General features: G+C 74.6%; 34 protein-coding genes and 2 pseudogenes. 17 read left to right on the top strand and 19 right to left on the bottom strand.

What is annotated here, in order from left to right:
- Positions 1 to 184: 184 nt before the first annotated feature.
- Entirely contained in the window at positions 185 to 520 is a 336-nt protein-coding gene (locus tag EF903_RS04645) for a hypothetical protein (protein WP_125541296.1), read from the bottom strand.
- 76 nt (positions 521 to 596) lie between these two features.
- A pseudogene (locus EF903_RS36035) lies at positions 597 to 710 on the bottom strand (transposase); the annotation flags it as partial.
- A gap of 36 nt (positions 711 to 746) precedes the next feature.
- Between EF903_RS36035 and EF903_RS04635 the strand changes: the two are divergent.
- From EF903_RS04635 to EF903_RS04620, 4 genes are all read left to right on the top strand, one after another.
- Entirely contained in the window at positions 747 to 1,376 is a 630-nt protein-coding gene (locus tag EF903_RS04635; protein WP_125541295.1) for a class I SAM-dependent methyltransferase, read from the top strand.
- A 213-nt stretch (positions 1,377 to 1,589) separates the two neighbouring features.
- Entirely contained in the window at positions 1,590 to 2,432 is an 843-nt protein-coding gene (locus tag EF903_RS04630; RefSeq protein ID WP_125541294.1) for a hypothetical protein, read from the top strand.
- A gap of 69 nt (positions 2,433 to 2,501) precedes the next feature.
- Positions 2,502 to 3,047, top strand: coding sequence for a transcriptional regulator (locus EF903_RS04625; protein WP_125541293.1), 546 nt, complete (start codon positions 2,502 to 2,504; stop codon positions 3,045 to 3,047).
- On the top strand, positions 3,044 to 4,309 hold the full coding sequence (locus tag EF903_RS04620; RefSeq protein WP_125541292.1) for an MFS transporter: 1,266 nt from the start codon (positions 3,044 to 3,046) through the stop codon (positions 4,307 to 4,309). The genes EF903_RS04625 and EF903_RS04620 overlap by 4 nt, the downstream gene beginning before the upstream one ends.
- A 71-nt stretch (positions 4,310 to 4,380) precedes the next feature.
- On the opposite strand, the pseudogene EF903_RS34995 reads toward EF903_RS04620, so the two are convergent.
- Positions 4,381 to 5,313 (bottom strand): annotated as a pseudogene (locus EF903_RS34995) (helix-turn-helix transcriptional regulator); the annotation flags it as partial.
- A 304-nt stretch (positions 5,314 to 5,617) separates the two neighbouring features.
- On the opposite strand from EF903_RS34995, the gene EF903_RS04610 reads away from it, so the two are divergent.
- From EF903_RS04610 to EF903_RS04600, 3 genes are all read left to right on the top strand, one after another.
- The gene (locus EF903_RS04610; RefSeq protein WP_125541290.1) at positions 5,618 to 7,696 is read left to right on the top strand and encodes a tetratricopeptide repeat protein; all 2,079 of its coding nucleotides are present in this window, start codon (positions 5,618 to 5,620) and stop codon (positions 7,694 to 7,696) included.
- A complete protein-coding gene (locus tag EF903_RS04605; protein ID WP_185902514.1) occupies positions 7,693 to 8,967 on the top strand; it encodes an MFS transporter in 1,275 nt (424 codons plus the stop codon). The genes EF903_RS04610 and EF903_RS04605 overlap by 4 nt, the downstream gene beginning before the upstream one ends.
- An 806-nt stretch (positions 8,968 to 9,773) precedes the next feature.
- Positions 9,774 to 10,163, top strand: a complete 390-nt coding sequence (locus EF903_RS04600; RefSeq protein ID WP_221888710.1) for an STAS domain-containing protein — start codon at positions 9,774 to 9,776, stop codon at positions 10,161 to 10,163.
- 194 nt (positions 10,164 to 10,357) lie between these two features.
- Here EF903_RS04600 and EF903_RS04595 read toward each other — a convergent pair whose 3' ends face one another.
- The 3 genes from EF903_RS04595 to EF903_RS04585 all read right to left on the bottom strand — a co-directional run bounded on the left by EF903_RS04595 (position 10,358) and on the right by EF903_RS04585 (position 13,400).
- Positions 10,358 to 10,879: a hypothetical protein gene (locus EF903_RS04595; RefSeq protein ID WP_125541288.1), complete on the bottom strand. Its 522-nt coding sequence runs from the start codon at positions 10,877 to 10,879 to the stop codon at positions 10,358 to 10,360.
- Between the two features lie 637 nt (positions 10,880 to 11,516).
- A complete protein-coding gene (locus tag EF903_RS04590) occupies positions 11,517 to 12,512 on the bottom strand; it encodes a DUF4344 domain-containing metallopeptidase (RefSeq protein WP_125541287.1) in 996 nt (331 codons plus the stop codon).
- A gap of 120 nt (positions 12,513 to 12,632) precedes the next feature.
- The gene (locus EF903_RS04585; protein WP_125541286.1) at positions 12,633 to 13,400 is read right to left on the bottom strand and encodes an alpha/beta fold hydrolase; all 768 of its coding nucleotides are present in this window, start codon (positions 13,398 to 13,400) and stop codon (positions 12,633 to 12,635) included.
- Between the two features lie 134 nt (positions 13,401 to 13,534).
- Between EF903_RS04585 and EF903_RS04580 the strand changes: the two genes are divergently transcribed.
- From EF903_RS04580 to EF903_RS04565, 4 genes are all read left to right on the top strand, one after another.
- The gene (locus tag EF903_RS04580) at positions 13,535 to 14,062 is read left to right on the top strand and encodes a PadR family transcriptional regulator (RefSeq protein ID WP_125541285.1); all 528 of its coding nucleotides are present in this window, start codon (positions 13,535 to 13,537) and stop codon (positions 14,060 to 14,062) included.
- 157 nt (positions 14,063 to 14,219) lie between these two features.
- Entirely contained in the window at positions 14,220 to 14,855 is a 636-nt protein-coding gene (locus EF903_RS04575; RefSeq protein WP_125541284.1) for a VOC family protein, read from the top strand.
- Positions 14,856 to 14,980: 125 nt separating this feature from the next.
- A complete protein-coding gene (locus tag EF903_RS04570) occupies positions 14,981 to 15,481 on the top strand; it encodes a hypothetical protein (protein ID WP_125541283.1) in 501 nt (166 codons plus the stop codon).
- Between the two features lie 95 nt (positions 15,482 to 15,576).
- Complete coding sequence (locus tag EF903_RS04565; protein ID WP_125541282.1) at positions 15,577 to 16,146, top strand: N-acetyltransferase; 570 nt, start codon at positions 15,577 to 15,579, stop codon at positions 16,144 to 16,146.
- Here the strand turns inward: EF903_RS04565 and EF903_RS04560 are convergent.
- Genes EF903_RS04560 through EF903_RS04545 form a run of 4 tightly spaced genes read right to left on the bottom strand, consistent with a single transcriptional unit; the run spans position 16,122 to position 20,431 of the window.
- Positions 16,122 to 16,898, bottom strand: a complete 777-nt coding sequence (locus EF903_RS04560) for a nucleoside 2-deoxyribosyltransferase domain-containing protein (protein ID WP_125541281.1) — start codon at positions 16,896 to 16,898, stop codon at positions 16,122 to 16,124. The genes EF903_RS04565 and EF903_RS04560 overlap by 25 nt on opposite strands.
- Positions 16,888 to 17,859, bottom strand: a complete 972-nt coding sequence (locus tag EF903_RS04555) for an alpha/beta fold hydrolase (protein WP_260614805.1) — start codon at positions 17,857 to 17,859, stop codon at positions 16,888 to 16,890. The genes EF903_RS04560 and EF903_RS04555 overlap by 11 nt, the downstream gene beginning before the upstream one ends.
- On the bottom strand, positions 17,856 to 18,911 hold the full coding sequence (locus tag EF903_RS04550) for a macrolide 2'-phosphotransferase (RefSeq protein ID WP_125541280.1): 1,056 nt from the start codon (positions 18,909 to 18,911) through the stop codon (positions 17,856 to 17,858). Before EF903_RS04550 ends, EF903_RS04555 begins: the two co-directional genes overlap by 4 nt.
- Entirely contained in the window at positions 18,908 to 20,431 is a 1,524-nt protein-coding gene (locus EF903_RS04545) for an AMP-binding protein (protein WP_125541279.1), read from the bottom strand. Before EF903_RS04545 ends, EF903_RS04550 begins: the two co-directional genes overlap by 4 nt.
- Before the next feature lie 46 nt (positions 20,432 to 20,477).
- On the opposite strand from EF903_RS04545, the gene EF903_RS04540 reads away from it, so the two are divergent.
- Positions 20,478 to 22,085, top strand: coding sequence for a CocE/NonD family hydrolase (locus EF903_RS04540; protein WP_260614802.1), 1,608 nt, complete (start codon positions 20,478 to 20,480; stop codon positions 22,083 to 22,085).
- On the opposite strand, the gene EF903_RS04535 is transcribed toward EF903_RS04540, so the two are convergent.
- From EF903_RS04535 to EF903_RS04495, 9 genes are all read right to left on the bottom strand, one after another.
- Positions 22,050 to 23,189, bottom strand: coding sequence for a glycosyltransferase family 2 protein (locus EF903_RS04535; protein WP_260614801.1), 1,140 nt, complete (start codon positions 23,187 to 23,189; stop codon positions 22,050 to 22,052). The two genes, EF903_RS04540 and EF903_RS04535, sit on opposite strands and share 36 nt — an antisense overlap.
- Positions 23,186 to 24,418 (bottom strand): ATP-grasp domain-containing protein, encoded by a 1,233-nt coding sequence (locus EF903_RS04530; protein WP_125541277.1) that lies wholly within the window; start codon positions 24,416 to 24,418, stop codon positions 23,186 to 23,188. The genes EF903_RS04535 and EF903_RS04530 overlap by 4 nt, the downstream gene beginning before the upstream one ends.
- Positions 24,411 to 25,115: a PIG-L deacetylase family protein gene (locus tag EF903_RS04525; RefSeq protein WP_125541276.1), complete on the bottom strand. Its 705-nt coding sequence runs from the start codon at positions 25,113 to 25,115 to the stop codon at positions 24,411 to 24,413. Before EF903_RS04525 ends, EF903_RS04530 begins: the two co-directional genes overlap by 8 nt.
- Entirely contained in the window at positions 25,112 to 27,139 is a 2,028-nt protein-coding gene (locus tag EF903_RS04520) for an NAD-dependent epimerase/dehydratase family protein (protein ID WP_125541275.1), read from the bottom strand. Before EF903_RS04520 ends, EF903_RS04525 begins: the two co-directional genes overlap by 4 nt.
- A gap of 67 nt (positions 27,140 to 27,206) precedes the next feature.
- Positions 27,207 to 27,956, bottom strand: coding sequence for a hypothetical protein (locus tag EF903_RS35800; RefSeq protein ID WP_125541274.1), 750 nt, complete (start codon positions 27,954 to 27,956; stop codon positions 27,207 to 27,209).
- A gap of 7 nt (positions 27,957 to 27,963) precedes the next feature.
- Complete coding sequence (gene vioC / locus EF903_RS04510; protein WP_125541273.1) at positions 27,964 to 28,998, bottom strand: arginine beta-hydroxylase, Fe(II)/alpha-ketoglutarate-dependent; 1,035 nt, start codon at positions 28,996 to 28,998, stop codon at positions 27,964 to 27,966.
- Positions 28,999 to 29,093: 95 nt separating this feature from the next.
- Positions 29,094 to 30,980 carry an amino acid adenylation domain-containing protein gene (locus EF903_RS04505; protein ID WP_125541272.1) on the bottom strand — a complete coding sequence of 629 codons (1,887 nt, stop codon included), beginning with the start codon at positions 30,978 to 30,980 and terminating at the stop codon, positions 29,094 to 29,096.
- A gap of 5 nt (positions 30,981 to 30,985) precedes the next feature.
- Complete coding sequence (vioD, locus tag EF903_RS04500; protein ID WP_125541271.1) at positions 30,986 to 32,146, bottom strand: capreomycidine synthase; 1,161 nt, start codon at positions 32,144 to 32,146, stop codon at positions 30,986 to 30,988.
- Positions 32,147 to 32,167: 21 nt separating this feature from the next.
- A complete protein-coding gene (locus EF903_RS04495; protein WP_125541270.1) occupies positions 32,168 to 33,559 on the bottom strand; it encodes a KamA family radical SAM protein in 1,392 nt (463 codons plus the stop codon).
- Positions 33,560 to 34,044: 485 nt separating this feature from the next.
- On the opposite strand from EF903_RS04495, the gene EF903_RS34990 reads away from it, so the two are divergent.
- The 5 genes from EF903_RS34990 to EF903_RS04470 form a co-directional block, all read left to right on the top strand.
- Positions 34,045 to 34,302, top strand: a complete 258-nt coding sequence (locus tag EF903_RS34990; RefSeq protein WP_260614799.1) for an XRE family transcriptional regulator — start codon at positions 34,045 to 34,047, stop codon at positions 34,300 to 34,302.
- A 234-nt stretch (positions 34,303 to 34,536) separates the two neighbouring features.
- The gene (locus EF903_RS04485; protein WP_125541269.1) at positions 34,537 to 36,270 is read left to right on the top strand and encodes a carbamoyltransferase C-terminal domain-containing protein; all 1,734 of its coding nucleotides are present in this window, start codon (positions 34,537 to 34,539) and stop codon (positions 36,268 to 36,270) included.
- Between the two features lie 102 nt (positions 36,271 to 36,372).
- Entirely contained in the window at positions 36,373 to 38,022 is a 1,650-nt protein-coding gene (locus tag EF903_RS04480) for a condensation domain-containing protein (RefSeq protein WP_125541268.1), read from the top strand.
- 31 nt (positions 38,023 to 38,053) lie between these two features.
- On the top strand, positions 38,054 to 39,637 hold the full coding sequence (locus EF903_RS04475; protein ID WP_125541267.1) for an AMP-binding protein: 1,584 nt from the start codon (positions 38,054 to 38,056) through the stop codon (positions 39,635 to 39,637).
- Positions 39,634 to 41,364 (top strand): ABC transporter ATP-binding protein (locus tag EF903_RS04470; RefSeq protein WP_260614798.1); only part of this gene is annotated, 1,731 nt, incomplete at its 3' end. The genes EF903_RS04475 and EF903_RS04470, both read left to right, overlap by 4 nt.

The following is a 41,364-nucleotide window of genomic DNA, read 5'->3' as shown; positions in this document are numbered from 1 at the left end:
CCCCGGGACCTCCCTCCCACCCGCGTCTCCTCCTCCCGGACGAGAGCCCCCCGCACCCGACGACGTACCACCGGGGGCGGCGATGGTGCGCCGGCGTGCCGGGTCAGGGCAGCACGCTCCGCATCCCGGCAGGCGACAAGTCCCCGCGACTCCCGTCCTGTCGGCCTCGGGCCCGCGCCCGGTCTCACGTCCCGCTCGCCGAGCGCCTCCGGGCTCTTCCTCGGCAGGCTGCACGCGCCGCACGCCACACGGTCTCGAACTCTTCGAGGGTGAGAGCGTGGGGCTCATGCCCCTCCCACTCCTGGACGGGCACACAGGCAGTGGCGCCGAAGACGCTTTCGTAGTCGTCCGGTGTCCCGGCCGCATGGGCGGCCTCCCACTCGGCCAGAGAGGCCGCGGCCACCGGCTCCGCCAGAGGACCCCGCAGTTCGACCTGACGGGTCACCCAACCGTCAGCGTCGACCTCGAAGTGGAACCAGGTGTCCTCCTCGTCCCAATAGCTTCGAAACCAATGCGTCATGCCGTCATTGTTCGGCATGCGGGGAGGCGGCTTCGCGCCCGGGTGCAAAGCCGCGGCCACCGCCCGCGCCATCGTTCCCGTTGACCACCTGCCGGTGATCACGCCACGGACGACCGTGTCCGCCCACCCGCGGCAACAAGGGCTCTATTCGCTCCCACGCCGCATCCGTCAGCTCACCTCGACCTGCCACCAGATCAATGATCAGACCGACTATAGAGTCCCGCCTGTGGCGAATCATCAAGACGAGACCAGGGCGGCCTACGACGGAGTCGTCGAGCTGTACGCGTCACTGTTCGCGGACCGGCTGGAGACACAACCGTTTGCCCGGGCCATGATCGGCACCTTCGCCGAACTGGTTCGCGCGACAGGCAACCTGCAGACAGCGGACGTCGGGTGCGGGCCCGGACATCTGACGGCCATGCTGCACGAACTGGGCCTGGACGCCTTCGGACTCGACCTCTCCCCTGGCATGGTCGATCACGCCCGGCGGGCCCATCCGTCACTGCGCTTCCAGGAGGCGCGGATGGAGTCCCTGCCGATCGAAGACGGCGCACTCGGCGGCATACTGGCCCACTACTCGATGATCCACACCCCTCCGGGAGAACTCCCGAAGCTGCTCGCCGAGCAGGGACGCGTCCTGGCTCCGGGTGGCCTGCTCCTGGTCTCCTTCTTCGGGACCGACGGACCGGAGCCGGTCCAGTTCGACCACAAGGTGACACCTGCCTACAGCTGGCCGGCGGACCGCCTCGCCGAACTGCTTGCCGATGCCGGGCTTGTTCCCTTCGCCCGGCTGCTCCACGATCCGGCCTCTGAACGGGGTTTCCTCGACTCCCACCTGCTGGCCCGCCGTTCGTAGGTTCTGCCCGGCAATGCCCGCCGGGTGGTCACTCCGGGCTGCCGGCCAGGCGGGCGCTCGCTGATCCGACGGAGATTGTCAGACAGGCCCTAGCGTCCCGGCCCGGCGGCGCCGTCCGAAGCCGCGGGGCCGGCGGCGGGTCTGGCCCCGCCGCCCGCCCCGCCGACGGCGTTGCGCCCGGTCCGGGGCCTGCGGGGCGTCTACTCTCCGCGTGTGGGACAGCCCGAACAGCGCGCCGAAGGCGCGGGACCGTTCACCACCCGCCTCACCTGGCGCCCGCCGAGCGGCGGTACGGCCGTCTGGGAATCGCGGCCCGCCCGGCGCCGGGGCCTGATCGCCCTCACCCCGCCCGGCTCGGCCGCCGCCCGGTACGCCAGCGCCGACGACGCCGCCCTGACCCGGCTGCGCCGGCTCAACGCAGTCGCCGCCACCGCCTTCGTCATCGGCGGGGCGCTCTTCGCGGCCGGCGCCGCCGTCGCCCAGTTCGGCTCCGGGGACGCCCTCACCTGCGCGTCGGTCTACTTCACCGGCGGCCTGTTCTTCAACACCGGCGGCTACGTGTCCCTGCTCCAGGCCGTCAACGGCCCGCGCCACGTGCCCGGCGGCGAAGGCGCCCTGGTCACCCCCGCGTGGCGGTGGTGGAGCTACGAGCCGACGCGGGCCGACTGGCTCGGCGCCTTCGTCCTGTTCGCCGGCACCCTCGTGTTCGCCGTCAACCTGCTCGACTCCTTCCTCCAGGGCCTGACCGTCCAGCAGGCCAACCGGCTGGTCTGGGCGCCGGACGTGATCGGCTGCGTCCTCTTCCTGATCTCCGGCCACCTCGGGTTCGCCGAGATCTGCCACGGCCGGCCCTGCATCCGACGCCGCGACCTCGGCTGGTGGATCGTCGCCGTGAACCAGCTGGGCTCCGTCCTCTTCATGGTCTCGGCGCTCGCCGCCTACACGCGTCCCGCCACCGGCAGCCTGGTCAGCGCCGACGTCGCCAACTGGGGCACCCTCGCCGGCGCCCTCTGCTTCTCCCTGGGCGGCGGCCTCCAGTACTACGAGCGCCCCTGACGCCGACCTCCCGTGCGGGGAAGGGAAATCCCCTTGCCCAATGGTCAAGAATCGTTGACCATTGCCTGCATGCCTACCGACGATCTTCCCGAGGCGCTTCACGTCACCACCGACGAGCAGTTGCGCGCCGTCTCCAACCTCACCCGTCACCGGATCATGGCCGTGCTCCGCTTCGAGCCCGCGACGATCACCCAGATCGCCGAGCGGGTCGGCCTGGCGAAGGGGAGCTCCAGCTACCACGTGCGCCTGCTGGAGCGGGCCGGCCTGGTGAAGGTCGTACGGACGCGGAAGGTCCGCGGTGTGACCGAGCGGTACTACGCGCCGGCCGCCCGCTCGATCGTGCTGCCCGACCCCGCCACCGGGCAGCCGGACGTGCTGATGCGGCATGTGGTGGCGGACCTGGAGGCGTCCCCCGTGGATGCCCGGCGCCACGTACGGCTGGCGCACCTGCGGCTCACCGAGGAGCAGTTCGCGGAGCTGGGGGAGCGGCTGGAGGCCCTCGCGGACGAGTACCGGGAACTGTCCGACCCGTCGCTGCCGGACGTATCCCTCGCTTTCGCACTCTTCCGGCCGGCATCCGCCCGGCAGACGGACGGCGGAGAGGACTCCGAATGACCCGGCGAACCGACACGCTCCCGACCGGCTTCGGACGGCTCTGGACCGCGCAGACCGTCTCCTCCCTCGGAGACGGAGTCATGCACGGCGCCCTGCCGCTGCTCGCCCTGACCCTCACCCGCGACCCGATGGCGCTCGCCGCCGTCACCGCCGCGGCGACCCTGCCGTGGCTGCTCTTCGGCGTGCTCGGCGGGGCGCTGGTGGACCGCTGGGACCGCCGGCGCACCATGTGGGTCACGGACCTGGCACGCGCCGCACTGCTCGCGATACCCGTGGCGGCCGCCGCGCTCGACGCCCTCAGCATTCCGCTGCTCGCGGCCGTCGCCTTCCTCCTCGGCCTCGGCGGACTCCTCTTCGACACCGCCGCAACGGCCTACCTGCCGGACCTCCTTCGCCGCGACCCCGCACTGCTGGAGCGCGCCAACTCCCGCCTGCGGGGCGCCCAGACCGCCATGTCCGGCTTCGCGGGACCGCCCGCGGGCAGCGCGCTGCTCGCCCTCGGGCGGGCGTTCCCCCTGCTCGCCGACGCCGTGTCGTTCCTGCTCTCCGCCCTGCTCGTACGCACGCTCCCCGCCGTGCCCCGGCCCGTTCCGGAGGCCCGCGAGTCGCTGCTCCGGCAGGCGCGCGCCGGAGCCTCGTACGTCTTCCGCGACCGGCTGCTGCTCGGGCTCGCACTCCGCCCCGCGGTCGGCAACATCGCCTTCCTCGCCGTGGAGACCGTCCTCGCCCTCTTCGCGCACGACCGCCTGGGCATCGGCACGTTCGGCTTCGGCCTGCTCCTCACGGCGGAGGCGGCCGGCGGCCTCCTCGGCGCGGGCATCGCCTCCCCCCTCAGCCGGAAACTCGGCACCGGCACCGCCCTGACCTGCACGGCCGCCGTCGAAGGCCTTGCCGTCCTGGCCCTCGCCTCCGCCCCGAACCCGTACGCGGCCGGCCTGGCCCTCGCCGCCTGCGGGGCCGGCATGGGCGCCACGATGGTGCTCGCGCCCTCCCTCCGGCAGTCGATCGTCCCGGCCCACCTCATGGGACGCGTCGCCTCCACCTCCCGCATGCTTGCCATGTGCGCGGCCCCTCTCGGGGCCTTCCTCGGCGGTTGGCTGGCCGCCACCCACGGCGTCCGCACCCCCCTCTACGCCGCCGGCGCCGTCCTCCTGGCGATGACGGCCGTCACCGCGTCCATGACGGGCAACCGCCGAGTCGAAGCGGCCCTGCGCGCCCCCGCGTCCGGGACCGGCCCGCTCCCCTCCACACCCTCGCGGTAGCGGGCGGTCATCAGAGACAGGGTGTCGATCACGCGCCGGCGTACGGCCGGAGGGGCCAGGACCTCCGCGGCGGCACCGATCTGCAAGGCCCGCTCCACCGCGTCGTCCAGGGACTCGGTGGGAACGGTGATCCGGACCCACCCCTGCCCGTCCGGGGGCGAGATGACACGCACGGGGAACCCGGGGCCCATGAGGTCGGTCAGGCGTTCGCGGCCCTCCGGCGAGATCCGCAGGGTCATGTCGCTCCGGCGCAGACCCTGCTGGTAGCGGGCCGTCGCCCGCGCCCAGTAGGCGGCCAGGTCGAAGTCCTCCGGCCAGTCGAAGGTGCCCGGTGCGAGCGTGGCCCGCTGGATGCGCCCGACGCGGTAGGTCCGGGGCCCGCCGCCGGCGTCGCCCTCGTCCTCGCCCGCGACGCCGTCGTCGCCGCCGTCGGGCCGGGCCACGAGGTACCACGTCCCCGCTTTGCAGACCAGACCGAGCGGCTGCAGCGTGCGTTCCACCTCGCGCGGAGGAGCCGGTGCCCACCGCCGGTACCGGATGGTGACGGGCGTGCACTGCCATACGGCCGCGGCGATGACCCTGAGGTGCGAGGCCGGTTCCGGCTCGCGGAACCAGGCGACGGCGTCGAGGTGGAACCGCTGCCGGATCCGCCCGGCGCGGTCCGCGGCCTCCTCGGGCAGGGCCGCGAGCAGCTTGAGCTCCGTGGCCGCCAGGGCGGCGCCGAGTCCCAGCTCGGCGGCCTGCCCCGGCAGGCCGATCAGGGTGAGGACGTCGGCTTCGTGGCCCGTCAGCCCCGTGAGCCTGGTCTGCCATCCGTCGAGGAGTGCGTAGCCGCCGCGCGGCCCGTCCGCCACGTACACGGGGATGCCGGCGGCCGAGAGGGCGTCGATGTCCCGGTAGACCGTCCGGGGCGAGACCCTCAGCTCCCGGGAGAGAGCGGGGGCGTTGATCGGTCCGCTGGTCTGAAGGAGCAGGAGGAGGTGCAGGAGACGGGTCGCACGCATCCGGCAAAAGTACTCCCGGAGCCATGACAGGAACTGTCAGGGGTCGTGCTCCACGATCGACCTGTCGGGCCGGCAACGGGCCGCCCCGACCGGAAGGGAGATTGCCGTGAAGAAGACCGCGATCCGCAGGAACGGCCTCATCGCTCAGGCGTCCGCCGGGAAGGTCCACTGGTGCGCCTGCTGCTTCGAGCAGTGAGACGACCCGGGCGGCACTGACCGCCCAGGACGAGGGGACGGACGGCGCGGGCCGCTGTCCGTCCCCTCGCACGTTTTCCGTGGACGACTGTCGACCCTCAGGACGAGCATGGAACCGCGTCATATCTGGATCAAGGCCGGGCGTGCGGCACAGCGGCGAGCCGCCGCCGCATCGAGCGCGACGAACGTGCTCGGATTCCACGACTGCCACCGCAACATCCGGGGACCGTACGGAGGGTGCGCGGACTTCCTCCGCAGCATCGCCCCCGCCGTACGCGAACGGAATCCGCGGCTGTTCTCCCGCCACGAGACCGCACTGCTCGCAGCGGCCCCCGAACTCCGGGAGATCACCGCTCCCCGGCGGGAGACCCTGCTCGACACGGCCTCGGCGGACGAGCGGATCCGCTTCCACCCGCGCGGACGGACGCTGCGCATCGCGCACGGCATAGCCGACTTCCTCGAAGCGCTCACGGCAGGCCGCGACGGCCCGGCCGCCGCAGTGTTCTTCGACAACGCCGACCACGCCGATCAGACGACCGTCGAGCTGCTGGGCGTCCTGTTGCGCCGAACCGACCCTTCGCGGCTGCAGCTCCTCATCGGCTCCGCCGGGGACCTCGACTGGGCCGAGGGCTGCTCCGCGATCCGCCTGGCGGAGGAGCCCGACACGGAAGACGGGTCCTGCGCGGACGAGGTGCTGGCCCGGCGGTACATCGACGCCGACTGCGTGGACGGCGGCCCCCTGGCCCTGGCGGCCTACGAGCGGGCGGATCCGGCGCTGCGGGCCCGCCGGCACGGCGAGCGCGCCGCCCGACTCGCGGCCGACGGCCCGCAGGGCGCCCGGACCGGTGCGCTCCCCTTCCACCTGGAGCGGGGCACCGAGCCGCAGACCGCCGGTGTGGCAGCCCTGGAGGAAGCCGCGCGGCACTGCCTCCTCTCCGGCTTCTACCACAGCGCCGTCGAGTTCGCCGAGCGCGGCCTCGGCCTGGTGGACCCCCGCACCGACCACCGCAGCTGGTGGAACCTCCTCACCGGACTGGCCGGCGCACTGGCCGCTCTCGACCGGCCGGAGGAAGCACTGGCCCGCTACCACGAAGCGCGCGCCGTCACGGTCAGCCCCAGGGCCCACATGGCGGCGGCCGGCTCCATCGCCGTCCTGCTCGCCCGCCACCTCCCCCCTCCGCGACGCGACCTGACCGCCGCCCGCGCCTGGGCCAACCAGGCCGTGGCCATCGCCGACCTGCTGCCGGAGGCCGGTGAGCGTGCCGCGGCGAGCGTGTTCCACCGGCAGGCCCTCGCCCTGCTCGACGCCCGCACCGGTGATCTCGCCGGCGCACTGCGCACCATCGAGGACGGGCTCGCCGACCTCCAGCGCCACTTCGGGCCGGAAGGCCGCCCACTCGACCGGGCGCGCCTGCTGCACAACCGCAGCCGGATCCATCTGGAAACGGCCCGCCCCGACCTGGCGATCGCCGACCTGAACCGGGTGATCGAGCTCGACCCCCACCACGCGGACCACTACTTCGACAGGGCCCGGATCCACCGGGAACTCGGAGACCCGCGGGCCGCCGTCGCCGACTACGGCACGGCGATCGAGCTCGGGCCGCCGTTCCCCGAGGAGTTCTACAACCGCGCCGACACTTGGTCGGTGCTCGGGGAACCCTCCCGGGCCCTCGCCGACCTCGACCGCACCCTGGTCCTGGACCCCGACCACGTGGAGGCGCTGATCAGCCGGTCAGCGCTGCGGTTCTCGCTCGGCGACCTGCCCGGAGCGGAGGAGGACGCCAGGCGCGGACTCGCGCTGTCACCCGGAGAACCGCGCCTGCTCTGCTCGCTCGCGCTGGTCCTCGGCGAGCGAGGAGAGCAGGAACGGGCGGACGGCCTCCTGACGGCCGCCCTCGCCCGAGCGGCGGACATGGCCGAACTCTGGGCCAACCGGGCGGCGGTGCGCTTCGACCGCGGCGACGCCGAGGCCGCGGTCCGCGACCTGGACGAGGCCATCAGGCTCGACGACACCCCGCTCTTCCGCTTCAACCGGGCACTCGGCCATCTCGCGCTCCAGCGCCACGACGCCGCGGAGCACGAACTGCGGAACCTGCTGACGAGAGAAGACGAAATGGACCCCGACCTCGGCGCGGCCGTACGCGCACAGCTGACGCGATGCCAGACCGGCACGGGGGTACGGCCGTGACCGTCCGCGGGGTCCTCGGCCGGCACGACTTCAGGCAGCTGTGGATCGGCGACGGGATCAGCCGGCTCGGGTCCACCGTGAGCATGCTCGCCCTGCCCCTCGTCGCGCTGAACGCGCTGGAGGCGGGCGCGGGAGAGGTCGGCCTGCTGACGGTGTTCGAATCCCTCGCGTACCTGCTCGTCGGCCTCCCCGCCGGTGCGTGGGTCGACAGACTGCCGCGCCGCGCGGTACTGCTGGCCGCGGACCTGGGACGTGCGGCGCTCCTGGGCTCCGTTCCGGCGGCATGGATGCTGGACGTGCTGACGCTGGCCCAGCTCTACGGGGTGGCACTGGGCGTGGGAATCCTGTCGATCTTCCACGGGGCGGCCTACCAGAGCTACGTGCCGACGCTGGTGGGCAAGGAGCAGCTGGTCGAGGCCAACGCCCGGCTCGAAGCGAGCAACGCCGTCGCCAACTGGGCCGGTCCCGGAGCAGGCGGGCTGCTCGTCCAGTGGCTCTCCGCACCGTTCGCGGTCGTGCTCGACGCGCTGAGCTTCGTCGCCTCCGCCGCGTTCATCGGCCGGATCCGCGCCCGGGAGGCCCGTACGCCCGTCTCGACCGACCGCAGGCTCGGCCGCGAGATCCGCGAAGGCCTCCGCTTCGTCGTCGGTCACCCCGTCCTGCGCGGCATCACCATGAGCACCGCCATCCTCAGCCTCTTCGGTTCCATGAGCGGCTCGATGGTGATCGTCCTGCTGTCCACCGACGTGGGACTGTCCGCCGGGTCCATCGGACTCGTGTTCGGCGCGGCAGGGGCAGCCGGACTGGCCGGCGCCGCACTGGCGCCCAAAGTGACGGCGCGGCTCGGCCAAGGACCGGCCCTGGTGACGGCGGTCGCCGTCAGCGCCCTCCTGGGCCTGGTGACGCCCACGGTCCGCGAGGGCTGGCTGGTCTGGTGCTTCGCGGTGTCCAACAGCCTGGGAATCGCCTGCGCGGTGGTCTACAGGATCATCCAGGTGAGCTTCCGGCAGCGCCTCTGTCCCCCGGAGCTGCGCGGCCGCGTGAACGGAACCGTCCGCTTCCTGGTGTGGGGGATGATGCCGATCGGCGGGGCCGTCGGAACCGGACTCGGCGCCGCCTGCTCGCCCCGGACGGCGCTGTGGGTGGCGGCCTGCGGAGCGCTCACGGCGGTACTGCCGCTCCTCCTCGCCGGACTGCCCCGGATGCGCGCGCTCCCGGACGACCGGAACGACCGGCCGGCCGCTGACGCCCCCGAGGCCGCTGCCGCCTGACGATCGGGCCCCGCCGACGCGACGCCCGGCCGGCTGCAACCCCGGGGGCCGCCGTTGTCAGCGGACGTCACCGCGGTGGGCCGGTCGGCGGCGCCGCGGGCGGTGGCGCCGGCGATCGGGGCGCCGTGCGCACCCTCCGTGACCTTGAGCGGGACGCCCCGCCCGTGGCCCGACCTCGTGCGCGCGGTCCGCGCCGCGGCGTGGGAGCCGCCGGTGGGGGCGCAGCCGCGGCCGGCGGCTGCGCCCCCGGCTGCCGCGGGGAAGCGTGGCAGCCGGGGCCGCGGCGACGGCTCGGGTGCGGACGCGCGTGGCGTCGTCTGCGCGGCCCCTCGGACATCCAGTCCTCGACCAGGTCCAGCCCGTAAAGCAGCAGGCCCATCAGCGGCAGCAACAGCACGGCCACGGATATCACCACACAGCTCCCTCCTCGCCGGCACGCCTCTCGCCTGCCCGCCGGGCCCGAGTGCACCGCCCACCGGATGTGTGCATTCCGTGATGACGCCGGCCCGCGGCACCGGCTCGCGCAGGAGCCGCACCGTCTCCGCGGAGCTGCTCGGCCGCCGGCCGGCCCACCCCGGCTGCCCGTCCGCGTGCGGCCCCGGGGTGGTGGACGGTGTCCGATGTGTGCCACGCTGCGTGGACAACCAGCCTGGTCTGGTGGGAGACCCCGCGCCGCCCTCACGGGTCATTCATGACCGGGACGTGGTACGGGTGGTCTCGCTCGGCTGCAGGCGGCCCCATGCCGCCGCTCGATGCCCCCGTCTGCGGGGGCGTGATGGGCTCGACCCCCGATTGAGGGGTGGACCGTGAACGACGTCACGGTAGTGACATGTCACAACCCCGGGCACACCCGCACCGTGATCACCGTCACCGGTGACATGGACGTCCAGACGTATCCCGAACTGGAGAAGGCCTCGCAGGCCGCAGCCGCGATCCCGCTGCCCGGCCGGACAGTGCAGATGGACCTGTCCGGTGTCTCCTTCATGGACTCGAGCGGCCTCAAGCTCCTGCTCCTGCTGCGCAGGCGCCTTGAGGCGGCAGGCGGACACCTCACCGTGACCGGCCTCCAGCACCAACCCGCGGCCCTCCTCCTGCTGACCGAAACCCACGCCCTCCTCACCGCCGGCGCTCCTCGCGAAACTCCGGGCCACGGCAGCGCACTCCCGGCTCCCGGCCGGGGACCGGGCGGCCGCTGACCTCCCCCGGCAGAGCCAGGTGCCGCGCGCCGGTCCCCCGGGCCCCTCGGGACGAGCGCGACCGGGTCCGGAGGGCGCGGCGCCGCCGCGGCCGCCCGTACCCGGCGAAGCGGCCGCCTTCGCCCGACGCCTCCGTCACGGAGGGCGTCGGGCGAAGGCCGGGGTTGCTTCGGCGCCCGCTCCCGCAGGACGTCTCAGCTGTTCCAGGTCTCGGTGTACGAGTCCGCCACCGTGACCTTCGCCCAGGAGTTGGTGACGCGGCAGTTCCGGGACTGGTGCGTGACGTACACCTGGTACTCCCGCTTCTTGATGCCGATCTTGTAGTTCACCCGCTTGCGGGCGGGCACCTCGATCATCACGGTCTTGCCCTTCGCGATGGAGACGCTGGCTTCGACGGACACGCCGAGCTTGGAGCTGATCTCCGCCGCGGCCAGATTGAGCGAGCCTCCGATCTCACCGCTGACGCTGCCCGTCAGGCTGGCGCTCACCTGCCCGGCGATGCTCTCGCGCGTCGTGGCGGCGCTGCGGCGGTTGTCGATGACGCCCGACGCGACCACCTTGTGCCACGTGGACGAGATCTCCGTGTACTTGCGCTTGTAGACGTTGTCACAGATCTCCGCTGCGGACGCGGGCGTCGCCGACAGGCCGATCAGCCCGCCGGCGAACACGACCGACGCGGTGGTGGATGCCATGACAGTGCGGACACGAGTGCCCATGCTTGTTCCCCCTTGATGTGAGGCTCCGACGTGGTCAGTGGCGGAGCGTTTTCAAAAACTAGCCAGGGGTTGGCCGCCCTTACAACTTTTTTGATCAGAATCTGAGCTTGCTGCATTTGTTGCCTGACATCGTTGGCGAAAGCGAATCAAAAGGTCGCTTTTGTGGCCGGTGTGCCTGATCGTGCGCCGCTTTCGCGTTCGGTCGGGCGGTCTGCGGGCGGCCTCGGCACCGCTACGGCGCGGCGTGGGCGGCGGCCGGGTGGCGCCGGGGCCCGGCGCGGCGGACACGAGCGTGCGAGTCGGACCGGAGCTGCATCGGGAAGCCGTCCGGAAAGCCGCCCAACACCGCAGGAAACCCGCCAGGGGAGTCGGCTGTGCGACATGGAACCCGCACCCTTCCCACGCTGTGCACAGTGAACCCGCCCCCGACGGTGATTCCCTGATACGTTCCGGAAGCCGGCCGGCTCGGGGCGTTCCGGGCGTGCGGTTCCGCAGGGCGGGGTGGGGCGCAGAAGCCATGCAGGCATGTATTTGCGGAAGAAATGAACCAGGGTGTCCAGGTGTCACCCGATGGGTTTTCCGGCCGAATGTTCCCGTTCCGGTGGGACGTAAAAGCCAAAGTGAACTCTTCCCGAGCTCACTGACTGCCGCGGATGTCGTCGATCCGCTTCTCCAGGTCCCGCGTCTGGGCGATCAGCCGCGCCTGCGCCTGCTTCTGCTCCTCGTCGCCCCGGGCCTTGAACGCCGGGCTGAAGTGCGGCCGGAGCTGCGTCCACCAGCCGTGGTCCAGCATCGCCCACGCCTGCGGGCACAGCGGGGCCCGGGTCTTGGGGAGGCGGCCGCTGTCGACCAGGGAACGCTGGTACTTCCGCGGGTCGCTGCCGTACAGGTAGCACAGGAAGTTGTAGGCCCGCTGCTGGGTGACGGGATGGTCGCTCGACATGCTCTCCAAGGTCGGCGTCCCCTCCTTGCGGGCGATCTCGTCGAAGAGGATCGCGGCGGCCAGCGACGGCCCCGGCCCGACCTCGTCGACGGTGTAGAAGGACGCGAAGCCGTCGGCCGCGTCCTCCTCGAGGCCGAGGTTGGCCAGCTGCAGCTGGCGCTGCAGTGCGTGGCCCATCTCGTGGCCGAAGATGAACTCGGTGGCCAGCGCGGTCAGATCGTCGGTGTTGTACTCCGACGCCGGGAACGGGTCGGGTCGCTCGACGGTCTTCACGATGTCGGCGAAGGCCTTGTCGATCTCGGCCAGGAACGGCGGCGGGACGTAGACCGTCCTGCCGTCGGGCTGGGTGACGGCGTCGGTGACACCGCGCGGGACGTCGGCGGTGACCTTCACGGCCATATCGTGCGGGAGGGTGAGGGTCCTGTTCACCCAGTCCGCCGTCCGCTCCAGCACCCCGGACTTCCGGATGAGGGCCACGACCTCCCGGTCCTGCGGTGCGACCGTACCGGTCTCGTAGACGACCGTGACCCGCCCGGAGCGGGCCGCCTGCGGGTGGGACCCCGCACCGGGCCCCTGCCCGCCGCCTGCCGGCCCGCCACCGCACCCGGCCGCGACCGCCCCGGCGAGGGCCAGCACGCCCGAGACCGCGACGACGCGGGCCTTCCGTGAGCAACCGGCGGTGTTCGGCATCCTGATCGGCTCCCGTCGTGGGCTTCTCCCGCACCGAGTCTGCGTCCGCCGCGAGGCCGCTGCCCGCCGGGCGGCCCGTTCGGGCGAGCGCCCCTCCCACCCGCCCGGAGTTCCGGCGGATCAGCGGCTGCCCTGCACCGCCGCCACAGCGCGCGCGAACGCGGCCGGCGCGTCGAACATGACGTTGTGGCCGGCGCCGGGGACGGTCACGACGTCCACTCCCGCGGCGCGCAGTCCGTCCGCGCCGGGCAGGTCGCCGCTCAGCTCGCCCTGCAGGTACGTGCGCGGCATGCGGGCCGCCTGCAGCATCTCTCGCATCACGGGGCGCGTCCCCCGCACCAGGTGGGTGGCGGAGCGGTGCAGGGCGAGCGGGTCGGTGAGGCGCATGGTCGCCGCCCAGGTCGGGCCGACGCGCTCCAGGACGCGGGCGAACCCGCCGCCCTGTACGAACTCCTCCTCCGTGTGCCCGGCGATGCCGCTGCTGCCTGCCGTGGGCATGGGGAACGGGTCGAGGTTGCCCTCGGTGACGACGAGCCGCCCCACCAGGTCGGGCCTGCGGTGGGCGAGGACGATGGCGACCGCGCCGCCCATGCTGTGCCCGGCGACCACCCCGCCGCGCACCCCGGCCGCGTCGAGTGCGGCGGCCAGGGCGTCCGCGTGGTCCTCCAGGCGGTAGCCGAAGCCGGCGGGCCGGTCGCTGATGCCGTGCCCGGGCAGGTCGACGAACAGCAGCCGCCGCCCCGCCAGTTCACCGCGGCCCGCGATGTGGGCGTGGTACACGGTCGAGGCCGCGCCCAGGCCGTGCACGAACACCACCGCGGGCCCCTCCCCGGCCGCCTCCGTCCACCGGATCACACTGCCCCGCTCATCGAACCGAGCCTCGCGCACCGCCCACCCCTCTCCCTGCCGCACCCTCGCGGCAGCCCTCCCGAAAGACCTGCGCCACCACCGTACTACGTCAACGTAGTACTACGCCATCGTGGTACTGCGGCGGCGTCGAAACCATGGGGCAAGATGACGCCATGCTGGAACTCTCCATCCTCGGTTTCCTGTACGAGACCCCGCTGCACGGCTACCAGCTGCGCAAACACATCACCGCCCTGACCGGCCACGTACGCCCGGTCGGCGAGTCCACGCTGTATCCCGCGATCAAGCGCCTGGAGAAGGCCGGCCTGCTCGTCCGGGAGGCACAGCCGGGCCAGGCCGCCGCCCCCCGGCAGGTCCTCACCCTCACCCCCGCCGGCCGGGACGAACTGCGGCGCCGGCTCGCCGAAGCCGGCGGCCCCGACATCACCGACGAGAACCGCTGGTTCACCCTCCTCGCCTTCCTGCGCCACCTCGGCGACCCGGCAGCCCAAGCAGCCGTCCTGCGCCGCCGCCTCGCCTTCCTGGAGGAGCCGGCCAGCTTCTTCTACGACGGCGAGCACCCTCTGCGCGCGGAGGACCTCGACGACCCCTTCCGCCGCGGCATCCTCACGATCGCCCGCGCCACGAGCCAGGCGGAACTCGCCTGGCTGCGCACCACCCTCAGCGCCCTCGAACGCGGATAGGCCGCCTCTTCCGGATCCCGGTCCCCCGGCTCCGCCGGGAGGTACCCCGGACCCGCGCCGGAAGCGATCCGCTCCACGGCCGAACCCGCGGCGGACGGGGCCCGGGCGGTGGGCGTGGCGTCAGGGTTTGTGCGGGCTGCCGGGGGACGATGGCGCAGTGCGACTTGACCACGTGTCCTATGCGGTGGCCCGCGACAGCTTCGTCTCGACCGTCCAGTGGATCGGATCGGCCCTCGGCGCCGGGTTCGTCGACGGAGGCGTGCACCCGCGGTTCGGCACCCGCAACTTCATCCTTCCGCTGAGCGGCGGCACCTACGTCGAGGTCGTCACCACGCTCGACCACCCCGCCGCCGACCGCGCACCCTTCGGCCGGGCGGTCGCGCGCCGCGCCGCCGAGGGCGGCGGCTGGCTCGGCTGGGTGGTCTCCGTCGACGACATCGCCCCGGTCGAGGCCCGCCTCGGCCGCACCTCGTCCGAGGGCCACCGCGTCCGCCCCGACGGGTTCGACCTGCGGTGGAAGCAGATCGGCCTGCTGGAACTGATGGAGGACCCGCAGCTGCCCTACTTCCTGCAGTGGCTGGTCCCCCTCGAGGAGCGTCCGAGCGCCGACCCGCGCACCTCCACCACCATTCACGGGGTCTCCATCGCCGGCGACGCCGCCTCCATCGCCGAATTCCTCGGCGAACCGGCCGACCATCCCCTCGACCACATCGACGTCACCTGGGTCGAGGACGAGGAACCGGGCCTCGTGTCGGTGGAGTTCGACACCGCCCACGGCCGGGTCACGATCTGACCGGAGCCCGACCGCGGCGCGGAGCCGGGGCGGACCGCAGCCCTCCCGGGCCCGACGACCCGGCATCGCGCCGGAGCGTGCTGCCGACGGGAACCGGAACCTCCGGCCGACCGTCTCCTACGATCATGATCGATGATGCGCGCGACATGATGGACGACTGGGAGTCGATATACCAGGGGTACTTCCTCGGGGAGCACGACGAGACCCTCCTGGAGTGTGTGGAGAGACTGGAGAAGGCACGCGCCGCCCGCCCGCGAGACCCGGAGACGACGGCGTTCCACACCCTGGGCCTGGTGTGGACGTACGCCCACGCGTCGAGCGAGGCGGACTCCGCCGTCGCACGCCGGGTCGTGGAAGCACTGTCGGCCGCCGCCGCGGACCCTGCCGCCGGGCAGTCCGCATGCCGCCACGAGAGCCACCCGTGCGACGACGACCTGGAGGCGCACCTGGAGTCCTTCGAGGTGTGGCTGTCACTGCTGGCCGGTGAATCCGACTACACCTGGGATGACCTCGACGGGCGGCCGGGCACCGGAACCGGCCGGGAATCCTCCTGGCGCTGTCCGCGCAACGTCGCGGGCTTCGCCCGGTCGGCCGCCGACGAGATCGGACGCCACCGCAACCGGTGACCCGGACCCGCGGACGACGCCGGGCCCGCCCCGCCGACCGCCGCATCCGGCCGAAACCCGATCTCACCCGGACAGGCCGGTCATAGCCTCGTGCCATGACCGCGAACCATGGCACGACGTACGAGTTCCGCACCGCACGCCCCGAGGACACCGGGGCCATCGAAGCCCTCGACGGGTCCTTCACCACCGGCACCGTCTTCGAGGTGGCCGTCACCGGCGAGGGGTTCTCCCTGCGCGAGGTCCCGGTGGACCCCCCGCTGGTCAAGGTGTTCCCCGAGGACGACGGCAGCGACGAGGAGGACGGCGCGGAGGGCGGGGACGGCGACAGCCGCACGTTCGTGGCCGTCTGCGCCGGAGGCGGCCTCGCCGGCTTCGCCGCCGTGTCCTACTCGCCGTGGAACCGGCGGCTGACCATCGAGGACATCGAGGTCGCCCCCGACCACCGGGGCCGGGGCATCGGCCGTACGCTGATCCGGCACGCCGTGGACTTCGCCCGCGAACGCGGCGCCGGACACCTGTGGTTGGAAGTGACCAACGTCAACGCCCCCGCCATCCACGCCTACCGCCGCATGGGCTTCGCCTTCTGCGGCCTGGACACCGCCCTGTACCAGGGCACCGAGTCCGAGGGCGAGCACGCGCTCTACATGAGCATGCCCTGCCCCTGAGCCGCCAGCAGACGGCTGACGACGGGGCCCCCGCCGTCGCCCGGCGAGACCGTGACGGTCAGGAGCCAGGCGGCGGCCCCCTCCGCCGCCGGGGCCGGCGCGTACCACTCCACCCGCGCGTCCAGCAGCCGGTCACCGGCCTCCCGGCATGCCGCGTACCAGGCGCGGAACTCCGCAGTCCGCCACACCGCCAGCGGCACCGCCCGCTCGCCGCCCCCGCGTATGGCCCCCGTTCCGACGGCCCGCAGGGCGGCCCCGACGGCCCCCGCCAGGGTGCGCTCCACCGGCACGCCCAGGGCCCCGGCGAAGTGGAGCAGGTACTCCATGCGCTCGGCCTGCGGCGGCGCCCCGAGCACGGCGCGGCCGGAGCCGCACCACGCACCCCACTTGACGTTCGAGACCAGGCCCGGCAGCCGCCCCATGTCGCGGGGGATCCAGAACAGGACGACGTCGCTGCGGCGCATCGCCTCCTCCTCCCAGGCGATCTGGTCCGCGTACGCCGGGTAGGAGCCGCCGGCCGCCGGCTCGGGCAGGAACACCGCCAGGCGCCCGGCGCAGGACCACAGGGACCGCAGGGCCGCGACGGCGTCCGGCCGCCACGACGGCTCGGCGGGGTCGGCGGGGGTCGGGCCGCACAGGTACACCGCCGCGGTCCACGACGGCGGCGGCTCTTCGCCGACGTGGACGACCGCCACCTCCGAAAGGGCGGTGGCGGAGCGGGCGGAGGAGGACGCGGGGGACTCAAGTGACACGGGACACTCCGGGGTCGGTCGGCGCCACGGCGGCGAGGAAGGAGAACAGGAGGGAGTTGAAGGCCTCGGGCCGCTCAAGGAACCCGAGGTGGCCGGCGTCCGGGAGCTGCGCGTAGCGCGCGCCGGGGATCGCGGCGGCGACCTCCCGGCCCAGGGGAGCGGGCGCCAGCACGTCGTCGGCGAAGCCCACGACCAGGACGGGCACGGCGATCCGGCCGTAGGCGGCCAGCCGGTCCGGGACCGGCGCCGCCGGGCGGTGGTCGGCGGCCGACGCGCCCGACAGCGCCGCGACTTCGAACAGGTCGAGCCATTCCGACGCGGCGCCCTCGTCGGCCAGGGTTCTGGGCGAGAGGTTCTGCACCAGGCGCACGAAGGCCTCGTACTCCGCAGGAAGCCGCGTCCCCGCCGCGGCGGTCGCGGCCTCGGCGCGCGCCAGCGCCTCGCCCACCGCGTCGGGCCGGCCGCGGGTCGCCGCGAGCAGGGCTCCGCTCGCCAGGTGCGGATCGGTCAGGAGCAGTTCCTGGACGGCGAACGCGCCGAGGGAGTGGCCCACCAGGGGGCAGGGCGGCAGGCCGAGCGCCGTCAGCAACTCCCGCAGCCGCTCGGCCAGGTCGGCCGGACCTCCGGCCGCCGGTCCGTGGTCGAAGGTGACCACCCGGCGGCCCGCCGCGGTCAGCGCGGGTACCTGGTGGTGCTCCCAGATCCGCCCGGAGCCGCCCGCGCCGGCGACCAGTACCACCGGGGGCGCCGCCTCCCCGGGCACGGCGCACGCCTTCCCGCGCGGGATGTGCGGCGGCTGGTGGAGGGTGTACGCCGTCCCGGCCGACGTGCGCCCCGTTCTGCGCCCGGGCTGTTCCGGGAGGCCGTGGCCCACCCGCTGCTCCGGCCGCTCCCGCGACTCAGGCCGCCCCTGTATCTCCTGCCGCCCCCGGTCGGCGCGGTGCTCCGGCGCGGCCCTCACCGCGCCATCCTCCGCAGCGCCGTCTCGGTCCACGCCGGCCGGCCGGTGTCCAGGCCGCGCAGCGCCACGTGGACCCACAGGAAGGACGCCCGCGCGAGGATGTGCTCCCGCAGGCCGGCCCGCACCTCGCCGCCGGCCGACCGGTAGGCCGCCAGAAGGCGGTCGAGGACGGCGGTGCCCCCGGCGTACAGCATGTCCACGAAGTCGGCCGAGGGGTCGCCGACATCGGCATTGGCCCAGTCCAGCAGGCCGGAGAGGGCCGGCGGTCCGGCCGGAGGGCGCACCACCAGGGTGTGCCCGGGGTGCACGTCGCCGTGGACGAGCGCCAGCCGGTCCGGCCACAGCCGATCGTCGTCCAGCCAGGCCTGCCAGCGGCGCAGCCCGGCGGCGGGCAGGGGCAGTTCGGCGCGGGCGCGGTCGAGCCGGTCGGCGACGCGCACGCGCACGGAACCGGGGTCCGCCTGGGCGCGGGCCGCCAGTGCGGGGGAGCCCTCCAGCGGGGTGGTGTGCACCGCGACCAGGGCCCGGGCGAGGGGCTCCAGGTAGTGCGCGGGGTGGGCCAGCGGGTCCACGGACCAGCCGTAGACCAGGGTCTCGGGATCCTCCGTGCCGGCCGGAGCACCGGGCAGGCGCGGATAGGCCACCAGGTCCGGGGTGTGCAGGCGCCAGTGGGGCACCGGCACGGGGATCCGGTCGCGTACGGCCGCCAGCACGGCCCCCTCGAAGGCCAGCCGGGCCGAGGCCTCGGCCCGGCGCGGCCGGCGCAGGATCCACCGGGTGCCGTCCGTCCCCCCGACGTGCACGACCCGGAAGTCCCAGCCGGACTCGTCGACGAGGGCGGTCGCAGGGTCCAGGACCACGCCCAGCCGTCGCGAGGCGTACGCGGCCAGACCCGCCGGGCCCGCCGCCTCTGCCGCGTCCGCCGCCTCTGCCGCGTCCGCCGCCTCTGCCGCGTCCGCCGCCTCTGCCGTGCCTGCCGCGGGGCCGACTGCGGGCGCCTCACCCCGTCCCCGCCCGCGGCCCGCCGTGGTCCGCCCCGCCGGCGCGCTCATCGGCCCGCTCCTGCCGCGGCCAGGTACCGGTCCCGCGTGGCGGCCCGGTCGACCTTGCCGGTGTGGGTGCGCGTCAGCTCCGCGACCGGCACGAGCAGGTTGGGCACCAAGTGCGGAGCCGTCGACTCCGCCAGCCGGGCGCGGACCCCGGCCGCCACCTCGGCGGGGTCGTGGCCGTCCAGCGGGACGAAGAAGGCCGCCAGGGTGCTGTGCTCGCCCCGGTCCACCCGCGCGGCGGCGGCTTCCAGCACGCCCGCGCAGCCGCCGACGAGGCCCTCCACCTCGACGAGGTCCACCCGGTGGCCCCGGATCTTGACCTGGTGGTCGGAGCGGCCGCGGAAGACCAGCGCACCCGAGGGCGCCACCGTGACCAGGTCCCCGGTCCGGTACCAGCGGATGCCGTCCTCTTCGCGGAATCGCGCCGCCGTCGCCTCCGCTGCGGCGTGGTAGCCGAGGGCCAGGCCGGGCCCGGACACGTGCAGCTCGCCGCTTTCGTCGACGCGCTGGCCGACGTGCGGCAGGGGCAGCCCGATGGGCAGGTCGCCGCCGGTGCGGGGCAGTTCGGGCGCGCCCGGTCCGGCGAGCTGCACGGCGTGGGTGACCAGGGCGGTCTCGGTGGACCCGTAGGTGTTGAGCAGCCGCACCCCCTCGGCACCGAGCCGGTGCCAGCGCTCCAGCATGTCGGCGCGCACCGCCTCGCCGCCGATGACCACCGTGCGCAGGGACGGCGGCAGGGCCGCGCCCTGGTGCAGCAGGTCGCCGGTCAGGGCGTGCCAGAAGCCGGTCGGCAGCACCGCGACCGTGACCTCCTGCTCCGCGGCGACCTGGGCGAAGCCCTCGCGCGCCGCGTCGTCGACGACCAGGGTGGCACCCCCGGTCAGGGCCGGCAGGATCTCCTCCAGGCTCGTGTCGCCGCCCGCGCCGTGGAAGTGCAGCACGGTGGCGTCCGGCCCGATGCCGTACAGGGTGCGCAGCGGCGGCACCACGGCGGCCAGTGCCCGGTACGGGACCACGACCCCCTTGGGCTCGCCGGTGGAGCCCGACGTGAACAGGACGTACGCCGGATCCTCGGGCCGGACACCGCTGTCGGGGAGGACGGCGGGCCCGGCGGGCGCCGCCGCGGCGGGCGACCAGCGCGGGCGGACCACCCGGGCGAGCGGCGGCTGCCAGCCGGTGTCGGCGGTCGCCACGGCCTCCTCGACACCGAGCCGGGCCAGGACCGACTCCAGCCGGGCCGCGGGATGCGCGGCCTCCAGCGGCACGTACGCGCGGCCCGCCGCCAGGACGCCCAGGAGGGCGGCCACGTCACGGACCGAGTGGTGGACGACCACGCCGACCGGCGGCTGGGGCGCGTCCGTGCGCGCCGCGACGGAGCCGGCCACCTCCAGCACCCAGGCGGCGAGCGTGCCGTAGCCGACGACGAGCCCGTTGTCGACGACGGCCGGCCGCGCCGGATCGGTGCGAGCCGTCTCGAAGAACGGCTCCAGGAAATGGATTCCGGAAATACCTGGGGGGTGCATTGTGAATGTCCTCGTCCTGATGGAATATGGGCGGGTGCGAATTGTTGTGGAACACGATCTGGAAATACCCCTGCGCGACGGCACCTTATTGAGTGCCGACCTGTACCGTCCCGACACCGCCGATCCGGTGCCGGTGCTGGTGCGCCGGACGCCCTACGGGAAATCGGGCAGCCCGGGCGGCGCCTCCGTCGACGGACTGCGCCTGGTCCGCGCCGGCTACGCCCTGCTCGTGCAGGACGTCCGCGGCCGGTTCGGCTCCGGCGGCGCCTTCGAGCCGTACTGGAACGAGGCGGCGGACGGGGCCGACACCGTTGCATGGGCGGTGCGCCAGCCGTGGTGCGACGGCTCCGCGGGGATGTTCGGCCGCTCGTACGAGGGGATGGCCGCCCTCCTCGCCGCGGCCGAGCGCCCGCCGGGCCTCCGCGCGATCGTCCCCCACGTGGCCGGATCGGGCTTCGACGAGGGCTGGACCCGCCAGGGCGGCGCCTTCCAGCTGGGCTTCGTCCTGTACTGGGTGCTCTACGACCTGCTGCTGGACGGGGCCGGGCTGGAGGGGGCCGACTGGCAGGAGGTGGCCCGGGCGATCGACCGCATCGACGACCTCTACCGGGACCCGGACGCCGCCTCGGACCTGCTGGACCGGCTGGCTCCCTACTACCGGCAGTGGCGCGAACACCCCGGCGGCCACCCCTACTGGCGGCGCGCCGCCCCGCGCGAGTCGTACGCGGCCATCGACGTCCCCGTGCTCCACCTCACCGGCTGGTACGACATATTCGTCACCGGCACGCTGGAGAATTACCGGGGAATTCGGGAATGCGGAAAGGCCTCGCGGCTGGTGGTCGGTCCGTGGTCCCACTGCGTCACCGACGGGATATTTCCCCAGCGCCGATACGGGCTGGCCGCCGACGAACGCAGCATCGATGTCACGGGCCTGCACCTGGACCATTTCGACCGGCATCTGCGCGGGCGGGCCGGCGCGGCGGTGCCGGAGCCGGTACGGCTGTTCCTCACCGGCGCCGACGCCTGGCACACGTTCCCCGACTGGCCCGTCCCCGGTACCCGGGACCTCGTCCTGCACCTGGACGGCCGCCGCCTGACGGCCGGCGGCGCTCCCTCGGCCGCCGGCGCCGACCCGCTCCGCCACGACCCCGCCGACCCGGTGCCCACCACGGGCGGCGCCACCGCCCAGCCCGGCCAGTACACCGGCGGCGACTGCGGTCCGCTGGACCAGCGCGAGGTCGAACGCCGCGCCGACGTCCTGTGCTTCACCGGCGAGGAGCTCACCGAGCCGCTGACCGTCGTCGGCGACACCGTCCTGACGGTGTACGTCACCCCGGACGCGGCGGGTGCCGACGTGACCGGCAAGCTCGTCGACGTCTACCCCGACGGCCGGGCCGAGCTGCTGTGCGACGGCGTGCGCCGCCTTGAGCCGGGGGCGGACACCGCGTCCGCCCCCGGCACACCGGTCGAGGTCACCGTCGCGCTGGGCGCGGTCGGCCACGTGTTTCGCGCGGGCCACCGGATCCGCCTGGAGGTCGCCGCGAGCAACACGCCGCGCTTCGACGTCCACCCGCCGGTCCCCGCCCGCCACACCGTCCACCACGGCGGCGACCACCCTTCACGCCTGCTGCTGCCGCGCCTGTCCGGCGGCTGACGGGCCGGCCGGGCCGGCGGCGTCCGCGTGGAAGACCGACAGGTCGGCCACCTTCTCGATCCGCCGGCCCGCCTCCCAGTGCGCCCGCCGCAGCCGGCGCAGCTGGGCACCGGTCAGCTTGGTGCTGTGCTGGGGGATCGAGCGCACCATCCGCGCCCGCTTGGCGGAGGCGGGGTAGCGCTCGCGGACCCGGTAGGGGTCGTTGAGCAGGTGGTGCGCGGTGCCCACGTGGAAGGCCGCCTTCAGCAGCGCGTAGTACGCCGCAGCGCCCGGGCCCTTGTCGCGCGCGCAGTGCACGAGCGTCCTCGACGCCTCGAACAGCCGCCACACCACCGGCACCGCCGGAGTGGTGAACACGCCGGTCTCCTGCGCGATGCCCTCGCCGACGCCGTAGCGGAAGTAGCTGCGCATGTTGGCGAAGCCGTGCTGGGCGTCGTGGAAGATCCGGGCCTCCGGCAGGTACACCACGGGGATGCCCGCCAGCTGGAGCCGGAAGTCGAACTCCCGGTCCTCACACCAGTGGATCAGCTCGTCGAAGTGGTAGCCGCCGATGTGGTCGACGATGTCCCGGTTGTAGATCAGCGGCGGGGACAGCGCACTGACGTAGTCGCCCTCGTCGAACTCCCGCACCCGCGCGGTCAGCCGGCTGAGCAGCCCCTCCGACTCGCCGTACACCACCTGCCCCTTGACCACGGGGGCGGTGAGCACCGCACGGACCATGGCACGGACCACGCCGGGGGCGAAGGTGCAGTCGGAATCCATCAGCAGCAGGTAACGGCGGTCCGTGGCGGCCGCCCCCGCGTTGTAGGCGGCGCCCAGGTTGCCGACGTCCTCGATCTCGGTGACGGTCAGCGGGCGGGGGTGCTCGGCGATCAGCTTCAGGACCGCGTCGCTGGGCCCGTTGAGCGCCAGGACGATCTCGACGTCCTCGTCGATCGAGGCGATGCAGTCGGCGATGCGCAGGTCGTCGCGCAGGGCGATGACCACGCTGGTCCGGGCGATGCCCTCGTCGACCGCGGCCTCGTCCACCGGGTCGGTGGCCATGTGGTTCTCCCTCGGCAGGCTGGTGTGCGTACGGCGGGCCCGCGGCCCGGGCCTGGTCACGGCGTCCCCTCCTTGAAGCGCAGCGGCAGGGCGCGCAGGGTGCGTTCGGCGATCGCCTCGGCCTCCTCCGGCCGGTCGGCGTGGGTGATCACCCCGGCCAGGACGTCGGCTCCGCCGCGGTAGGGCGGCACCACGGTTCCCGGCGCCAGGTCCATGCCCCAGAACACGTCGTACACCCCGGGCCGGCGGGCGACGTCCCGCGGGTCGCCGGCCCACTCGACGACCCCGCCGTCCGCCGGCAGGAACCGCTGCACGACGGCGCGGCTCTGCCGGGGCCTGAGCTCCTCGAGGTCCAGGGGGCGGCCCAGGGCGAGGCGGACCACGTTGGGCAGCGGGTCCACCCCGGTCGCCAGCCGCATCACCTCGGTGGCGATGCGGGCGCCGGTCAGCCGGCAGGTGATCTCCAGGAGCACCACCCGGCCGTCGTGGGTGCGCAGGATGTCGGTGTTGACCACCGCCGGGTCCAGGCGCAGGGCCGCGGCCCCGCGCCGTACGGTGTCGGCGACCTCCGCGATCTGCTCGGCGGTCAGCCGGCTGGGCAGGGTGTCGCCGCCCTCGAAGAAGTGCGGGGCGAACTCCTCCTTGCGCCCGTACTCCCGGTCGGCGAACCCGAACGGGTGCAGCTCGCCGTCGACCATGAAGGCCGCCAGCGTGTGCTCGGTGCCCTCCAGGAACTCCTCGACCACGATCCGCCCGCCGGGACTCAGCCGCAGCGCCTCCTCCGCCAGCGAGCGCACCTCGTCGGCGGACTCCGCCTTCAGCACGCCCAGCGAGCCGGTCTGGTCGCAGGGCTTGAGGACCACGGGCAGCCCGATGTCCGCCGCCGCCCGGACCGCCTCGCCGACGCTCTCGGCGGTGGCGAACCGCGGCAGGTCGAGCCCGGCGGCGCGCAGGATCCGCAGCCGCCGGTCCTTCAGCGTGCAGTCCAGGGCCGTCTCCAGCGGCAGCCCCGGGCAGCCGAAGCGCCGGGCGAGGGTGCTGATCACCGGCGGGTTGTCCGCGCCCAGGGAGAACACCCCGTCGATCCGGCCGATGCCGGCCGCCGACAGCTGCGCGAGCACCGCCACGGCGTCGTTCGGATCGACGGTGAGGAGCACGTCGGCGGCGGCGCGGGCCCGGTCCGTCGGACGCTCGGTGGCCACGACCAGCTCCCACCGGGGCGAGCGGAGCTCGGTCAGGGAGCGGTCCATCCCGGAGCCCAGACCGCAGACCAGGAGCCGGTCAGTCACGGCCGCCTCCCGCCGGGCCGGCTCCGGGCACGGCGCCCAGGGACAGCACCTGGAACACCTCCGCATGCCCGGAGCCCGACGACACCGCCCCGCGGTAGCGGGCCAGGCCGCGGACGCCCTCGTCCCACGCGGCGTGCCGCAGCTGGGAGGCGTACGCCCGCATCGCCTCGACCTTGGCCTCGATCTGACCGCCGATGTCCTCGGCGTACTGGAAGCGGGCCATCGGCGCCCACACCTCGTAGCCGAGCACCAGCCGGGGCGCCGGCATGGGGCGGCCGCCGGCTTCCTGGAAGAACTCGGACTGCGCCATCCACAGCGCTTCGAGGGCCAGCTGGTGGACCATGCGGTGCTCGACGTCGTCGTCGTTGTCGTGCGGCAGGTACACCACCTGCGGCCGCACCTCCCGCAGGATGCGGACGAGGTCCAGGTGCACCCGGCGGGAGAGGGCGAAGTCCCGCGACGGCTCGTCCAGGCGGATGCACCGGTGCACGCCCAGCGCCTTGGCGGCGGCCTCCGTCTCGGCGGCGAACTCGGCGTCGGAGACCGCGTCGTCGAGGGCGCTGCGCTCGCGGCCGATGACGATGACCACCGTCACCCGGGCGCCGGCGCGGACGTGCTTGGCGATGGACCCGCCGCAGCCGATGACGTCGTCGTCGGGGTGCGGCGCGACCACCAGGACGTCGCTCACCCCGGTCATGCGCCGGCCTCCGGGGCTTCCCCGGCCCAGCGCGCCCACTGCCCGGTCAGCTCCACGGCCTCGGCGAACGGAGTGCGCGCCGTGAAGCCCAGGATCCGGCGGGCCTTGCCGGCGTCGACGCGGGCCGTCGAGCGGTACAGCTCCAGCTCCCAGTCCGCGACCGGCTCCCCGGCCGGGACCGTCTCGGGCCCGCCCAGGCCGCGCAGGGCGCGGACCGCGTCGAAGAAGGCACCCCAGCGCAGCTCCTCCGGGTGGCCGATGAGGAACCGCTCGCCGGCGGCCGCCGCGCTGTCGACGGCCAGGAGGACGGCCTCGGCAAGGTCGTCGACGTACACGGCGTTGCACACGCCCCCGTCGGAGCGCGCCGGGAGCTGTGCGAAGTCGCCGGCGGGGCGCCGCAGTTGGGCGGTGGTCCACTGGCCGCCCCACGGTCCGTGGACGATGCCCGGCTGGATCACCACGGTCTCCAGCCCGTCGCCGTGCGCGGCCGCGGCCAGCTGCTCGGCGGCGAGCTTCTGCTGCTCGTACTCGCGGTCGGCCGGGTCGGTGGGCCGGGCGGGGGAGTCCTCGGTGAGGGCGCCGGCGACGGCCGGATCGTAGACGTCGACCGTGCTCAGGTGCACCACCCGGCGCACGCCGGCGGCGCGGGCCGCGGACAGCACGTTCGCCGTGCCCTCCACGGAGGCGGCCCAGCGGCCGGACTCGTCGCCGGAGCTGCCGAACGCGCAGTGGACCACCGTGTCGCAGCCCTCGAACGCCGCCCGGAGCGCGTCGGCGTCCGACAGGTCTGCCCGGCGGAACTCCAGCCGGTCCTGCGGCAGGACCGACAGCCGGGCGGCCCGGCCGAAGCCGCGGACGACCGGCCGGACCCGGGCCTCGGTGCCGAGGACCAGCCGCTCGACGATCCTGCCGCCGATGAACCCGCTCGCGCCGGTGACCGCCACCGTGCGGCCGGCGAGCGCTGGGAGACCGGCGGCCCCGCCGCCGCGGGTGGTCCACGGCTGGGCGGAGGCGGTGCGGGCCGGGCCGCCGTAGCACTCCTGGATCAGCTTCACGACGCGCACGCCGTCCTCGGCGCCCGAGTGCGCCGGGGCGGCTCCGCGCACGGCGGCGGCGAAGTTGGCCAGCTGCTCCGTGAAGAGCAGCTCCCACTCGCCCTGGGCCGGGGCGACGGCGTCCACGTCGCCGCGGTGCAGCTCCACTCCGTCCGCGGTGACCAGGGTGCACTCCCCGGCCGGGAAGTCGGTGCCGATGGTGGCGGTCGCCCGGGTGCCGGTGACGGTGCAGCTGATCCCGAGGTCGCGCAGCCGGCTGAAGTCGCACCGCACCTCGGTGGCCCCGAAGCGCAGGTCGGCGCGGGCGTCGGTCTCCACCCCGCCGAGGGAGTTGTCCTCGTGGCGGACCACCTCGACGTCGGGGCCGAGCCACCACAGCAGGGTGTCGAAGACGTGCGAGGCGGTGTCGGTGAGCACGCCGCCGCCGGCGAGCCGCCGGTCGAACATCGACCAGGAGACCGGCTCGTGGGCGTACGGGTGGCCCTCGGACCAGTCGACCCGCACCACGTCGCCGAGCTCGCCGCCGTCGATGAGCCGCTTCACCCAGGCGTACGCGGGGAAGAGCCGCCGCGGGTGGGCCATCGCGAGCACCGGTGCGCCCTCGGCGGCGGCGGCCGCGGCCAGCGCCTCGGCGTCCTCGACCGAGGTGGTCATCGGCTTCTCCAGCAGGACGTGCTTGCCGGCCGCGAGCAGCTCCCGCACGATCGGCGCGTGCAGGGTGTGCGGGGCGACGACCACGGCGGCGTCGAACGCGTCGGCGGCCTCCGCCGGATCGGCGGCGAGCACCACCCGGTCGGCGTCCGTGCCGCCCAGCTCCCGGTACAGGGCCAGGGCGGCCTCGGCCTGGCGCGGGTCGCGGTCGACGAGCGCGGTCAGCTGGACGTCCCCCTTGAGCGGGGGCAGGGCGGGCAGGTGGCAGCCGCGGGCGGCGGCGCCGCATCCGACGATCGCGAGGCGTACGGGAGGCATGTGTGCTCCAAAGGTCGTGTGAAGGAGGTGAGGGCGCGGGGCGGGCCGGCATGCGGCCGTGCCCCGGTCATGGCGCGGGCGGTCCGGCGGGGTGGTGGACCCACACGTTGGGCTCGGCGTACGTGCCGCGGCCGTCAGCGCCGACGCTCAGCGGCACCAGGCCGCCGGGCAGCAGGTGCTCCCCGGGGCCGGGCAGCGGGTGGCCGAGGAACTCCTCCCAGCGGGCCGCGGGCTGGCGGATCACCAGGGACCGCTCCGCCGCGCCCAGCAGGACGGCGCCGAGCTCCAGGTGGGTGCGCAGCCACGGGTCGAAGCAGCGCCCGTCGGGCCGCACCCAGGCGGCGTACTCGCCGATCGGGATCAGCGGGTAGAGGTGCTTGCGGGTGGGCCGCACCGGGATGACCACTCCGCGGGGCGCGTCCTGCGCGGACCGCCGCCGCACCTCGGTGAGCAGCCGCTCGGCGTGGCCCGCCGCCCGGTGGCCGGGGTGCACGGACACCGACAGCATGCACAGGGCGTCCGGACGGTCCGGCGGCCCGTGGTCGACGGCCTCCACCAGCACCTCGTCGCTGCCGGACGGCAGCGACGAGGCCCTGCCGTCCCAGCGGACCGGCAGCCCGTTGGCCGCCGCGACCAGGGTGCCGTCGCCGTCCACCAGGCACAGCTGGTGGGCGGGGTAGCGCTCGTACATGCCGTGCCAGCGCCAGTTCCCGGGGGACTCCCAGCCCATGAACGCGGGCATGTTGGCGGCGATCAGGTCGTCCACCGCGGGCAGCAGCCACGGATCCCGGGACAGGTCGGTGAGGGTGGGGGACACCGGCGCGTCAGCCCAGCAGCCGGGTCCGGGCCGTGGCCCGCATCTCGCGGGAGCGCCGCAGGTCGGTCGTCACGCACACCCGCTTCAGCCAGCGGTCGGTGCCGTCGTAGCGGGCCCGGAAGGGCAGCCGGCCGTGCACCGCGCGGTGGTTGTCGATGAACAGCACGTCGCCCTGGTCGGCGACGACCTCCCGCATCCCGGCGTCCACCACCTTGAACAGCGCCTCGTAGGCCCGGCGCGCCTCGGGGTCGTCCTCCGGCACGGAGGTGAAGTACGGGTCGAGGCGCATGTACGGGTCCACGCGCGAGCCGTAGAGGAGCGGGCCGAGGGGCCGCTCGTCGATCATCCGCTGGATGGTGGCGAACCGGGCCGCCTCCTCCTCGGACGCGATCGTGTTGTTCTTCGGCAGGTGCGACTCGTCGGGGGCGATGTGGTAGCGCGGCTCGAAGAGGATGTCGACGTCCTCGGCGGACAGCGACGACAGGTCCAGCTCGCCCACCGTCGTGGGTACGTGGTCGGGATTGCGCAGCGCCCCGAGGATCAGGTAGTCGCTGCGGTAGGGGTGGAAGGCGTCCTCCGTGTGCCAGGTCAGCAGCTCCTTGCTGCCCATCCCGAGCTGGTCGTTCTCGTGCTGGCGGATCGGGAAGATGTCGTGCACGAGGTGGCCGTCCTGCTGCGTGGCCCAGCCGAAGGGCTCCCCGAGCAGCGCCGAGTACAGCATGAGCAGCAGCTCCTCGGGGAACTCCGGGCCGGGCCGGCCGCGGCCGCGCCAGTGGTCGGGCGTGGGGCCGATGCGCTGCTGGTCGAAGTCGTGCCCGCGGATCACGGTGTGGCCGTGCCGGTCGCCCAGCTTGAACTCGCGCAGGAAGTCCTGCACGCCCTCGGGCAGCCGGGCCGCGAGCCGCGGCAGTTCGTGCAGCAGGACGGGGTCGCCGAAGGACGGGTAGGAGGCGGCCAGTTCGAGGCTGAGCTCCGCGATGGCGGAGGCCTCGTCGGCCGTCAGGGTGTAGCCGGGCGTGGACTGGTCGGTGAGGTTCGACATGCCAACTCTCGCTGAGTGGTCGGGGATGGTTGCTGCCCGCGTACGGCCGGAGCCGGGACGGCGGGCCCTCGGGTGGTGCGGTGTCGGACGGGTGGTCAGCGCCGGGAGGCCCGGCGCTCGGCGAGCGCTCCGGCGAGCAGCCGGGGCGTCGGCGAGGCGAAGAGGGCGCTCGCCCGCAGTCCGGCGGCGGCCGGGTCCGATTCGCGCAGCCGCGCCAGCAGGCGCATGGCGAGCAGCGACTGGCCGCCGTGGTCGAAGAAGTTGTCGTCGGGGCCGAGCGCGGGAACGCCCAGAACCTCGCGGAAGAGGGCGAGCACGGGATCCGGCGGCTCCACGGGCTCCCGGGAGGGGGCCGCGGCCGGGTCCGGGACGGGCGCCCCGGCCGGCCGGCCGGCCCGGGCGGCCGCCGCCCAGGCGGACAGCAGGCGCTTGTCCACCTTGCCGTGCGCGTTCTTCGGCAGGACCGCCACCCGGTGGAGCACCCGCGGGACCGCCCAGTCGGGCAGCTGTGCCTCCAGCGGCGCCACGAGCGCGTCCCGGTCGCCGCCCGTCAGCCGTACCGCCTCGCCGGGCAGCGGCGCGGCCGCCGGGTCCGTCGGAACGGTGAAGGCCCACAGTGCGGTTCCGGACGCCGGGTCGGGGAAGACCACCGCCTGGTCCACCCCGGGCAGCTCGCACAGGGCGCGCTCCACGCGGGCCGGCTCCAGCCGGTGCCCGCGGATCTTGACCTGGTCGTCGACCCGGCCGAGGAAGACCAGCTGCCCGTCGGCGTCGATCCGCCCCAGGTCACCCGTGACGTACAGCCGGGCGCCGGGTTCGGCGGCGTACGGGTCGGCGACGAAGCGGCGGGCGGTGGCGGCCTCGTCGTCGAGGAACCCGCGGGCCAGCAGCGGGCCGCCGATGTGGATCTCCCCGGTCTCGCCGTCCGGCACCGGGCGGCCGCCGCGCCGGATGCTGATCTCCACGTCCCGCAGGGGCGTGCCCAGCGGCACCTCCTCGGCGTCGGACGGCAGCAGCCCGGTGTAGAAGGTGGAGCTGACGGTGCATTCGGTCAGCCCGTAGACGTGGGCCAGGGCGGCCGGCTGCCGCGCCTGCCACGCGCGGTAGGGGCGAGGATCCATCCGCTCGCCGCCCACCACGACCGTGCGCAGCGCCGCCGGGGTGGCCGTGCCGTGTGCGGTGAGCCAGCGGGCGTACTCCAGCCAGTACTGGGTGGACAGTTCGACCATGGTGGTCCGTGTCCGGTCCAGGGCGGCGTGCAGCTCCTCGGCGTCCAGGGCGCGGGTGTCCTCCCGGCACACCACGGCCGCGCCGGCGGCGAACGCCGGGAACACCTCCTCGATCACCACGTCGAAGCCGAGGGAGGCGACCTGGAGCCAGCGGTCGTGCGGAGTCAGCCCGAGCCGCTCGGCGACCGCCGACGCGAACCGGCGCAGGGCGTCCCGCCCGACGACCGTGCCCTTGGGCCGGCCGGTCGAACCAGAGGTGAACAGCACGTACGCCACGTCGGACCCGCCGGCCGTCCGTGCCGGCCGCGCCGCCGCCGGCGCTGCCGCGCCGGCGGCGGTGTCCGGGCCGGCCGGTGCGTACGCCCCTTGTGGCGCGTGCCCTCCGTCGCCCAGCCACACCGCGGCCGCCGTACGGTCCACCAGTGCCGCGCGGGCCGCGGGCGGCAGCCGGTCGTCGAGGACGGTGAACCCCGCCCCGGCCTTGAGCGCCGCCAGCATGCCGAGCACGGTACGGGCGGGATCGCCGAAGGCCAGGCCCACGAGCTTCCCCGGCCCGGCCCCGCGCGCCGCGAGTCCGGCCGCCCAACCGTCGGTGAGCCGGTCCGCGTCCCGGTAGGACAGCTCCCGGTGCGGGGTCACGAGTGCGGGCCGGGCGGCGTGGTCGCGGACCGAGCGGTCCCACAGGTCGAGCACGTCGGGTGCGGCCGCGTCGGGTGCGGCGGCGTCGGGTTCGGCCGCGTCGGGTTGGGCCACGGCGGTCACCGGCCGCCCCCGCGGGAGCGCAGGAACTCCGACAGCCCGGCGAGGCCGGCCCGGAAGCCCTCCCGGGGGCCGCCGAAGCCGAGCCGGGCGCCGTGTGGCGCGCCGAAGGCCGTACCGGGCACGAGCAGGGTGCGGTGGCGGGCGAGCAGTTCCAGGCAGAACCGCTCCACCGCCTCCGGGCCCGCCGCCGCCCGCTCCAGCTCGCGGAAGACCGGCAGCGCGCACACACCGCCCTCCGGCGGGGTCCAGCGGACCAGGTCCTCGTGCTCGGCCATCCACTGCATGAGGTACGCGAGGTTGTCCCGGGCCTCGGCCGCCCGTGCGCCGATCAGCTCGTCCGCGTGCCGCATGGCCCGCTCGGCGACCAGCTCGACCAGCGGCGAGAGGAACAGCGTGGTCCGGTCGCGCAGCGGGAAGGTGGCGGTGATCAGCTCCTTCGGCGCGATGGCCCAGCCCACCCGGAGGCCCGGCAGGCCGAAGGTCTTGGAGAAGGTGCCGTAGGACACCGTGTCGCCGCCGTCGGCCCCGGGGTCGGCGAGCACCTCCCAGCGGTGGGCGATCTCGGCGGTGGCGGCGTCCCAGACCAGCACGGCCCCGGCCTGCGCGGTCTGCTCCTTCAGGGCCTTCAGACCCTGCGGGGACAGCGTGGCGCCGGTGGGGTTGTGCGGGAAGTTGACGACCACCGCCGCGGTGCCGGGCGTGACCAGTGCGGTCAGCACGCCGGGGTCGATCTCCCCGTCGCGCACCGCCTGCGCCGGCAGCTCGGCCACCTCGCAGCCGGCCGCCCGGGGGTAGTGGCCCAGCGAGTGGTAGATGCCCTGCTGGACGACCACCCGGTCTCCCGGGTGCAGCAGGGCGCCCAGCGTCAGCGCGATGGCCTCGCTGGAGCCGTGGGTGACCAGCACCCGGTCGGCGTCGCCGCCGGCGTAGCGGTCGGCGACGGCCTGGCGGATGCCGGCCCCGCCCTGGGAGACGCTGTCGTCCATGACGATCGCGTCGAGGGCCGCGGCCGGGATCCGGCACACCTCGCGTATCTCGGCGAAGGTGTACGGGTGGACTCCGCTGGAGCTGATGTCGTGGATGTCGGGGCCGAGGTGCCGGCGGTACCACTCCTCCAGTACCGGAGGTTCTTCACGCCGTGGACGGAGACTGCTCATGGCTTTGCGACTGTCCCTTCCCTACCCCTGACGGGTTTCCCGCCACCACCGCTGCCCGGAGAGCGGGAGCGTGTCGATGGGGTCGTAGTAGTGGTACGAACCGCTGTGGGCGTCCGGATCCGCCGCCTCCAGCGGGGTGAGATAGCTCTTGCTCCAGTGCGACACCCCGAGCTCGCGGTCGTAGGAGTCGGCCTGGTCCACCCACCGCTTGCCGGCCATCGGCACGTCGCAGACGATGCGCGGGGTGGCGAACCCCGGGAGGTAGCCCATGATCTGTCGCTGGATCGCCTGCGCCCGGTGCAGGGGCACCCGCCAGTGCTCGGCGTTCGGGATCATGTCGCACATGTAGAAGTAGTACGGAGTGGTGCCGGCGTGGTCGGCGAGCGCGAAGCACAGGTCGAGCAGGTCGTGCGCGCTGTCGTTGACCCCGCGCATCAGCACCCCCTGGTTGCGGACGTCGTGCAGGCCGGCGCCCAGCAGCGCCCAGGCCGCCCGCGCCACCCCGGGCGTCACCTGCTGGGCCGCGTTGGCGTGGGTGTGCAGCGCGATCCGCACGCCGCGGGAGCGGGCCGTGCGGGCGATGCGCTCCACGCCGTCGAGCACCGGGCCGGAACTCCAGTGCTGGGGCAGGCCGATCAGGCCCTTGCTGGCGAGGCGGATGTCGCGGATCGAGTCGATCTCCAGCAGGCCGTCGACGAACCGCTCCAGCCGCGGCCAGGGCAGGTTGGCCAGGTCGCCTCCGGAGACCACCACGTCCCGGATGCCGGGGGAGGCGCGCAGGTGCTCCAGGATCCGCTCGGCACGGTCGACGGGCTTGAGCCGGAGCCTGTTCTTGGCGACCTGGGGCGTGGAGTTGCCCACCAGGTCCATCCGGGTGCAGTGCCCGCAGTACTGGGGGCAGGTCGAGAGCAGTTCCGCCAGCACCTTGGTGGGGTAGCGGTGGGTGAGCCCCTCGACCACCCACATGTCCTGTTCGTGCAGCGAGTCCCGGCTGGCCATCGGGTGCGAGGGCCAGTGCGGGTGCCGGTCCGAGAACACCGGCAGCATGTAGCGGCGCACCGGGTCGTCGTAGAAGGCCTTGGTCAGCTCTCCGGGGCGGGCTGCGGCCGCCTCCGGGGCCATGGTGTTGACCATCTGGGGCGGCAGCAGCACCGACATGGTCGCGCGGTGCTTGCGGTCCTGTTCCCAGTCCTCGTAGAACTCCTCGTCGAGCAGGTCGCCGACGACGGCGCGCAGTCCTTTCGCGTCCTTGACGCAGTGGGCGCGCTGCCACTGCGGGTCCGCCCACTGGGCTTCGGTGACATCCCGCCATCCGGGGAAGCGGCGCCAGTCCGGTTCCACGAGGGGGGTGCTCCGGTACGCGTAGACGCCTTCGATTGCCGCTGATTCCGTCTGGCTGCGTGCTGTGTCCACCAACCCGCCACCCATTCCCGTCGCTTTCGGCCGTATCGCCTGACGGCAACCGATCTTGCAGAGCCCCGGAGTTGTACACGAGGGCCGGTTGTACGGGGCGCAAGGGATGTTCGGCCCTGTACAACGCCCCGCCGCAGGCGGATGGTTGTACGGGGCACCGAACGGGCGCCGCCTCGGGCGGCAGGACGCCGCGTGCCGGCAAGCGGAACGCACGGGAAACGTGTCCGGACGCCCCGGCCCGGCGGGCAGGTTAGGGCAGCCTTATTCAGACGAACCGGCCGTCCGGTGGCCGGATTCCTCGGCTGGCGATTGATCGATATGTCAGTGGCATGTACCAATGTCCGACAGGTCCCGGTGAGCCGGGCCCCGGGTTTTACGGGGTCCCGGCGACCGGTCGTCACGCCGGTGCGCCCGTCGGCCACCCGGTTGTACGGCGCGACGAGAACCCGCGCTTCGCTCACACCATCCATCACCAGGGGAGAAGCATGCCCAGGCCAGAGCGGTTGTTGGACCCCATGGCAGGACCGCTGGAGGAGTTCGCCCACGAACTGCGCGGGCTGCGCAGGCAGGCGGGGAACCCCTCGTACCGGACCATGGCGAAGCGCGCCCACTACTCCGTGGCCACCCTCGCCGAGGCGGCCCGCGGACTGCACAAACCCTCCTTGAAGGTGACGCTCGCCTACGTGGCGGCGGCGCCGGCGGGGGCGGCGCCGCCGCGCGCCGCCCCGCCGCGGACGCGCTGACCGCCGGCGAACGGGCGGAACTGCGCCGGCTGCGCAGCGAGGTGGAGGAGCTGCGGCACGCCAACGCGGTGCTGAAGGAGGCATCCGCGATCTTCGCCGCGGATCTCCGCACAAAGTCCCAGGTCGTGTACAACCCGGCGGACCGACAAGATCCGTTGCCGTGACCGGACGCCGAGCGCCCCGACGGGCCCGCGGCGGAACCGGAGGATCCCGACCGACCTTTGGGGACTGACCATGCGTGTGCTCGGAGTCAACGGCTGGCCCGGTGCCAGCCACGACGGTGCCGCCTGCCTCGTCGTGGACGGCGACGTCGTCGCCCTGGCCGAGGAGGAACGCTTCACCCGCCACAAGCACGCCTACGGGGAGGCACCTCTCAACGCCGCGGCCTACTGCCTCGCCGAGGGCGGTCTCACCCTGGACGACATCGACGTGGTCGCCCACGGGTGGGACCTCCCCGCCCTCTTCGCCGACCGGGGCCTGGACTGGTTCGACAGCGACGCCGAGGCCCTCGAACACCTGCTGCCCAAGAAGCTGTTCCCGCGCGGCAGGGACCCCCGGCTGACTTTCGTCGGCCACCACACCGCCCACGCCGCCAGCGCCTACCTCCTCTCCGGCCGCGACCGCGGCGCGATCCTCGTCCTCGACGGCCAGGGCGAGAACGAGAGCACCACGCTCGCCGTCGGCATCGACGGCGAGATCAAGACACTGCGCGCGCACACCCCCGGCTGGTCGCTGGGATACTTCTACGCCGCCGTATGCGCGTACGCCGGCCTCGGCGCCGACAACGCCGGCAAGATGATGGGCCTGGCCTCGTACGGAACCCCCGGCGACCTCACCTTCGGCGGCGCCTTCTGCTTCACCGACGAGGACTTCACCATCGGCGCGGTCCCGCCCGACCTGCGTTCCACGGGCAGCACCGACGAGGAGACGGCCACCATCCGGCACTGGCTGGAGCACCTGGAGAAGGCCCTCCCGGACGCCCCCAACCGCAGCACGCGCCGCTTCGACCCGGTCACCGGCCGCTTCGCCAAGACCACCGCCCGGGACCCGTTCGAGTACCGCGACATCGCCGCCACGGCACAGGCCGCCCTGGAGCGGGCCGTCATGGGCCTGGTCCGGGGCCTGCTCCGGGAGACCGGTGAGACCACCCTGATGATCGCCGGCGGGGTCGGGTTCAACGCCACCCTCAACGGCAAGATCATGCGGATGCCGGAGGTCCGGGACCTCTTCGTCCAGCCCCTGGCCGGCGACCAGGGGGTCTCGCTCGGCGCCGCGGTCTGGGCCGCCGCCCGGGAGGGCGACCGGATCAAGCCCATGAACGGCTCCGTCGCCTGGGGCCCGCAGTGGTCCCCGGACCGGATCCGCCAGGTGCTCGACGCCTCCGGAACCGCCTACACCGAGCCCTCGGACATCGCTGCCGCCACCGCCGGGGTCCTGGCCGCCGGCGGGGTCTCCGGCTGGTTCCAGGGCCGCGCCGAGGGCGGACCCCGGGCCCTGGGCCACCGCAGCCTGGTCGCCGTACCCGACCCCGAGTCCACCCGCGACCGCGTCAACGTCCGCATCAAGGACCGCGAGGCGTGGCGCCCGTTCGCGCCGAGCATGCAGGAGGAGGCCGCCGAAGCCCTCATCGGCACCGCGACCCCGCTGCCGTACATGATCGTCACCACGCCGGTGACCGAGGCCGGGGCCGCGGCCATGCCGGCCGTCGTCCACAGCGACCGCACCACCCGCCCCCAGACCGTCTCCGCCGCCGTCGACCCGCTCTACCACCGCCTCATCGGCGAGGTCGGCCGCCACACCGGCACCGCGGTCATCATGAACACCTCCTTCAACGGCCGTGACGAACCGGTCGTGTGCACCCCCGCCGACGCGCTCGCCACCTTCCACCGGCTGCCCCTGGACGCCCTCGCCCTCGGCCCGTTCCTCGTCCGCCGCCCCGCCGGATTCCCGGGGGAGGCCGGCGCGTGACCACCCCCGTACGGCCGGCGGACCCCGAAGCCGCACCCGCCCCCGCCGGACGGCGGTCGCGGGGGCGGGGCGGCCGGCGGGGCCGCCCCGACCGCCGCGGAGGTGTACGACCGGCTCGCCGACTGGCTCGCCGAAGCGGTCCTCGCCCCCGACGCGGACCTCACCGCCCCGCTGCGCGACCTCGGCGTGGACTCCCTCGACCTGATCCGCACCGCCCGCCGCATCGAAGCCGGCTTCGGCGTCCAGGTGCAGCTGCGCGAGCTGGCCGGCCCCGAGCTGACCGCCGCCCGCCTCGCCGAGCTCGTCGCCGACCGGGCCGCCCGGCGCGGCGGCGCCGAGGCCACCCCGCCCGGCACCGCCCAGGGCCCCGTCGTCCTCACCCCCGCCCAGGAACAGGCCTGGGAGGAGCAGACGGGCGACCGCGGCCACTGGAACCAGGCCCTGCTGTTCACCACCCGGGCGGGCATCGACCCGGAGCTGTTCGCCGAGGCCGTCCGGCGGCTCGTCGCCGGCCACGCCTCGCTGCGCCTGGCCGTCGAGGACCGCCCCGCCCGGCGGCCCCGGCAGACCGCCGCCGCCCTGGCCACCGACGGCCCCCCGGAGGCGGCCCTCGGCTCGGTGCTCGACACCGTCGACGTCAGCGAAGTCGCCGACGCGGACCTGTCGGCCGCGATCACCCTGCGGTGCGCGGTCGAGCAGCGCTCCCTGGACCCCGCAGCCGGCCGCACGACCCGTTTCGTACGCTTCGACGCCGGCCCGTCCCGCCCCGGCCGGCTGCTGATCACCGTGCACCAGATGGCCGTCGACATGGTCTCGTGGTCCGTGCTCCTCGCCGACCTGGAGGAGGTGTACACGGCGCTGGAGGCGGGCCGGCACGACGTGTGGCCGACCGAGGGCACCACCTACCCGGAGTGGGCCCGGGCCCTCGCCGCCCACGCCCGCACCCCCGAGGCGGAAGACGAGGCCGAGTGGTGGACGGAGGTGGCCCGCACCCCCGCCACCCTGCCCCCGGACCACCCGGTCGCGGACCCGCGGGCGGTGAACACCGCCGCCACCGCCGCCACCCACCGGGAGGAGTTCCCCGAGGGCCTCACCGCCCGCCTCCACGCGGCGGCCCGCACCCACCGGGCCCACCCCGGCGACCTCGTCCTGCACGCCCTCGGGGAGGTGCTCGCCGAACGGCTCGGCGAGCCGGCGGTGCGCCTGGACGTCCTGCGCCACGGCCGGGAGGAGAGCGTGGGGGACACCCGGCTGTCCCGCACCACCGGCTGGTTCACCACCACCGTCCCGGTCCGCCTGGACCTCGCCCCCGGCACCCCTGCCGAACGCCTCGCCCGGACCGTCGGCCACCTCGCGGCCCTCCCCGGCGGCGGCGTCGGCCACGGCGCGCTCGCCCGGCACGGCCGGCCGCGGATCGCCGCCGCCCTGCGCGCCGCCCCGCCCAGCGACGTCTCCTTCGACTTCGAGGGCGACGACGCCGACAGCCTGCCGCTGGGCACCCTCCTGCCGGACACGGCCCCGGAACCGGTCGGCGACATCACCGCCGGGCACTGGACGCGCCCGCACCCGATCGAGGTGATCGCCACCACCGAGGACGACACCCTGCGCGTCGAGTGGTGGTACTCCACCGCCCTGCACGAGGAGGCGACCGTCCGCGCGCTGGCCACCCGCCACCGGGCCGCCCTCACCGCCCTCCTCGACGCCCTGGCCGGGCCCGGCGCGCCCGGCGCACCCGGCGCCCCCACCCGCTGAACCCCGACGGACGGACCGGAAGACGCCTGCCATGATCCTGCCCAGCGTGCTGGACCCCTTCTTCGCCATCGCCCGCTCGGACCCGGACCGGCCCGCCGTGGTCGACAACGGGGTGACCGTCGGCTACGGCCAACTGGCCCGCTGGGCAGGGGCGGTGGCCGACCTCGTCACCACCCGCACACCGGCGGGCGCACCCCCGGTGGCCGTCCACGCACACCACAGCGTCCGCGACATCGCGGCCGTCCTCGGCATCCTCGCCGCCGGCCGCGGCTACGTCCCGGTCGCCGACGGACCCGAAGGCCACGCCGAGCGGGCCCTGCACGCCCTCGGCTGCCGCGAACTCGTCGCCACCGCCGAGACCGGCCGGCTGCCCGCCCTCGACCGCGTCCTGCGCCCCAACTGGGGCCCGTCCCGCGCCCCGCTGCGCGAGGCCGGCGAACCGGTACGGGCGCAGGACCCCGCCTACGTCCTGTTCACCTCGGGCTCCACCGGAGCCCCCAAGGCGGCCGCCGTCCCGCACAGGGCCCTGCACGCCGTGCTGCCCCACCTGATCCGGCAGTACGGCGCCGGACCCGGCACCGTCGCCCTCAACCTCCACCGGCTGGACGGCGACACCAGCCTGGAGGAGATCCTCCCGCCCCTGCTGACCGGCGGGCTCGTCGTCCTCGACGAGGACGGCGAGGCGGACCTCGACCGCGTCCTGGCCGACAACGAGGTCACCCTCGTCAACCTGCCCGTCGACTACTGGCACCAGTACACCGGACACCTGCTGGACACCGGCCGGGCCCTGCCCCCCACCCTGGAGACCGTCGTCGTCGGAGGCGAGGCCGTCCGCGCCGACATGCTCCAGCGCTGGCGCCGACTGGCCGCGCACGACGTCGTCCTGCTCAACACCTACGGCTCCACCGAGACCGCGCTGGTCACCCACACCGCGGTCCTCGCCGGCCCCGGAGCGCCCGAGGACTTCCCCGACGGGGTGCCGATCGGCCGCCCGCTGCCGTCCGTACGCCAGGCCGTGGTGCCCGGGGCCGACGCCCAGGACGGCCCCGGCGAACTCCTCGTGGCCGGGCCCCAGCTGGCCACCGGATACGTCGACGACCCGGCGCGCACGGCCGCGCGGTTCGTCGAGGCCGACCCCGGCGGCGGCACCGACCGCTGGTACCGCACGGGCGACCTCGTCACCGAGTGCGCCGACGGCGCGCTCGTCTTCCACGGCCGCGTCGACCACCAGGTCAAGATCCGCGGCCACCGCGTGGACCTCCTCGACGTCGAGGAGGCCGTCGGCCGGCTCCCCGGCGTGACCGCGGTCGCCGCCGCCGAGCACACCAAGGGCGACCACACGGTCCTGATCGCCTTCGTCGTCCTCGCACCCGAGGCGACCGGACCGGCCGCCCCCGGAGCGCAGGCAGGGCCTGCCCCGGGCGCGGCGACCGCGGCCGGGAAGGAGACGGCCGGCGCCCCGGGCCCGCAGGAGGCCGCCGCGGCGCTGCGCGAGCGGCTGCGCGGCGCCGTCCCCGAGCCGTTCGTCCCCGACCGGATCGTCGCCGTGCCCGCCCTGGTGCACACCCGCACCGGCAAGGTCGACCGCGCCGGCACCCGGGACCGGTACCTGTGAGGAACCGACTCTTCGACGCCTCGGTCGCACCACCCGCCGTCCCCGAGGCGGACGCCCGCGGCCCCTGGGCCTACCTGTGGTGGCTGGTGCGGATCCGGCCCCGGCCGCTGGTCCTCGCCGCCGTCCTCGGCGCCCTGTGGATGGTCCCCCTCGCGCTGATCCCCCTCGTCATCGGACGGGCCATCGACGAAGCCGGGCGCGACGCCGGCCAGACCGGGCTCCACCTGTGGTCGCTGCTCGCCCTCGGCCTCGGCGTCCTGCAGGCCCTCGCCGGCGCCGGGCTGATCCAGGCCGCCGTCGGCGCGGAGGCACACGCCCTGTCGGTCACCCACCGCGTCCTGATGCGGCAGGTCGTCAGGCTCGGCGCCACCCTGCGCGGCAAGGCCCGCTCGGGGGACGTCGCCGCCTCCGCCGCGGCCGACGTGGAGAGCATCGGCAACGCCTTCGAGGTCGTCGGCCGCACCGCCGGGGCGGTGGTCGCCGCCGTCCTGGTGGCCGTGGCCCTCACCGTCACCTCACCCGTGCTCGGCCTCGCCGTCCTCATCGGCGTACCCGCCGCCGTCCTCGGCATCGGCCCCCTGCTGCGGCCCCTCCAGGAACGCGACGAGGAGCAGCGCGAACACATGGGCATCGCCACCTCCCAGGCGGGCGACATCGTCGCCGGCCTGCGCATCCTGCGCGGCATCGGCGGCGAGGCCGTCTTCGCCGAGCGCTTCCGGCGCACCAGCCAGCAGGTGCGCCGGGCCGGCGAGTCCGCGGGCCGGATGGAGGCCTGGCTCCAGGCGGCCGGCGTCCTCCTGCCCGGGCTGGTCACCGTCGGCATCGTCTGGTTCGGCGCCCGCCTCGCCCTGGACGGCACGATCACCGCCGGCGAACTCGTCGCGTTCTACGGCGCCTCCGCCTTCCTCACCCTGCCCGTCAGCACCGCCACCGAGGCCGCCGAGACCCTCAGCCTCGCCAAGGTGGCCGCCGGCCGGGTCTGCACCCTCCTGCAACTCACCCCCGGGACCGTCCGACCCGACCACCCCGAACCGCTCCCGCCCGGCGCACTCGCCCTGGCCGACGCCGGCACCGGCATCACCGCCCCGGCGGGCCGCCTCACCGTCGTCACCGCCCCCGCCGACCGCGCCGGCGACCTCGCCGACCGCCTCGGCGGCCCCGGAGCATGCGGCGCCGGGGCGGAGGTCCGGCTCGGCGGCGTCCCCCTGGACCGGGCCGATCCCGCCGAGGTCTCCACCCGGCTGCTGCGCTCCGGCCCCGCCGACATCCTCTTCAGCGGCACCGTGCGGGAGGAGCTGACCGCCGGATCCGCCCGACCCGGCCCGGCCCTGGAACAGGCCCTGTTCGCCGCCGACGCCGCCGATGTCGTCGACTCCCTGCCCGGCGGCCTCGACGCCCGCCTCGACGAGGGCGGCCGCGCCCTGTCCGGCGGCCAGCGCCAGCGGCTGATCCTCGCCCGCGCCCTGCTCGCGGCGCCCGACGTCCTGGTCCTCGAAGACCCCACCGCCTCCCCCGCGCCCCCAGCGTCGCCCCGCGCCCCGCGCGGCCCGCCGGCCGCCGCACGGTGCACCTCACCCCCCGCCCCCCGGGGCGGCGCCCCCGCGCGCGCGACGGTTCGTGTCTCCGGCTGCAGGCGGACGGAGGCGGTGGGGGCTGCCACGACCAGGACGTCGGGCGCCGCGAGCAGGGCGCGGGCGAGGATCAGCCGCTGGCGCTGGCCGCCGGAC

Source organism: Streptomyces sp. WAC05292, assembly GCF_003949955.1.
GTDB lineage: Bacteria > Actinomycetota > Actinomycetes > Streptomycetales > Streptomycetaceae > Streptomyces > Streptomyces globosus.
The sequence above is the reverse complement of the archived record's forward strand: the minus strand, read 5'-3'. Positions and strand labels throughout refer to the sequence as shown.

Excerpts from the sequence above, each read along its gene's own strand:
- vioD (WP_125541271.1), bottom strand. The coding sequence starts at position 32,146 with ATGAGCAGTCTCCGTCCACGGCGTGAAGAACCTCCGGTACTGGAGGAG.
- EF903_RS34990 (WP_260614799.1), top strand. The coding sequence starts at position 34,045 with ATGCCCAGGCCAGAGCGGTTGTTGGACCCCATGGCAGGACCGCTGGAG.
- EF903_RS04545 (WP_125541279.1), bottom strand. The coding sequence starts at position 20,431 with ATGCACCCCCCAGGTATTTCCGGAATCCATTTCCTGGAGCCGTTCTTC.
- EF903_RS04590 (WP_125541287.1), bottom strand. The coding sequence starts at position 12,512 with ATGCCGAACACCGCCGGTTGCTCACGGAAGGCCCGCGTCGTCGCGGTC.
- EF903_RS04645 (WP_125541296.1), bottom strand. The coding sequence starts at position 520 with ATGACGCATTGGTTTCGAAGCTATTGGGACGAGGAGGACACCTGGTTC.
- EF903_RS04570 (WP_125541283.1), top strand. The coding sequence starts at position 14,981 with ATGATCGATGATGCGCGCGACATGATGGACGACTGGGAGTCGATATAC.
- EF903_RS04580 (WP_125541285.1), top strand. The coding sequence starts at position 13,535 with ATGCTGGAACTCTCCATCCTCGGTTTCCTGTACGAGACCCCGCTGCAC.
- EF903_RS04565 (WP_125541282.1), top strand. The coding sequence starts at position 15,577 with ATGACCGCGAACCATGGCACGACGTACGAGTTCCGCACCGCACGCCCC.
- EF903_RS04610 (WP_125541290.1), top strand. The coding sequence starts at position 5,618 with ATGGAACCGCGTCATATCTGGATCAAGGCCGGGCGTGCGGCACAGCGG.
- EF903_RS04485 (WP_125541269.1), top strand. The coding sequence starts at position 34,537 with ATGCGTGTGCTCGGAGTCAACGGCTGGCCCGGTGCCAGCCACGACGGT.
- EF903_RS04625 (WP_125541293.1), top strand. The coding sequence starts at position 2,502 with ATGCCTACCGACGATCTTCCCGAGGCGCTTCACGTCACCACCGACGAG.
- EF903_RS04475 (WP_125541267.1), top strand. The coding sequence starts at position 38,054 with ATGATCCTGCCCAGCGTGCTGGACCCCTTCTTCGCCATCGCCCGCTCG.
- EF903_RS04595 (WP_125541288.1), bottom strand. The coding sequence starts at position 10,879 with ATGGGCACTCGTGTCCGCACTGTCATGGCATCCACCACCGCGTCGGTC.
- EF903_RS04520 (WP_125541275.1), bottom strand. The coding sequence starts at position 27,139 with ATGCCTCCCGTACGCCTCGCGATCGTCGGATGCGGCGCCGCCGCCCGC.
- EF903_RS04550 (WP_125541280.1), bottom strand. The coding sequence starts at position 18,911 with ATGAGCGCGCCGGCGGGGCGGACCACGGCGGGCCGCGGGCGGGGACGG.
- EF903_RS04525 (WP_125541276.1), bottom strand. The coding sequence starts at position 25,115 with ATGACCGGGGTGAGCGACGTCCTGGTGGTCGCGCCGCACCCCGACGAC.
- vioC (WP_125541273.1), bottom strand. The coding sequence starts at position 28,998 with ATGTCGAACCTCACCGACCAGTCCACGCCCGGCTACACCCTGACGGCC.
- EF903_RS04620 (WP_125541292.1), top strand. The coding sequence starts at position 3,044 with ATGACCCGGCGAACCGACACGCTCCCGACCGGCTTCGGACGGCTCTGG.